At 70.8% G+C, this 57039-nt stretch carries 51 protein-coding genes and 2 pseudogenes (1 of these 53 only partly in view); 27 read left to right on the plus strand and 26 right to left on the minus strand.

The window, feature by feature from the left end; genetic code table 11:
* From H295_RS0116795 to glgB, 4 genes and pseudogenes are all read left to right on the plus strand, one after another.
* Window positions 1-654, plus strand: a pseudogene (locus H295_RS0116795) (alpha-1,4-glucan--maltose-1-phosphate maltosyltransferase); the annotation flags it as partial.
* Window positions 651-2351, plus strand: coding sequence for a maltose alpha-D-glucosyltransferase (treS, locus tag H295_RS0116800; RefSeq protein WP_020136494.1), 1701 nt, complete (start codon window positions 651-653; stop codon window positions 2349-2351). The pseudogene H295_RS0116795 and the gene treS, both read left to right, overlap by 4 nt.
* Before the next feature lie 96 nt (window positions 2352-2447).
* Window positions 2448-3836 (plus strand): maltokinase N-terminal cap-like domain-containing protein, encoded by a 1389-nt coding sequence (locus tag H295_RS0116805; protein ID WP_020136495.1) that lies wholly within the window; start codon window positions 2448-2450, stop codon window positions 3834-3836.
* A gap of 31 nt (window positions 3837-3867) precedes the next feature.
* Window positions 3868-6981 (plus strand): 1,4-alpha-glucan branching enzyme, encoded by a 3114-nt coding sequence (gene glgB, locus H295_RS0116815; protein ID WP_078616670.1) that lies wholly within the window; start codon window positions 3868-3870, stop codon window positions 6979-6981.
* Between the two features lie 75 nt (window positions 6982-7056).
* Here glgB and H295_RS0116820 read toward each other — a convergent pair whose 3' ends face one another.
* The 5 genes from H295_RS0116820 to H295_RS0116845 all read right to left on the minus strand — a co-directional run bounded on the left by H295_RS0116820 (window position 7057) and on the right by H295_RS0116845 (window position 12689).
* Entirely contained in the window at window positions 7057-8463 is a 1407-nt protein-coding gene (locus tag H295_RS0116820) for a cytochrome P450 (RefSeq protein ID WP_043217608.1), read from the minus strand.
* Window positions 8464-8541: 78 nt separating this feature from the next.
* Entirely contained in the window at window positions 8542-10758 is a 2217-nt protein-coding gene (locus H295_RS0116825; RefSeq protein WP_028809438.1) for a HelD family protein, read from the minus strand.
* A 156-nt stretch (window positions 10759-10914) separates the two neighbouring features.
* Window positions 10915-11229: a thioredoxin family protein gene (locus H295_RS0116830; protein ID WP_020136500.1), complete on the minus strand. Its 315-nt coding sequence runs from the start codon at window positions 11227-11229 to the stop codon at window positions 10915-10917.
* Window positions 11226-11612, minus strand: a complete 387-nt coding sequence (locus tag H295_RS0116835; protein WP_020136501.1) for a MerR family transcriptional regulator — start codon at window positions 11610-11612, stop codon at window positions 11226-11228. The genes H295_RS0116830 and H295_RS0116835 overlap by 4 nt, the downstream gene beginning before the upstream one ends.
* A gap of 408 nt (window positions 11613-12020) precedes the next feature.
* Window positions 12021-12689, minus strand: a complete 669-nt coding sequence (locus H295_RS0116845; RefSeq protein ID WP_043217580.1) for a maleylpyruvate isomerase family mycothiol-dependent enzyme — start codon at window positions 12687-12689, stop codon at window positions 12021-12023.
* Window positions 12690-12767: 78 nt separating this feature from the next.
* Here H295_RS0116845 and H295_RS0116850 point away from each other — a divergent pair, with 78 nt between their 5' ends.
* Window positions 12768-13217, plus strand: a complete 450-nt coding sequence (locus H295_RS0116850; RefSeq protein ID WP_020136504.1) for a MarR family winged helix-turn-helix transcriptional regulator — start codon at window positions 12768-12770, stop codon at window positions 13215-13217.
* A 25-nt stretch (window positions 13218-13242) separates the two neighbouring features.
* Here the strand turns inward: H295_RS0116850 and H295_RS0116855 are convergent, their stop codons facing one another.
* Window positions 13243-14010, minus strand: a complete 768-nt coding sequence (locus tag H295_RS0116855) for a DUF2127 domain-containing protein (RefSeq protein WP_020136505.1) — start codon at window positions 14008-14010, stop codon at window positions 13243-13245.
* A 136-nt stretch (window positions 14011-14146) separates the two neighbouring features.
* Here H295_RS0116855 and H295_RS0116860 point away from each other — a divergent pair, with 136 nt between their 5' ends.
* On the plus strand, window positions 14147-14764 hold the full coding sequence (locus H295_RS0116860; protein WP_078616671.1) for a TetR/AcrR family transcriptional regulator: 618 nt from the start codon (window positions 14147-14149) through the stop codon (window positions 14762-14764).
* A gap of 125 nt (window positions 14765-14889) precedes the next feature.
* Here H295_RS0116860 and H295_RS0116865 read toward each other — a convergent pair whose 3' ends face one another.
* Window positions 14890-16296, minus strand: coding sequence for a cation:dicarboxylate symporter family transporter (locus H295_RS0116865; protein ID WP_051135568.1), 1407 nt, complete (start codon window positions 16294-16296; stop codon window positions 14890-14892).
* A gap of 120 nt (window positions 16297-16416) precedes the next feature.
* Between H295_RS0116865 and H295_RS0116870 the strand changes: the two genes are divergently transcribed.
* The 3 genes from H295_RS0116870 to H295_RS0116880 all read left to right on the plus strand — a co-directional run bounded on the left by H295_RS0116870 (window position 16417) and on the right by H295_RS0116880 (window position 19877).
* Window positions 16417-18093 (plus strand): ATP-binding protein, encoded by a 1677-nt coding sequence (locus H295_RS0116870; RefSeq protein ID WP_020136508.1) that lies wholly within the window; start codon window positions 16417-16419, stop codon window positions 18091-18093.
* Window positions 18090-18776: a response regulator gene (locus H295_RS0116875; RefSeq protein WP_020136509.1), complete on the plus strand. Its 687-nt coding sequence runs from the start codon at window positions 18090-18092 to the stop codon at window positions 18774-18776. Before H295_RS0116870 ends, H295_RS0116875 begins: the two co-directional genes overlap by 4 nt.
* 396 nt (window positions 18777-19172) lie before the next feature.
* Window positions 19173-19877: a helix-turn-helix domain-containing protein gene (locus tag H295_RS0116880; protein ID WP_020136510.1), complete on the plus strand. Its 705-nt coding sequence runs from the start codon at window positions 19173-19175 to the stop codon at window positions 19875-19877.
* A 21-nt stretch (window positions 19878-19898) separates the two neighbouring features.
* On the opposite strand, the gene H295_RS0116885 is transcribed toward H295_RS0116880, so the two are convergent.
* On the minus strand, window positions 19899-20924 hold the full coding sequence (locus H295_RS0116885) for an ATP-dependent 6-phosphofructokinase (protein WP_020136511.1): 1026 nt from the start codon (window positions 20922-20924) through the stop codon (window positions 19899-19901).
* A gap of 196 nt (window positions 20925-21120) precedes the next feature.
* On the opposite strand from H295_RS0116885, the gene pta reads away from it, so the two are divergent.
* The 3 genes from pta (at window position 21121) to pyk (ending at window position 25933) form a co-directional block, all read left to right on the plus strand.
* A complete protein-coding gene (gene pta / locus H295_RS0116890) occupies window positions 21121-23211 on the plus strand; it encodes a phosphate acetyltransferase (RefSeq protein ID WP_020136512.1) in 2091 nt (696 codons plus the stop codon).
* Complete coding sequence (locus H295_RS0116895; protein WP_020136513.1) at window positions 23208-24422, plus strand: acetate kinase; 1215 nt, start codon at window positions 23208-23210, stop codon at window positions 24420-24422. The genes pta and H295_RS0116895 overlap by 4 nt, the downstream gene beginning before the upstream one ends.
* An 83-nt stretch (window positions 24423-24505) precedes the next feature.
* Complete coding sequence (gene pyk, locus H295_RS0116900; RefSeq protein ID WP_028809440.1) at window positions 24506-25933, plus strand: pyruvate kinase; 1428 nt, start codon at window positions 24506-24508, stop codon at window positions 25931-25933.
* A 66-nt stretch (window positions 25934-25999) separates the two neighbouring features.
* On the opposite strand, the gene H295_RS0116905 is transcribed toward pyk, so the two are convergent.
* The 5 genes from H295_RS0116905 to H295_RS0116925 form a co-directional block, all read right to left on the minus strand.
* Window positions 26000-26548, minus strand: coding sequence for a hypothetical protein (locus tag H295_RS0116905; protein ID WP_020136515.1), 549 nt, complete (start codon window positions 26546-26548; stop codon window positions 26000-26002).
* A 192-nt stretch (window positions 26549-26740) separates the two neighbouring features.
* On the minus strand, window positions 26741-28057 hold the full coding sequence (locus tag H295_RS0116910; protein ID WP_020136516.1) for a hypothetical protein: 1317 nt from the start codon (window positions 28055-28057) through the stop codon (window positions 26741-26743).
* Window positions 28047-28649, minus strand: coding sequence for a DUF6114 domain-containing protein (locus H295_RS0116915; protein ID WP_020136517.1), 603 nt, complete (start codon window positions 28647-28649; stop codon window positions 28047-28049). Before H295_RS0116915 ends, H295_RS0116910 begins: the two co-directional genes overlap by 11 nt.
* A gap of 186 nt (window positions 28650-28835) precedes the next feature.
* Window positions 28836-29477, minus strand: coding sequence for a DUF6230 family protein (locus H295_RS0116920; protein ID WP_020136518.1), 642 nt, complete (start codon window positions 29475-29477; stop codon window positions 28836-28838).
* Between the two features lie 661 nt (window positions 29478-30138).
* Complete coding sequence (locus H295_RS0116925) at window positions 30139-31125, minus strand: tetratricopeptide repeat protein (protein ID WP_078616672.1); 987 nt, start codon at window positions 31123-31125, stop codon at window positions 30139-30141.
* Between the two features lie 248 nt (window positions 31126-31373).
* On the opposite strand from H295_RS0116925, the gene H295_RS0116930 reads away from it, so the two are divergent.
* Window positions 31374-32000: a TetR/AcrR family transcriptional regulator gene (locus H295_RS0116930; protein WP_020136520.1), complete on the plus strand. Its 627-nt coding sequence runs from the start codon at window positions 31374-31376 to the stop codon at window positions 31998-32000.
* Window positions 32001-32143: 143 nt separating this feature from the next.
* Here the strand turns inward: H295_RS0116930 and H295_RS45505 are convergent.
* Window positions 32144-32449: pseudogene (locus H295_RS45505) on the minus strand (methylmalonyl-CoA mutase family protein); the annotation flags it as partial.
* A gap of 66 nt (window positions 32450-32515) precedes the next feature.
* Here H295_RS45505 and H295_RS0116935 point away from each other — a divergent pair.
* Window positions 32516-32857 carry a DUF3817 domain-containing protein gene (locus H295_RS0116935; RefSeq protein ID WP_028809441.1) on the plus strand — a complete coding sequence of 114 codons (342 nt, stop codon included), beginning with the start codon at window positions 32516-32518 and terminating at the stop codon, window positions 32855-32857.
* 2 nt (window positions 32858-32859) lie between these two features.
* Here the strand turns inward: H295_RS0116935 and H295_RS0116940 are convergent, their stop codons facing one another.
* The 7 genes from H295_RS0116940 to H295_RS0116970 form a co-directional block, all read right to left on the minus strand.
* Window positions 32860-33309: a hypothetical protein gene (locus H295_RS0116940; RefSeq protein WP_020136522.1), complete on the minus strand. Its 450-nt coding sequence runs from the start codon at window positions 33307-33309 to the stop codon at window positions 32860-32862.
* A gap of 188 nt (window positions 33310-33497) precedes the next feature.
* Window positions 33498-34007, minus strand: coding sequence for a MarR family winged helix-turn-helix transcriptional regulator (locus H295_RS0116945; protein WP_020136523.1), 510 nt, complete (start codon window positions 34005-34007; stop codon window positions 33498-33500).
* Window positions 34008-34496: 489 nt separating this feature from the next.
* On the minus strand, window positions 34497-35147 hold the full coding sequence (locus H295_RS0116950) for a TetR/AcrR family transcriptional regulator (protein WP_020136524.1): 651 nt from the start codon (window positions 35145-35147) through the stop codon (window positions 34497-34499).
* On the minus strand, window positions 35144-35824 hold the full coding sequence (locus H295_RS0116955) for a DUF4166 domain-containing protein (protein WP_020136525.1): 681 nt from the start codon (window positions 35822-35824) through the stop codon (window positions 35144-35146). The genes H295_RS0116950 and H295_RS0116955 overlap by 4 nt, the downstream gene beginning before the upstream one ends.
* On the minus strand, window positions 35821-36573 hold the full coding sequence (locus tag H295_RS0116960) for a hypothetical protein (RefSeq protein ID WP_020136526.1): 753 nt from the start codon (window positions 36571-36573) through the stop codon (window positions 35821-35823). Before H295_RS0116960 ends, H295_RS0116955 begins: the two co-directional genes overlap by 4 nt.
* A 141-nt stretch (window positions 36574-36714) precedes the next feature.
* The gene (locus tag H295_RS0116965; RefSeq protein WP_020136527.1) at window positions 36715-37008 is read right to left on the minus strand and encodes an MTH1187 family thiamine-binding protein; all 294 of its coding nucleotides are present in this window, start codon (window positions 37006-37008) and stop codon (window positions 36715-36717) included.
* Window positions 37005-37349: a DUF3817 domain-containing protein gene (locus H295_RS0116970; RefSeq protein WP_020136528.1), complete on the minus strand. Its 345-nt coding sequence runs from the start codon at window positions 37347-37349 to the stop codon at window positions 37005-37007. Before H295_RS0116970 ends, H295_RS0116965 begins: the two co-directional genes overlap by 4 nt.
* A 765-nt stretch (window positions 37350-38114) precedes the next feature.
* Between H295_RS0116970 and H295_RS0116975 the strand changes: the two genes are divergently transcribed.
* The 4 genes from H295_RS0116975 (at window position 38115) to H295_RS0116990 (ending at window position 40762) form a co-directional block, all read left to right on the plus strand.
* The gene (locus H295_RS0116975) at window positions 38115-38747 is read left to right on the plus strand and encodes an AIM24 family protein (RefSeq protein ID WP_043217583.1); all 633 of its coding nucleotides are present in this window, start codon (window positions 38115-38117) and stop codon (window positions 38745-38747) included.
* A gap of 1 nt (window position 38748) precedes the next feature.
* The gene (locus H295_RS0116980) at window positions 38749-39399 is read left to right on the plus strand and encodes an AIM24 family protein (protein ID WP_020136530.1); all 651 of its coding nucleotides are present in this window, start codon (window positions 38749-38751) and stop codon (window positions 39397-39399) included.
* Window positions 39396-40193 (plus strand): AIM24 family protein, encoded by a 798-nt coding sequence (locus tag H295_RS0116985; RefSeq protein WP_020136531.1) that lies wholly within the window; start codon window positions 39396-39398, stop codon window positions 40191-40193. The genes H295_RS0116980 and H295_RS0116985 overlap by 4 nt, the downstream gene beginning before the upstream one ends.
* Window positions 40194-40285: 92 nt before the next feature.
* Window positions 40286-40762: a MarR family winged helix-turn-helix transcriptional regulator gene (locus H295_RS0116990; RefSeq protein ID WP_020136532.1), complete on the plus strand. Its 477-nt coding sequence runs from the start codon at window positions 40286-40288 to the stop codon at window positions 40760-40762.
* A gap of 48 nt (window positions 40763-40810) precedes the next feature.
* Here H295_RS0116990 and H295_RS0116995 read toward each other — a convergent pair whose 3' ends face one another.
* A complete protein-coding gene (locus H295_RS0116995; RefSeq protein ID WP_020136533.1) occupies window positions 40811-42211 on the minus strand; it encodes a sensor histidine kinase in 1401 nt (466 codons plus the stop codon).
* The gene (locus H295_RS0117000; protein WP_020136534.1) at window positions 42208-42876 is read right to left on the minus strand and encodes a response regulator transcription factor; all 669 of its coding nucleotides are present in this window, start codon (window positions 42874-42876) and stop codon (window positions 42208-42210) included. The genes H295_RS0116995 and H295_RS0117000 overlap by 4 nt, the downstream gene beginning before the upstream one ends.
* 126 nt (window positions 42877-43002) lie before the next feature.
* Between H295_RS0117000 and H295_RS0117005 the strand changes: the two genes are divergently transcribed.
* Entirely contained in the window at window positions 43003-43629 is a 627-nt protein-coding gene (locus tag H295_RS0117005) for a PepSY domain-containing protein (protein WP_020136535.1), read from the plus strand.
* Window positions 43630-43778: 149 nt separating this feature from the next.
* On the opposite strand, the gene meaB is transcribed toward H295_RS0117005, so the two are convergent.
* Window positions 43779-44735 carry a methylmalonyl Co-A mutase-associated GTPase MeaB gene (meaB, locus tag H295_RS0117015; protein WP_020136537.1) on the minus strand — a complete coding sequence of 319 codons (957 nt, stop codon included), beginning with the start codon at window positions 44733-44735 and terminating at the stop codon, window positions 43779-43781.
* 50 nt (window positions 44736-44785) lie between these two features.
* Window positions 44786-45988 carry an acetyl-CoA C-acetyltransferase gene (locus tag H295_RS0117020; RefSeq protein ID WP_030320258.1) on the minus strand — a complete coding sequence of 401 codons (1203 nt, stop codon included), beginning with the start codon at window positions 45986-45988 and terminating at the stop codon, window positions 44786-44788.
* A gap of 148 nt (window positions 45989-46136) precedes the next feature.
* Here H295_RS0117020 and mce point away from each other — a divergent pair, with 148 nt between their 5' ends.
* The 7 genes from mce (at window position 46137) to H295_RS0117060 (ending at window position 56146) form a co-directional block, all read left to right on the plus strand.
* Complete coding sequence (mce, locus tag H295_RS0117030; protein WP_020136539.1) at window positions 46137-46577, plus strand: methylmalonyl-CoA epimerase; 441 nt, start codon at window positions 46137-46139, stop codon at window positions 46575-46577.
* A 381-nt stretch (window positions 46578-46958) separates the two neighbouring features.
* Entirely contained in the window at window positions 46959-50870 is a 3912-nt protein-coding gene (gene scy, locus H295_RS0117035; RefSeq protein WP_020136540.1) for a polarized growth protein Scy, read from the plus strand.
* Window positions 50871-51052: 182 nt separating this feature from the next.
* Window positions 51053-51988 (plus strand): cellulose-binding protein, encoded by a 936-nt coding sequence (locus tag H295_RS0117040; protein ID WP_020136541.1) that lies wholly within the window; start codon window positions 51053-51055, stop codon window positions 51986-51988.
* Between the two features lie 157 nt (window positions 51989-52145).
* Entirely contained in the window at window positions 52146-53102 is a 957-nt protein-coding gene (locus H295_RS0117045; RefSeq protein WP_028809444.1) for an ABC transporter ATP-binding protein, read from the plus strand.
* A gap of 2 nt (window positions 53103-53104) precedes the next feature.
* Window positions 53105-53875: an ABC transporter permease gene (locus H295_RS0117050; RefSeq protein WP_028809445.1), complete on the plus strand. Its 771-nt coding sequence runs from the start codon at window positions 53105-53107 to the stop codon at window positions 53873-53875.
* 112 nt (window positions 53876-53987) lie between these two features.
* Window positions 53988-55271 carry an ABC transporter ATP-binding protein gene (locus H295_RS0117055; protein WP_020136544.1) on the plus strand — a complete coding sequence of 428 codons (1284 nt, stop codon included), beginning with the start codon at window positions 53988-53990 and terminating at the stop codon, window positions 55269-55271.
* A complete protein-coding gene (locus H295_RS0117060; RefSeq protein ID WP_028809446.1) occupies window positions 55268-56146 on the plus strand; it encodes an ABC transporter permease subunit in 879 nt (292 codons plus the stop codon). The genes H295_RS0117055 and H295_RS0117060 overlap by 4 nt, the downstream gene beginning before the upstream one ends.
* Before the next feature lie 25 nt (window positions 56147-56171).
* On the opposite strand, the gene H295_RS0117065 is transcribed toward H295_RS0117060, so the two are convergent.
* Window positions 56172-56513, minus strand: a complete 342-nt coding sequence (locus H295_RS0117065; RefSeq protein WP_020136546.1) for a hypothetical protein — start codon at window positions 56511-56513, stop codon at window positions 56172-56174.
* Between the two features lie 223 nt (window positions 56514-56736).
* Here H295_RS0117065 and H295_RS0117070 point away from each other — a divergent pair, with 223 nt between their 5' ends.
* On the plus strand, window positions 56737-57039 hold the 5' end (the start) of the coding sequence (locus tag H295_RS0117070; RefSeq protein ID WP_028809447.1) for an LLM class flavin-dependent oxidoreductase. The gene runs 726 nt beyond the window's last position; the window shows 303 of its 1029 coding nt (coding positions 1-303); its start codon is at window positions 56737-56739; the stop codon falls past the right edge of the window.

A 57039-nucleotide genomic window follows, 5' to 3' on the forward strand; every position in this document is an offset into this window, starting at 1 on the left:
CTCACCGAGTACCTGACCGAGCTGTCCGGTGAGGCGGCCTCCTACATGCGGCCGAACTTCTTCGCCAACACCCCCGACATCCTGCACGCCTTCCTCCAGCACGGCGGCCGCCCCGCGTTCGCCCTGCGCGCGGTCCTGGCCGCGACCCTCTCGCCGACCTGGGGCATCTACTCCGGCTACGAACTCGCCGAGCACACCCCCCTGCGCGAGGGCAGCGAGGAGTACCTCGACTCGGAGAAGTACCAGCTCAGGGCCCGCGACTGGGACACCCCCGACAGCCTCGCCCCCCTGATCACCCGGCTCAACACCGTCAGGCGGGACAACCCGGCCCTGCGCCAACTGCGCGACCTGCACTTCCACCACGTGGACAAGGACGAGGTGATCGCGTACTCGAAGCGGAGCGGCTCGAACACGGTTCTGGTGGTCGTGAACCTCGACCCGCACCACACCCAGGAGGCGACGGTCTCGTTGGACATGCCGCAACTCGGCCTGGAATGGCACGAGTCGGTACCGGTGCGCGACGAGCTCACCGGTGAGACCTATCACTGGGGCAGGGCGAACTACGTGCGTCTGGAACCGGGCACTCGCCCCGCGCACATCCTCACCGTCCTGCGACCGTCCACCCCGCAGATCGGAGGGTCACCCACAATATGATCGTCAACGAGCCCGTCCAGGACACCTTCGAGGACACCCCGGCCAAGGACCGGGACCCCGACTGGTTCAAGCGCGCGGTCTTCTACGAGGTGCTGGTCCGCTCCTTCCAGGACAGCAACGGCGACGGTGTCGGCGACCTCAAGGGCCTGACCGCCAAACTGGACTACCTCCAGTGGCTCGGCATCGACTGCCTGTGGCTGCCGCCGTTCTTCAAGTCACCGCTCCGGGACGGCGGTTACGACGTCTCCGACTACACCGCCGTGCTGCCCGAGTTCGGTGACCTCGCCGACTTCGTGGAGTTCGTCGACGCCGCCCACCAGCGCGGCATGCGCGTCATCATCGACTTCGTCATGAACCACACCAGCGACCAGCACCCGTGGTTCCAGGAGTCCCGCGCCAACCCCGACGGCCCCTACGGCGACTACTACGTGTGGGCCGACGACGACAAGCAGTTCCAGGACGCCCGGATCATCTTCGTCGACACCGAGGCCTCCAACTGGACCTTCGACCCGGTCCGCAAGCAGTACTTCTGGCACCGCTTCTTCTCCCACCAGCCGGACCTCAACTACGAGAACCCGGCCGTGCAGGAGGAGATGATCTCCGCGCTGCGGTTCTGGCTGGACCTGGGCATCGACGGCTTCCGCCTCGACGCCGTGCCGTACCTGTACCAGCAGGAGGGCACCAACTGCGAAAACCTTCCGGCGACCCACGAGTTCCTCAAGCGGGTCCGCAAGGAGATCGACGCCTCCTACCCGGACACGGTGATCCTGGCGGAGGCGAACCAGTGGCCGGAGGACGTCGTCGACTACTTCGGCGACTACGCCAAGGGCGGCGACGAGTGCCACATGGCGTTCCACTTCCCGGTCATGCCCCGCATCTTCATGGCGGTCCGCAGGGAGTCCCGCTACCCGGTCTCGGAGATCCTCGCCAAGACCCCCGCGATCCCCGCCAACTGCCAGTGGGGCATCTTCCTGCGCAACCACGACGAGCTGACCCTGGAGATGGTCACCGACGAGGAACGCGACTACATGTGGGCCGAGTACGCGAAGGACCCACGGATGCGCGCCAACATCGGCATCCGCAGGCGTCTGGCGCCCCTGCTCGACAACGACCGCAACCAGATCGAGCTGTTCACGGCTCTCCTGCTCTCCCTGCCCGGCTCGCCGATCCTCTACTACGGCGACGAGATCGGCATGGGCGACAACATCTGGCTCGGTGACCGCGACGCCGTCCGCACCCCGATGCAGTGGACACCGGACCGTAACGCGGGATTTTCCTCCTGTGACCCCGGGCGGCTCTATCTGCCGACCATCATGGACCCGGTCCACGGCTACCAGGTCACCAACGTCGAGGCGTCGATGGCGTCGCCCTCCTCGTTGCTGCACTGGACCCGCCGGATGATCGAGATCCGCAAGCAGAACCCGGCGTTCGGCCTCGGCTCCTACACCGAGCTCCCGTCGTCGAACCCCGCGGTCCTCGCCTTCCTGCGGGAGTACGAGGACGACCTGGTCCTGTGCGTGCACAACTTCTCCCGGTTCGCGCAGCCCACCGAGCTGGACCTGCGTGAGTTCGTCGGCCGGCACCCCGTCGAGCTGTTCGGCGGGGTGCGGTTCCCGGCCATCGGTGAGCTGCCGTACTTGCTGACCCTGGGCGGGCACGGCTTCTACTGGTTCCGGCTGCGCAAGGACGCGGCCTAGCCGACCGGGCCCGGGCGGGGCGGTTTCCACCGGCCCGCCCGGGGCACGCATCAGTAACACCCCGACCAGCCAGCCCGGGGAAAGGACGCCCCCACCATGTCGGAAGCCGTCACCCCCACCGCCACGACAAGCCCCGGCCTCCTCGCCTCGCTCGACCCCCTCCTGCGCGAGTGGCTGCCGCGGCAGCGCTGGTTCGCGGGCAAGGGACGCCCGGTCACCGGGTTCTCGCTGGTGGCGGCCACCGAGCTGCTGCCGCCCACCGCCAAGCTCGGTCTCTACCACCTGCTGGTCCGCGCTCACCAGCCGGCGGCCGTGGGTGCGCCGACGCACCCAGGGGACTGTTACCAGCTGCTCATAGGCGTGCGCGAGGCGCTGCCGCCCCGGCTGGCGCCCGCGCTGATCGGCCATGTCGAGGAGGGCCCGCTCAGCGGCCGTACCGCGTACGACGCCCTCTTCGACCCCCTGCCCGCCGAACTGCTCCTGGAGGCGATCCGCACCGGAGCCAGGATCGGCGGGCTTCGTTTCGACCGGGACCCGCAGCAGGAGATCCGGGACGGACTGGTGGCCCGGGTGGTGACCGCCGAGCAGTCCAACTCGTCGATCGTCTTCGGAGATACGTTCATCCTGAAGCTGCTGCGCCGGATCGTGCCCGGCGTCAACCCCGACCTGGAGCTCCCGCTGGCGCTGGCCCGGGAGGGCTGCCCCCGGGTGCCCGCGCCGACGGGATGGCTGCGGACGGAGGTCGCGGGTGAGCCGTACACCCTCGGAGTGCTCCAGCCCTTCGTGCAGGGCGCCTCGGACGGCTGGGAGCTGGCCCTGCGGGAGCTGGCCAAGGGCGAGGACTTCAGCGCGGAGGCGCACGCCCTCGGCCGGGCCACCGCCGAGGTGCACACCGCGCTCGCCCGCGCCCTGCCCACGGTGACGCTCGGCCACCAGCAGCTTCACCAGCTCGTCGACGGCATGCTCGAGCGGCTGGAGGCGGCGGTGCAGGCGGTTCCCGCGCTACTGCCGTACGCGCCGGGTCTGCGCACCGCGTTCACCGCGCTGGGGGACCTGGCGTCCGAGGGCACCACCTGGACCGCGCAGCGCATCCACGGCGACCTGCACCTCGGGCAGTGCCTGCGCTCGGCCTCCGGGCACTGGTCGCTGATCGACTTCGAGGGCGAGCCGTCCAAGCCGCTGTCCGAACGGCGGCTGCCGCAGCCGACGGTCCGGGACGTCGCGGGGATGCTGCGCTCGTTCGACTACGCGGCCCACTCGACCGACCTGCCGGTGCCGGGCTGGGCCGAGGCCTGCCGGGCGGCGTACTGTTCCGGCTACGCCGAGGTCAGCGGGGTGGACCCACGGACCGATCCGGTGCTGTTGCGGGCCTACGAGACCGACAAGGCGATCTACGAGGTCGTCTACGAGGCCCGGCACCGGCCGGACTGGCTCCAGGTGCCGATGGCCGCGGTGGCGCGGTACGCGACGACCGACCTGACCTGACCGACCTTTCCCGGCCGAGGAGGCTCCTCCTGTGACTCCGCCCACCCCCAGCGGTTCGGAACCGAAGAAGACTGCGAAGAAGAAGACGCCTCCGGCGGGGAAGGCCGGTGCGACGTCCGGTGCGGGGGTGTCTGGCGCTGATCAGACGGGTGCCGTGAAGGCTGCTGCCGAGAAGGTGGTCGCCGATACGGCCGGGGCGGTGAAGGCGGTCGCGAAGAAGGTCGGTGCGAAGAAGGCCGCGGGTGGAGGGACGACCGACGGGAAGGCCGCTGCCGAGAAGGCCGTCGCCAAAAAGGCCGGTGCCAAGAAAGCCGTAGCCAAGAAAGCCAGTGCGGAGAAGGCCGTCGCCAAGAAGGCCGTCCCCAAGAAGGCCAGTGCGGAGAAGGCCGTCGCCAAGAAGGCCAGTGCGGAGAAGGCCAGTGCGGAGAAGGCCGTCGCCGAAAAGGCCGTAGCCAAGAAGGCCGGTACGGAGAAGGCCGTCACCAAGAAGGCGCTGGCCAAGGAGGCCCCCGTGGAGAAGCCTGCCGGGAAGAAGGCCGCCGCGAAGAAGGCCACGGCGGCGGAGAAGAAGACCGCGGCCAGGAAAGTGACCGCCCGGAAGACAGCAGCGCAGAAGACGGTGAGCGGCGAGAGCCCGGCGCGGCCGGTAGCCCCCGCAGAGCCCACCGCCACCTCACCGGCTCCCGCCAGGAAGCCGACGACAGGGAAGACAGCCGGCGCCAAACCCGCGACGCAACCGGTCGCTTCCAGCAGGAAGTCAACGCCGCGGAAGGCACCCGGTGCCAAGCCCCCGGCGCAGCCGGTCGCCGCCGCAGGAGCCACCGCCGGGCCGGTCCCCACCAGCAACGTAGGCGCCCCATCGACTGCCCCTCAGCCCATCCCCGCCACCCCGGCCCCCGCCGAGCCCCTCGCCGTCGGCCCCGCACCCGCCGAACCGACCACCCCCCCGCCGCCGGAGGCAGCCGCGCTCGCGGCCGATGACCGGGAGCGGTTGCTGGCCGGGGCTCATCATGATCCGCACTCCGTGCTGGGAGCGCACCCCGTGCCCGGCGGCGTGGCGTTCCGGGTGTTCCGGCCGTTCGCGCTGGCCGTGACCGTCGTCGCCGGGGAGCTGCGGGCCGAACTGCACGACGACGGCGACGGGTTCTTCTCCGGGGCGCTGCCGCTGACGGACGTCCCGGACTACCGGCTGCTCGTGACGTACGAGGGGTCGGTGCAGGACACCGCGGACGCGTACGCCTTCCTGCCCGCGCTCGGCGATCTCGACCTGCATCTGATCGGCGAGGGCCGGCACGAGCAGTTGTGGACGGCGCTCGGCGCGCAGCCGATGACCCACCAGGGCGTCACCGGCACCCGCTTCACGGTGTGGGCGCCGAACGCGCGAGGCGTGCGCGTGGCCGGCACCTTCAACTTCTGGGACCCCTCCGCGTTCGCGATGCGTTCGCTCGGCTCGACCGGTGTCTGGGAGCTGTTCGTGCCCGGCGTCGGCGAGGGCGAGCTGTACAAGTTCGAGATCACCCGGCCCGACGGCTCGAAGACCCTGCGCGCGGACCCGCTGGCCCGCCGTACCGAGGTCCCGCCCAACACCTCCTCGATCGTCCACGCCTCGCACCACGAGTGGCGGGACGAGGAGTGGCTGGCCCGGCGTGCGGAGGGGGCCCCCGCGCACGAAGCCGCCTTCTCGGTCTACGAGATCCATCTCCCCTCCTGGCGACCGGGGCTGACGTACCGTCAACTCGCCGAGCAGCTTCCCGCGTACGTCAAAGACCTCGGCTTTACCCACGTCGAGCTGATGCCGGTCGCCGAGCACCCCTTCGGCGGCTCCTGGGGCTACCAGGTCACCGGGTTCTACGCCCCCACCGCCCGGCTCGGCACCCCCGACGACTTCAAGTACCTGGTCGACGCGCTCCACCAGGCGGGGATCGGCGTACTGATGGACTGGGTGCCCGCGCACTTCCCGCGCGACGACTGGGCGTTGGCCGAGTTCGACGGCCGCACCCTGTACGAGCACGAGGACCCGCTGCGGGCCGCGCATCCCGACTGGGGAACCCTGGAGTTCGACTACGGCCGCCGCGAGGTCCGCAACTTCCTGGTGGCGAACGCCATCTACTGGTGCGAGGAGTTCCACATCGACGGCCTCAGGGTCGACGCGGTCGCCTCGATGCTCTACCTCGACTACTCGCGCGAGCCCGGCCAGTGGGTGCCGAACGTGCACGGCGGCCGGGAGAACCTGGACGCGGTGGACTTCCTCCAGGAGATGAACGCCACGGTGTACCGGCGGGTGCCGGGCGTGGTGACGATCGCGGAGGAGTCGACGGCCTGGGACGGCGTGACGCGCGCGACGCACCACATGGGACCGGGCGGCTTCGGGGGCCTGGGCTTCGGTCTGAAGTGGAACATGGGCTGGATGCACGACTCGCTCGACTACATGGCCCATGAGCCGGTGCACCGCAAGTACCACCACCACGAGATGACGTTCTCGATGGTGTACGCGTACAGCGAGAACTACGTCCTGCCGATCTCGCACGACGAAGTGGTGCACGGCAAGCGGTCGTTGGTGTCGAAGATGCCCGGCGACTGGTGGCAGCAGCGGGCCAACCTGCGCGCCTACCTGGGCTTCATGTGGGCTCATCCCGGCAAGCAACTCCTCTTCATGGGGCAGGAGTTCGCGCAGGGCGCGGAGTGGTCGGAGGCGCACGGCCCGGACTGGTGGCTGCTGGACCCGGCGTACGGGGCGGAGGCGGACCACCGCGGTGTCCGCGACCTGGTCCGGGACCTGAACATCGTGTACCGCCACACGCCTGCCCTGTGGCAGCGCGACACGGACCCCTCGGGCTTCCAGTGGATCGTGGGCGACGCGGCGGAGGACAACGTCTTCGCGTTCCTGCGGTACGACGCGGAGGGCACCCCGCTCCTCGCGGTCTCCAACCTCTCCCCGGTGGCCCGCCCCGACTACCGCATCGGCGCCCCCGACGACATCCCGGCCTGGGTCGAGTCCCTCAACACCGACACGGGGAAGTACGGCGGCAGCGACGTCACCAACCCGGACGTCCTGAAGCCGGACCCGCAGGGCTGGCACGGCCGCCCGGCCAGCCTCCAGCTCACGCTGCCGCCGCTCGCGACGGTGTGGCTGCGGCCGGCGTAGGGGACGGTCCGAGGGTTCGGCGGCGGCCGCGGGGGAACGGCATCCCTCAGCGGCCGCCGCGGGGAACGAGAGCCCTCAGCGGCCGCCGAACATGAACTTGCGCAGGGCCGCCAGCAGGCCCCCGGCCTGGCCGTCGGCCTCGCCGCCGGACCCGGGCGACCGGTGCTGCGGCCGCGTCGGTGCCGGTCGCCGTGCGACGGCCCCCGGGCCGAGTTCGTAGCGGACCGGCAGCAGCCGCAGCCCGCGCACCACCGGGCCCGAGCGCCAGGGCAACTGGTCCGGTGGCAGGGTGAGTTCCGCGCGGGTGAAGTGGTCGAGGAACCGTCCCACCGCCGTCGAGACGATCATGCCGCCCAGTTCTCTCGCGGCGCTCGGGCACTGGTGCGGTCCGGCGCCCCAGCCCAGGTGTGCCCGGGTGGACACCGTCGCCCCCACCAGGTGGGAGGAGCTCAGCGCCAGCAGCTCCTGGTGCGCCGCCGCCGCGGACGGGGACACCGCGTCGCCCGCCCGCACCCACACCTTCCCCAGCCGCACGTCCCGCGCCGCGAACCGGAAGCACATGTTGGCCACCGGAGGGTTCACCAGTGCCGCCCGGTTGACCGTCTCGCCGAGCTGTCCGGCCGAGAGGCTGCGCCGGACCGTGGTGTTCCCGCGCAGCACCTCCAGCAGCGTGTTGAGGACCATGTTCCCGGTGATGTCGTTCAGGTACACGGCGTTCATGAACAGCTCCCGTCCGAGCTGTTCGTCGCTCAGCCCGGGGTCCGCGAGCAGCAGGTAGGAGGTGAGGTCGTCCCCCGGCCGGGCCCGCCGGTGCGCGGCGAGCCGGGTGAACGCGGCCAGCGCCCGGGCCGTCGCGGGACCGGAGTCCGCTCCCCCGTCGAGCATCCGCCACAGGTCCATGACCAGTTCGTCGCCCAGCTCCACGGGACAGCCGAACAGCTTGGTCGTCACCATCAGCAGCAGCGGCCGGGTGTACTGCGCCCCGAGATCCGCGAAGCCCACGGTCCCGGACTCGGCGGCCAGCATCCCGACCAGCTCGTCGGCGTACCGGGCGACCGCGGCCCGTACCTCCCATCCTTCCGGGCTGCGCGGGTCCTGGAAGGGGGTGAGCGCGGAGTGATGGGTGCGCCGGGACGCCAGATGCTCCTCGTCGTCCATGAACATCGTCTGCCGTACCTCGTAACCGGCCAGCAGCGGCCAGTCCCGTGGCAGGCGGCCTTCCGCCCGGGCCCGCCAGTACCGCACGTCCCGCCGCCACAGGCTCTCGTTGCGCAGCACCTCGGTGACCTCGGTGTAGCCGAGCACCAGCCAGACCGGCACGCCCGCGAGAGCGACCGGGGCGACCGGCCCGTAGGTGCCGCGCAGCCGCTCGTACACGGCGCCCGGGTCGACGTCGAACTCGGCGGTGAGCAGCGGTTCGACGGGCAGCGACGCGAGGGTGGGGCCGTCGGCCGGCGGGGTCGCGTGGGCATGGGCTTCCATGTGCACACGCTTACCGCACCGACCGTGCACGGGCAGTCACTCCGGCGTGAACTGTTACGTCTTGGTGATGAGTGATCCTTAAGGGGTGACCAGCGCCTTCGGCAGCCGGCCCGTGTGCAGGACGCCCAGTCGCTGGGTCGCCCGGGTCAGGGCGACGTAGAGGTCGCTCGTGCCGTACAGCGCCGGTTCGACCACGAGCACCGAGTCGAACTCGAGCCCCTTGGACTGCCGGGGGTCGAGGAGGACGACGGTCCGGGTCAGGTCCGGTTCCGCGCCCGCGGTCACCCCGTCGAGGCGGGCCGCGAGTTTGCGGTGCAGATGGCGGGGGGCGATGACGGCGAGCCGTCCCTCGTCGGGGGTCAGCTCCTTCACGGCCTCGGCGACCGCGCCGGGCAGGTCGTCGGTGGCGCGCACCCAGGGCCGTACACCGGTGGAACGGACCGAACTCGGCGGTTCGAAGTGCGGGTTCTCCGCGCGTACGACGGCCGCCGCGAGCTCCATGATCTCGGCGGGGGTGCGGTAGTTGACGCCGAGGCGGGTGTGCTCCCAGCGGTCCTCGACGTACGGCTGGAGGATCTCCTGCCACGAGCCCACGCCCGCCGCCTCCGCGGTCTGCGCCGGGTCGCCGACCAGGGTCATGGAGCGGGTCGGACTGCGCCGCATCAGCAGCCGCCAGGCCATCGGGGACAGCTCCTGCGCCTCGTCGACGATGATGTGCCCGAACGCCCAGGTGCGGTCGGCCGCCGCGCGCTCGGCGGCGCTGCGGTGGTCGTCCTCCTCCTGCCGCTCGGCGAACCGCTCCGCGTCGATGATGTCGTGGGCGGACAGCACCTCGGAGTCCTCGTCGTCGATGTCCTCGAACTCGTAGGTCCGCGAGGCGTACGACACGTCGAGCACGCCCTGCGCGTACGCGATCTGCGTCTCGCGCTCGCGTTCGGCCAGTGCCCGCGCCACCCGCTCGTCCACGCCGAGGAGTTCGGCGGCCTCGTCGAGCAGGGGCACGTCCGCCACGGTCCAGCCCCGGGTCACCGGGCGGCGGATCGCGGCCGCGTCCTCGTCGGGGAGGTAGCCGACCGGGTCCGCGAGGAAGTCCGCGACCAGCCGCTGCGGGGTCAGCCTGGGCCACAACTGGTCGATGGCGGCCCACACTTCGGGGTTCTCGGCGATCTCGTCGCGGATCTGGGTGATGTCGGCCGCGTCGAGGAGACTGCTGCCGTCGTAGGGGTCGGTGCCGACCCGCTCGGCGTACAGCTCGGTGAGCGTGTTGAGGATGTGGCCCTCGAAGTGCTCCCGGGCCACGTTGTGCGGCAGCCGGGCGGCCCGGGTCTTCTCGCGGGCGACCTTGACCAGGCCGTCGTCGAGCATCAGGACCTCGCGGTCGTGCTCGATCGCGATCACCGGGTCGGGCAGCGCCTGCCAGTCGCGTACGGCGTCGGCGAGGACGTCCGCCATGGCGGCCCGCCCCTTCACCGCGGCCGCCGCCCGGCCGTCCGTGGCCGTCGCCTTCACGCCGGGGAACAGCTCGCCGATCGTGGCGAGCAGCACGCCGGTCTCGCCGAGGGAGGGCAGCACCTCGCCGATGTACCCGAGGAAGGCGGGGTTGGGTCCGACGATCAGCACGGCCCGCTTGGCGAGCAACTCCCGGTGTTCGTACAGGAGATAGGCCGCCCGGTGCAGGGCCACCGCGGTCTTTCCGGTGCCGGGGCCGCCCTCGACGACCAGCACCCCGCGGTGCGGGGCGCGGATGATCTCGTCCTGCTCGGCCTGGATGGTCTGCACGATGTCGTGCATCCGGCCGGTGCGGGCGGCGTCGAGCGCGGCGAGCAGCACCGCGTCACCGGTGGGGTCCTCGTGCCCGGTCCTGGTCGCGTCCCCCAGGTCGAGGATCTCGTCGTGCAGGTCGGTGACGCGACGGCCGTCGGTGCCGATGTGCCGGCGGCGGCGCAGGCCCATCGGGGTGTGGCCGGTGGCCAGGTAGAAGGGGCGGGCGACCTCGGCCCGCCAGTCGATGAGGATCGGGGTGCGCTCGGCGTCGTCGGTGCGCAGGCCGAGCCGTCCGATGTGGTGGGTGACGCCCGAGGTGAGGTCGATGCGGCCGAAGCAGAGCGAGCCGTCGACCGCGTTCAGGGCGGCCAGCAGTCCGGAGCGCTCGGCGACCAGGATGTCCCGTTCGAGGCGGGCCTGCATCGGGGTGTTGCCCTGGGCGAGCGCGTCGGTGACCGACGTCTCGGTGTCACCGCGCAGGGCGTCCACGCGCGCGTACAGGTTGTCGAGGAATTCCTGCTCACCGCGAATTTCAGCACTGTTTGACAATTCCACTCCCGCGCAGATATACTGTGCTTACTGAACTTCTTTGCGACCCAATTCCCATGAAGTCGCGAACCATTCAATATACGCAAAGCAATCCCCCGAGCGCAATTGCTCGGGGGATTGCTTTTTTACGGGGTGGGTTCAGATCACGTCGGCCAGTTCTTCCAGGAGGCGGCGCTTCGGCCGGGCTCCCACCATGGACTTCACCGGCTCACCACCACGGAAGACCATGAAGGTGGGCATCGAGAGGACCTTGTAGGCGTTCGTGGTCACCGGATTGAGGTCCACGTTCAACTGCACCACCTTCAGCCGGTCGGCCTCCTCGGCGGCGAGGGCGCGCAGCACCGGCCCCATCTGCCGGCACGGCGGGCACCAGTCCGCCGTGAACTCCACCAGCACCGGCACCTCCGAGCCGATCACCTCAGCGGCGAAATCAGCGTCCGTCACGTCGATCACAGTTCCTGTCCTCCCAGTTCGCACAGCGGATCCGTACCGTCGAGCGTGGCCAGCCGTACGCCGATCTTGGCCCGCACCGCCTGCAACTCCCCGATCAGGGAGTCGAGTTCGTCCAGCTTGCGGCGGTAGACGTCGATCGACGCGGGACAGGTGTCGCCCTCCTCGTGCCCGGCCCGCAGACACTCCAGGAACGGCCGGGTCTCCTCCAGGTCGAACCCGAAGTCCTGGAGGGTCCGGATCTGCCGGAGCAGCTTGAGGTCCGCCTCGTCGTACGTGCGGTGGCCGTTCTCCCCCCGCCGCCCGGGCAACAGCCCCCGCGCCTCGTAGTACCGCAGCGTCCGCGTGGTGGTCCCGGCCCGTGCGGCCAGCTCGCCGATTCGCATACCGGCGAACGTAACCCTTGACGCCGACGTCAAGGCAAGAGCGATGTGCGTTCCGCAGGGGGAAGACGACTGCGGGAAGCGGTACTTTCGGCGGACCGCGCTCTTCCATTTGGGTCAGCGGGGGGGGCGTACCCCGGGGGGTGCCGGGGAATGCAGCGCCGGGGCCCTCACGGACGGCCGAGGGTTCGGTGTGGGGCGCCTCGCGCTCCGCGGCGATCAGTACGGCCCGGCAGATCAGTTCCCTGGCGGCCATGGGCTCGGCGCCGGCCACGGCCTCCCTGCCGCGGGCGAACGCGGCGCCGTAGAGGCCTAGGGAGACGGGAGCGGCCTTCCGGGTTCGGCCGCGGGATCTCGACGGCCAAGTCCGGCGTCGATGCGCTCTCCGGAACACGACCGCCGCGCGGCGCGTCACCGGGGAGTCGTGACCCCCGTCCACGGCTCCCCGGTGCGCTCGGCCCACTCGGCTGCCGCTTGCGGGCGGCCCGTGAGGAGCAGGAGCAGGGCGGTCACCGGTCCGCTGATCTCCTCGCCCTCTCCCCGCGCCCAATCGACGTCCGTGGCCACGAGCCGTGCCTTCGGCAGGGGCCAGGGCCTCGGGGGGAACCTCATGGTCCACACCCTCTCGGCGGAGTCCCGGGCGGCCCGCGGCGGCACCGGCCGGTGGCGGTCCAGCGCGAGGGCGATGTCCTGACCGTGGACGAGGAGGTCGAGGAGGGGCTCGTGGGGCGAGGTGGTCGGCGCGAGGCGGCGGGAGCCGATGATGGAGCGCAGGTTGGCGACGATCTCCCCCACCGGCAGCGACGCCTCACGGACCGCCGAGTCGTGGATCATCCGGTTCCAGTCGCCCCGGGCCCGGACCATCTCCCGCACGACCCGGCCGTAGGAGAAGCGCGCCGCGACGGTCAGATGCGCGGCGACGTCCCGCACCCGCCAGTCACCGCAGCGCGTCCGGGTCTCCCACTCCTCGGGGCCCAGCCCCTCCAGGAGGTCGGCCAGGCTCCCCCGCTCCTGGTCGACGATCCGCCAGAGCTCGTCGGCGTCCAGCACTGCGTCCGATACGGCACCCACGGGAATCACCCACTCAAGTGGTAAGCTTCTCTGACCAAAGTAGTCAGAGACTCTGACCAGTGTCAAGCAGCGCGAGGAGCATCGACGATGGTGGCGGAGAGCGAGCTCAACACGGGGCTGCTCCTGTTCCTCCCGTACCGGGCCCTGGAGAACCGGGTCTTCGCCGCGCTCGCGGAGGCCGGGTTCGACGACTTCACGCCCGCCCAGGCCCGGGTCATGCAGCGCATCGGCCCGAACGGCACACGGCTGACGGAACTCGCCGAGCAGGCCCAGGTCACCAAGCAGACCGCGGGCTTCCTGGTGGACCAGCTGGAGAAGGCCGGCTATGTCGTCCGGGTCCCGGACCCGACCGACAAGCGGGCCCGGCTGGTGTGTCTGGCGGAGAAGGCGGAGTCGGCCCAGCGGATCGCCGGCGCGATGGTCGCGGAGGTCGAGAAGGAGTGGGAGCAACACCTCGGCAGCCGCCGGATGAAACAGCTGCGCGAGGCGCTGACCCTGCTGCGGGAGATCACCGACCCCTGGGCGGAGACCTCCTAGACGGCGACCGTCGCGACAACCCCTCCTAGACGGCCACCGTCTTCGCCGCCTCCTCGACCTCCAGCAACGACGCGCTCTGCCGTTCCGCCTCGAAGGCCCGGTGGCCGCCGCGCAGGCCGAACAGGCGCTTGGTGAGCAGGATGTAGAGGACGGCCAGGATGTTCAGGACCAGGGTGGCGATCTTCAACCAGCTGACGTGCTCGGTGAGTTCGTAGATCTCCAGGGGGAGGAACGCGGCCGTGGCGACCACCGTCAGGTACTCCGCCCAGCGCCTGGCGTACCAGAGGCCGACCGCCTCGACGAGTTCGATCACGGCGTACGCGAGCAGCAGCACCGCCACCAGCACGAGGGTGTCGTGGTGGTAGCCGAAGGTCTTCTGGAGCGTGTCGACGATCGGCGAGTGGTCGAGGTCGTAGTGGAAGTGCCGGAACACCGGCCGGAGGACGTCCAGGTACTCGTCGAAGAGCCGGCGCACCGCGTCCTGGCTGTTGCTGAACTTCCACACCGCGACCGCGGCCAGCACGATGAACACCCCGCGCACCGCCCGTTCGAAGGCGAGGAAGCGCAGGACGAACAGGTCCCTGAGCACCTTGCCGCGCGGCACGAGGGGCGCGTGGTCCGCGGGCCCCGAGCCGTGCGGCTCACCGAGGGCGAAGTCGCCGCAGCGCAGACACCGCCAGGCCGCGCCGAGGGCGGTCTCGGCGTACAGCCGCTCCCGCAGCCGGGGTTCGTCCGGCGCGTAGGTGACGTGTCCGCGGCGGGCGCAGGTCCGCCGGTCCCAGTCGATCTTCATCCCCCGTGTGCCTCCGAAACCACTAGCGTGCCGTCCGGGGACGGCACGCTAGTGGCGCAGGGTAAGAATTCGGTGAGTCAGTGGGTGACTTCCGCTCGCTGCACAGCACTGCGCAAGTCGACGGGGTGAGGGCACAATGACGGCCATGACCCCGGGCCCCTCCAGTCGCGCCGACACCAACCGCCGCCGCATCCTCGACGTCGCGCTGACCGAGCTGCTGCGCGACCCCGACACGTCCATGGACCGGATCGCGCGGGCCGCGGGAGTCGTACGGCGGACGGTGTACGGCCACTTCCCGAACCGGGAGACGCTGGTCGGCACGCTCGTCGACGGTGCCGCGGAGGCGGTGGCGGCCGCGCACGCGGCGGGCCGCGAGGGCGCCGCGGATCTCGCGCAGGCCCTGGCGGGCTCGGTGCTCGCGGTCTGGGAGGTCGCCGACCGCTACCGCTTCCTGGTCGCCCTCGCCCAGCGCGGCGGCACCGTGCAGGGCGTCCGGGAGCGGCTCGCCCCGGTGCGCGCGGCGAGCACCGAACTGCTCCGGCGCGGTCTGGACGAGGGCGTCTTCGTCTCGCCGCTGCCCGCGCCCGCGCTGGCGTACGTTCACGAGCAGATGCTGTTCGCGGTCATGGCGGCGGTCGACGACGGTCTGCTGGCAGCGGAGGAGGCGGGCCGCTCCGCCGCGGTCTCGATGCTGACCGCGGCGGGCGTGCCCGCCTCCCTGGCCACCGCTCTGGTGACGAAACTGAGCGGCTGATCCTGCTTGGTCCTGCGGTTGCCGAACGGGTCCGGGCGGCCGGTCAACGGGGGAGTGTCCGGCCGCCCGGGGAGGGTGAGCCGGGCCCGGGTTCAGGTCGGGCCCGGCCCTGCTCTGCGGGCCGCTCAGGCCTTGGCCAGCTCCTTCTCGCCGCCCTGCTCGGGGATCTCGGCCACGGGCTCGTCCTCGGCGTTGTCCAGGAGGGTCTTCTCGTCGAAGGGCAGGTGGCCCGCGAGGACCTGGTCGACCCGCTCGCGGTCGATCTCCTTGGTCCAGGTGCCGATCAGGACGGTGGCGACGGCGTTGCCCGCGAAGTTGGTCAGGGCGCGCGCCTCGCTCATGAAGCGGTCGATGCCGACGATCAGGCCGATGCCGTCCACCAGGGCGGGCTTGTGCGACTGGAGACCGCCGGCCAGGGTTGCGAGACCGGCGCCGGTGACACCGGCGGCGCCCTTCGAGGCGACGAAAAGGAAGAGCAGCAGCGGGATCTGCTCGCTGACGGACATCGGGGTGCCCATGGCGTCGGCGACGAACAGCGAGGCCATGGTCATGTAGATCATGGTGCCGTCGAGGTTGAAGGAGTAGCCGGTCGGGATGGTGATGCCGACCACCGGCTTGCTGACGCCCAGGTGCTCCATCTTCGCGATGACCCGCGGCAGCGCGGACTCGGAGGACGAGGTCGACAGGATCAGCAGGAACTCACGGCTCAGGTACTTGAAGAGGGTGAGGATGTTCAGGCCGGCCACGAGCCGCAGCAGCGTGCCGAGCACGATGAAGACGAAGAGCAGACACGTGACGTAGAAGCCGAGCATCAGGACGGCGAGGCTCTTCAGGGCGTCGACACCGGCGGAGCCGACCACGGCGGCCATCGCGCCGAAGGCGCCGATCGGGGCGGCCCACATCACCATGGCGAGGACCCGGAAGACGAGCCGCTGGATGTGCTCGACACCGCGCAGGACCGGCTGGCCCACGGAGCCCATGGCCTGGAGCGCGAAGCCGCACAGGAGCGCGATGAGCAGGGTCTGGAGGACCTCGCCCTCGGTGAAGGCGGAGACGAACGTCGTCGGGATGATGCCGAGCAGGAACTCGGTGGTGTCCTTGGCCTCCGCGTCGACCTGGGCGTGACCGGCGTTCTTGACCGCGTCGGTGACGGCGAGACCGGTGCCCGGCTCCAGGATGTTGCCGACGACCAGGCCGATGCCCAGCGCGACCAGCGACATGACCATGAAGTAGCCGAGGGCGATTCCGCCGACGGCACCGACCTTGGCGGCCTTCCGCACCGAGCCGATGCCGAGCACGATCGTGCAGAAGATGATCGGCGAGATCATCATCTTGATCAGGTTCACGAACCCGGTGCCGATCGGCTTCAGCTCGACCGCGAAGTCGGGGGCGACCAGACCCACGGTGATACCGAGGGCGACCGCGACGATCACCGCGATGTACAGGTAGTGGGTGCGGTCCTTCTTGACTGCGGGTGCCGTATCGGGGGTGCTGGCGGCCACGGCTGCCCTCCTTGACGTCGTCGTCGGCATGACCGGCGTGCGGCTCACGTCCGGGCTTTTGAGGAATGCCGTGACTATGTCGCGCCCTGTGAGGGTGGTCACCCTTCCGTTCATTTAGTTCACAATCAGCCAGGGAGGCAGACTGACGACATGCGTATCCCCGCCGTGCCCAGACCCCGCAGCCTGGCCGCTCAGCTCTTCGCCATGCAGGCCGTGCTGATCGCCGTGGTCGTGGCGGGATACGCGCTGTTCACGTACGTCAGCGACCGGGGGCAGGCCGAGAACGCGGCACGGGACCAGGCCAGGGTGGTGGCCCGGGCGGTGGCGGACTCGCCGTCTGTGCGGGAGGCCATCGGCACGCCGGATCCGACGGCCGAACTCCAGCCCTACGCGCTGCGGGTCATGGCCGACACCGAGGTCGACTTCGTCACGATCATGAGCCCCCAGGGCATCCGCTGGACCCACCCCGACGAGAACCAGATCGGCAAGCACTTCCTCGGCAACACCGAGCGCGCGCTCAGGGGCGACACCTTCACCGAGACCTACAAGGGCACCCTCGGCTACTCCGTGCGCGCCGTCACCCCGGTCAAGGACGACAGAGGGCGGGTGATCGGCCTGGTCAGCGCCGGCATCCAGGTCGAGAAGATCAGCAAGCGGGTGCAGGGCCAGCTGACCGCGCTGCTCGTCGTCGCGGGCAGCGCACTCGCGCTCGGCGCCGTCGGCACGTACGTGGTCAACGCCCGCCTTCGCCGGCACACCCACGGCATGAACGCGGCCGAGCTCAGCCGGATGCACGACTACCACCAGGCCGCCCTGCACGCCGTGCGGGAGGGGCTGCTGATGCTGGACGGGCAGTACCGTGTCGCGCTGATCAACGACGGCGGACGGGAGCTGCTCGACGTCGGTGACGTGGTGGGCCGTTCGGTGGCGGACCTGGGGCTGCCGGCGCCGCTGACGGGGGCGTTGCTGGCGTCCGAGCCGCGGGTGGACGAGGTGCATCTGACGGCGTCGCGGGTGCTCGTCGTCAACACCTCCCCGGTCTCCGGCGGGGAGCAGCGCGGCACCGTGGTCACCCTCCGCGATGTCACCGAACTCCAGTCCCTGATGGGCGAGTTGGACTCGGAGCGTGGTTTCACGCAGGCGCTGCGCTCACAGGCCCACGAGGCGGCGAACCGGCTGCACACGGTCGTCTCGCTGATCGAACTGGGCCGCTCGGAACAGGCGGTGGACTTCGCGACCGCCGAACTGGAGCTGGCGCAGGCGCTGACGGACCAGGTGGTCGCGGCGGTCGGTGAGCCGGTGCTGGCCGCGCTGCTGCTGGGCAAGACCGCGCAGGCGAACGAGCGGGGCGTGGAGCTGGTGGTCTCGGAGGACAGCCGGCTCGACGACGGACTCCTCCCGCCGTCGCTCCCCGCCCGCGACCTGGTGACGATCCTCGGCAACCTCATCGACAACGCGGTGGACGCGGCGCAGGGGAGCGTGCGGGCGCGGGTGACGGTGACGGCGTACGCGGAGGGGCACGAGCTGGTCCTGCGCGTCTCGGACACCGGCGAGGGCGTCGACCCCGCCCACGCCGAGGCGGTCTTCCGGCGCGGCTTCTCGACGAAGCCGGCGGGCCCGGGCGGCCGCGGCCTGGGCCTCGCCCTGGTCCGCCAGGCAGTGACCCGCTGCAAGGGCGCCCTGACGGTGTCGGAGGCGGAGGAAGGCGGCGCGGAGTTCGAGGTACGACTGCCCCTGGGAACGCCGTCCACCACCCCCCACGAACCCCCACCGCCCCCGACCGCTAGCCTCCCCCGCAGCTCCACGGTCCCCGGAGGTGACGTGTGACCGCTCAGCAGGCCATCCGTGTCCTGGTCGTCGAGGACGACCCGGTCGCCGCCGACGCGCATGTCATGTACGTCAACCGCGTGCCCGGGTTCACGGCCGTCGGCAAGGCCCACACCGGTGCGGAGGCCCGGCGGCTCCTGGACCGTACGGCCGTCGACCTGCTCCTCCTCGACCTGCACCTGCCGGACGGGCACGGGCTCCAGCTGGCCCGGCAGCTGCGTGCGGCCGGGCATCAGGCGGACGTGATAGCGGTGACGTCGGCCCGGGATCTGACGGTCGTCAGGGAGGGCGTCTCGCTCGGCGTCGTGCAGTACGTGCTGAAGCCGTTCACCTTCGCCACCCTGCGCGACCGGCTCGTCCGCTACGCCGAGTTCCACGCGGCGGCCGGCGAGGCGAGCGGTCAGGACGAGGTCGACCGCGCGCTGGCCACGCTGCGCGCACCGGGCCCCGCCGCACTGCCCAAGGGGCTCAGCGCGCCCACCCTGGAGCGGGTGACCCTCGCCCTGCGGGACCGCGCGGAGGGGCTGACGGCGACCGGTCTGGCCGAGGTGGTCGGCATCTCCCGGATCACGGCCCGCCGCTACCTGGAGCACCTGGTCGACGCGGGCCGGGCGGCCCGCAGTCCGCAGTACGGCACGGTCGGACGGCCCGAGCTCCAGTACCGGTGGGTCAAGGGCCAGTGAGAGAGGGAAGCGTTCAGATTGCGCCGCCCGTTTTCCTCGCTCACCCGCCCGATCGCGGTGCCGACCGTGGCGTACTCGTCTTCGGGATCCGCTCACACGGGCGAGACCTGCGGCGCTCCGCCCGGGCCGACCGCCGCGCGATGCCGGAAGTCCGACGCCGGCAGCCGTGCGTGAATATGCCCCTCTACCTTGCCATTCACTTCGCACACGAAGATCACAGCTCTTTCCGGCCACCCGCCCGGGCCTCCGGCGCCCTCCTCGCCACCCCGTCCACGCCACCCGCAGCCGATCTTCGGACAGCTCGAACCCGCACGCGAAACCGTAGCTTCCTACAATCCGTGTTCCTGGCCGAACAGCCCGTAGTCACCGGCCGGACGCTTCCCTAACTTGTGGGCCGTGCGCCGACCCCCAGCCCTGCCCAGCCAGCCCGGACCGCCCTTCGACCACCTCACCGCCCGCAGACTCCGTGTCGCCCTCGGCATGGGGCCCGAGCACGTGGCCTACGGGCTGCGCGTCTCGTACGGGCTGCCCTATGTGACCCCGGATCTCGTCGTCGCCTGGGAGCGCGGGACCGTCAGTCCCACCAGTCCGGAACTCACCGCTCTGGCGGGCGTGTTGTGGTGCTCCCCCGGTGAACTCATCGGCCGCCCCCGCACCCTGCGCGAGCACCGCGTCGCACGTGGCATCGCCCCCGAGGACGTGGCCCGTGCCGTGGGGCTCGAACTGCTCGTCTACCTGGGCATGGAGGAGCAGGACGCGTGGCGCGGCACCGACCGCCAGTCCGCTGCCCTCGCCGAGCTGCTGGAGCTGTCCCTGCCGGACTTCGTGGCCGTCACGGGGCGGGAGAAGCGGCTCGCCGAGTGCCTGCGCGGCGCGGTCGGCACCCGCTGGCAGGCCTACGTCCGTCAGGTCGCCAGGATCGTGCCCCTGGACCGGCGCCTGGTGGAGGACACCCTCCGGGAACTGCACCGGCAGTACCAGGGGCAGATGGTGTCCACCCTGAGCTGGGGCGGGGGCGGCCGGCGCTCCGGCGCGGCCGGCCAGGAGTTCCTGGACGAGATCGTGGAGCGCTTCTGGGAAGCGGTCGAGGGACCGCCGTAGGCCTGGAGGGGCTCGCAAGGCCTAGAAGACCGACTCCACCTCGTCCATCCGGTCCTTCGGGACCGTCTTCAGCTCGGTGACCGCCTCCGCGAGCGGCACCATCACGATGTCGGTGCCCTTGAGCGCGGTCATCCGGCCGAACTCGCCCCGGTGCGCGGCCTCCACCGCGTGCCAGCCGAAGCGGGTGGCGAGCACACGGTCGTAGGCGGTCGGGACGCCGCCGCGCTGCACATGGCCGAGGATGACCGGCTTGGCCTCCTTGCCGAGCCGGCGCTCCAGCTCGTACGCCAGCGCCGTGCCGATGCCCTGGAAGCGCTCGTGGCCGAACTTGTCGATCTCGCCGGTGCCGTAGTCCATGCTGCCCTCGGCGGGGTGGGCACCCTCGGCGACGCAGACGACCGCGAACTTCTTGCCGCGGGCGAACCGCTCCTCGACCATCTTGACCAGGTCGGCCGGGTCGAAGGGGCGCTCGGGCAGGCAGATGCCGTGGGCGCCGGCGGCCATGCCGGACTCCAGGGCGATCCAGCCCGCGTGCCGGCCCATGACCTCGACGACCATCACGCGCTGGTGCGACTCGGCGGTGGTCTTGAGGCGGTCCATGGCCTCGGTGGCGACGCCGACCGCGGTGTCGAAGCCGAAGGTGCGGTCGGTGGAGGAGATGTCGTTGTCGATCGTCTTCGGCACGCCGACGACCGGCAGGCCGGCGTCGTACAGCATGCGCGCGGCCGTGAGGGTGCCCTCGCCGCCGATCGGGATCAGGGCGTCGATGCCGAACTGGTGGATCATGTCGGAGGCGCTCTCGCACGCCTCGCGCAGCCGGTCGCGCTCGAGCCGGGAGGAGCCGAGGATGGTGCCGCCGCGGGCCAGGATGCCGCTGACGCTGTCCAGGTCGAGGGCGCGGTAGCGGCCGTCCAGGAGGCCGGAGTAGCCGTCCTCGAAGCCGATGACCTCGTCGCCGTAATGATCGACCGCTCGGTGCACGACCGACCGGATCACTGCGTTCAGACCCGGGCAGTCGCCGCCTGCGGTGAGAACTCCGATGCGCATCGTGCTGTGTCTCCTGCTCGCTGTTGATACCGGTGAGCCAGGCCCGATTGTTTCACGTCCCCGCAAGCACCGTCGCATCCCCTGCTGACGGGTGCCTTATCCGGCGACCGGGGTAGTGTCAAGAGGGTTTCCGCTCACCTCGGTGGGCAATTTTCATGTCCTGTTTTCCTGCCCGTGCGAGAGAGGGAGATCACGCGTGACCCGCAGCGTGTACGTGACCGGGATCGACCGCGGCGACGGCCGCCAGGTCGTCGAACTGGGGGTCATGGAGCTGCTGACCCGCCAGGTCGACCGGGTGGGGGTGTTCCGGCCGCTGGTGCACCACAGCCCCGACCGGCTCTTCGAGCTGCTGCGCGCCCGCTACCGGCTCTCCCAGGACCCGGCCACCGTCTACGGCCTCGACTACCACGAGGCGTCCGCGCTCCAGGCCGAGCGCGGCACCGACGAACTGGTCTCCGACCTCGTGGACCGCTTCCACCGGGTGGCCCGCGAGTACGACGTCGTCCTGGTCCTCGGCACCGACTTCGCCGACACCCAGCTCCCGGACGAGCTCTCCCTCAACGCCCGGCTGGCCAACGAGTTCGGGGCCTCGGTGATCCCGGTCGTGGGGGGCCGCAAGCAGCCCGCGGAGTCGGTGCTCGCGGAGACCCGCAACGCCTACCGGGCCTACGACGGGCTGGGCTGTGACGTGCTCGCCATGGTCACCAACCGGGTGACCCGCGAGGACCGGGACGAGATCGCCGAGCGGCTCTCCGGCCGGCTCCCGGTGCCCTGCTACGTCGTCCCGGACGAGCCCGCGCTCGCCGCGCCCACCGTCGCCCAGATCGGACAGGCCCTCGGCGCGAAGGTGATCCTGGGCGACGACTCCGGGCTCGCCCGGGACGCGCTGGACTTCGTCTTCGGCGGCGCGATGCTGCCGAACTTCCTGAACGCCCTGACCCCGGGCTGCCTGGTGGTCACCCCGGGCGACCGCGCGGACCTGGTCGTCGGCTCGCTCGCCGCGCACAGCGCCGGCACCCCGCCGATAGCCGGGGTGCTGCTCACCCTGAACGAGGTGCCGAGCGACGAGGTCCTCACCCTCGCCGCGCGCCTCGCCCCCGGCACCCCGGTGCTCTCGGTAGCGGGCAACAGCTTCCCCACCGCCGCCGAACTCTTCGCCTTGGAAGGCAAGTTGAACGCGGCCACGCCCCGCAAGGCGGAGACCGCGCTCGGCCTGTTCGAGCGGTACGCCGACACCGCCGAGCTCGCCCGCCGGGTCTCCGCGCCGAGCAGCGACCGGCTCACGCCGATGATGTTCGAGCACCAGCTCCTGGAGACGGCCCGCTCCGACAAGCGCAGGGTCGTGCTGCCCGAGGGCACCGAGCCGCGCGTCCTGCACGCCGCCGAGGTGCTGCTGCGCCGCGGGGTCTGCGACCTCACCCTGCTCGGGCCCGTCGACCAGATCCGCAAGAAGGCCGCGGACCTCGGCATCGACCTGGGCGACTGCCAGTTGACCGACCCGGCGACCAGCGAACTGCGCGACCGCTTCGCGGAGAAGTACGCGGCGTTCCGGGCCCACAAGGGCGTCACGGTCGAGCTCGCCTACGACGTCGTCTCCGACGTGAACTACTTCGGCACGCTGATGGTCCAGGAGGGCCTCGCCGACGGCATGGTGTCGGGTTCCGTGCACTCCACGGCGGCCACCATCCGCCCGGCCTTCGAGATCATCAAGACCAAGCCGGACGCCGACATCGTCTCGTCGGTCTTCTTCATGTGTCTCGCCGACAAGGTGCTGGTCTACGGCGACTGCGCCGTGAACCCCGACCCGAACGCCGAGCAGCTCGCCGACATCGCCATCCAGTCGGCGGCGACCGCCGAGCAGTTCGGCGTGACCCCGCGGATCGCGATGCTGTCGTACTCCACCGGCACCTCGGGCTCGGGCGCCGACGTGGACAAGGTGCGCGAGGCCACCGAGCTGGTGCGCTCCCGCCGGCCCGACCTCAGGATCGAGGGGCCGATCCAGTACGACGCCGCCGTCGAGCCGACCGTCGCGGAGACCAAGCTGCCGGAGTCGGACGTGGCCGGGCAGGCGACGGTGCTGATCTTCCCGGACCTCAACACCGGCAACAACACCTACAAGGCCGTTCAGCGCTCGGCCGGCGCCATCGCGGTCGGACCGGTGCTCCAGGGGCTGCGCAAGCCCGTCAACGACCTGTCCCGGGGCGCCCTGGTCTCGGACATCGTCAACACCGTCGCCATCACGGCGATCCAGGCCCAGAACCCCAACGAGAAGGCATCCCAGCTGTGAGCGCCACCCGCGTCCTCGTCCTCAACTCCGGCTCCTCGTCGGTGAAGTACCAGCTGCTCGACATGCGGGACGGCAGCCGGCTCGCGACCGGGCTCGTCGAGCGCATCGGCGAGCACTCCTCGCGGCTCAGGCACACGCCCCTGGGCGGCGAGTCCCGTGAGCGGACCGGCCCGATCGGCGATCACGAGGCAGCCCTGAAGACGGTGGCGGCGGAACTGGCGCAGGACGGACTCGGTCTGGACTCCCCCGAGCTGGCCGCCATCGGCCACCGTGTGGTGCACGGCGGCAAGACCTTCACCGAGCCGACCGTGATCGACGAGAAGGTGCTCGCCGAGATCGAGCGGCTCATCCCGGTCGCGCCGCTGCACAACCCGGCCAACCTCACCGGCATCCGCACCGCGCGGGCGCTGCGCCCGGACCTGCCCCAGGTAGCCGTCTTCGACACCGCGTTCCACACCACGATGCCGGAGTCGGCCGCGCGCTACGCGATCGACGTGGCGACCGCCGACGCGCACCGCGTGCGGCGCTACGGCTTCCACGGCACCTCGCACGCGTACGTGTCCCGGACGACGGCGCAGCTGCTCGGCAGGGCGCCCGAGGACGTGAACGTGATCGTGCTGCACCTCGGCAACGGCGCGTCCGCCTCGGCGGTGCGGGGCGGGCGGTGCGTGGACACCTCCATGGGGCTGACGCCGCTGGAGGGACTCGTGATGGGCACCCGCTCCGGGGACATGGACCCGGCTGTCATCTTCCATTTGGCGCGCGTTGGCAAAATGTCCATCGACGAAATCGACACTCTTCTCAACAAGAAGAGCGGGTTGGTCGGCCTGTGCGGTGACAACGACATGCGGGAGATTCGGCGCCGGATCGACGAGGGCGACGAGCAGGCCGCACTCGCCTTCGACATCTACATTCACCGTCTGAAGAAGTACATCGGCGCCTATTACGCGGTACTCGGTACGGTGGACGCGATCGCGTTCACCGCCGGGGTCGGCGAGAACGCGGCACCGGTGCGGGCGGCCGCCGTGGCGGGCCTGGAGACCCTGGGCCTGGCGGTGGACGGTGAACTCAACGCCGTACGGAGCGACGAACCGCGGCTGATCTCGCCCGCCGACGCACGGGTGAAGGTCGCCGTGGTGCCCACCGACGAGGAACTGGAAATCGCGACCCAGACTTACGCACTGGTCGGAAAAGAAGTGACTGAGCGGTAACCGCAACTGAGCACGGCCCCGCCCATTTGTTTCTTCCACCAGACGGAATATTCCGTTGCGAAACAAACCGATAGGATCGCCCCATGCGCCGTTCGAAAATCGTTTGTACTCTCGGCCCCGCGGTCGACTCCCACGAGATGCTGGTCTCGCTGATCGAAGCCGGCATGAACGTGGCCCGCTTCAACTTCAGCCACGGCTCGCACGCCGAGCACCAGGGGCGGTACGACCGCGTCCGTGCCGCGGCCAAGGAGACCGGCCGGGCCATCGGTGTCCTCGCCGACCTCCAGGGCCCGAAGATCCGCCTGGAGACCTTCGCGGAGGGGCCGGTCGAGCTGGAGCGCGGTGACGAGTTCGTCATCACCGTCGAGGACGTCCCCGGTGACAAGCACATCTGCGGCACGACCTACAAGGGCCTGCCCGGTGACGTCGCCAAGGGCGACCAGATCCTCATCAACGACGGCAACGTCGAGCTGAAGGTCACCTCGGTCGAGGGCCCCCAGGTGAAGACGATCGTCATCGAGGGCGGTGTCGTCTCCGACCACAAGGGCATCAACCTGCCCGGCGCGGCGGTCAACGTCCCCGCGCTGAGCGAGAAGGACGTCGAGGACCTCCGTTTCGCGCTGCGCATGGGCTGCGACATGGTCGCGCTGTCCTTCGTGCGGGACGCCAAGGACGTCGACGACGTCCACAAGGTGATGGACGAGGAGGGCCGCCGGGTCCCCGTCATCGCCAAGGTGGAGAAGCCGCAGGCGGTGGACAACATGGAGGGTGTCGTGATGGCGTTCGACGCCGTCATGGTGGCCCGCGGCGACCTGGCCGTCGAGTACCCGCTCGAGAAGGTCCCGATGGTGCAGAAGCGCCTCATCGAGCTGTGCCGCCGCAACGCCAAGCCGGTGATCGTGGCGACCCAGATGATGGAGTCGATGATCACCAACTCCCGCCCGACCCGCGCCGAGGCCTCCGACGTGGCCAACGCGATCCTGGACGGTGCGGACGCGGTCATGCTGTCCGCGGAGTCCTCCGTCGGCGCCTACCCGGTCGAGACCGTCAAGACGATGTCGAAGATCGTCGCCGCGGCCGAGGAGGAGCTGCTGAGCAAGGGCCTCCAGCCGCTGGTCCCCGGCAAGAAGCCGCGCACGCAGGGCGGTTCGGTGGCCCGCGCGGCCTGCGAGATCGCCGACTTCCTCGGCGGCCGCGGCCTGGTGGCCTTCACGCAGTCCGGCGACACCGCGCGCCGCCTGTCGCGCTACCGCGCCCAGCAGCCGATCATCGCCTTCACGACGGACGAGAACACCCGCAACCAGCTGGCGCTCAGCTGGGGCGTCGAGTCCCACGTGGTGCCCTTCGTGAACACCACGGACGAGATGGTCGACATGGTCGACCAGGAGATCGCCAAGATCAACCGCTTCAACCCGGGCGAGATCGTCATCATCACGGCCGGCTCGCCCCCTGGCGTCCCGGGCACGACGAACATGCTCCGGGTGCACCACATCGGCGGCGCGCAGCAGTAGCACCCCCTGTACGACGCCGAGGGCGCCCCCTGTGACGGGGGGCGCCCTCGGCGTTGTCGGGCAGGGTCACGGCAGGTCGCCGGCCGGCCCCTCCCACTCCTCGAACTCGCCCCAGCGGGGATGGTCCCCGAGGAGCGGCGCCAGGGACCGCACCGGGGCGAGCAGCCGCCGGACCATCCGCAGAGCGAGGATCCGCTCACGGTCCGGCTCGCGCCGACGCGGAGCCGCGTCGGCCGCCTCTCGGGGCGGCATGGGCATCGCCTCCAGCGCGCGTTCCAGCACGGGTGCGGGATCGAGCAGGGCCACGCCCGCGCGCGGCCCCACGTGCTCCAGGAGCCAGGACCGCAGCCACAGGTCCCGCAGCAGCCACTCGTTGCCCTGCGGCCCGGTCGCCCGCTCGGCGCCGGCGAGCAGCGCCGACCATGCCCGGCAGACGTCGGGCCACCGCGCGTCGGACGGGCCGGGCGGGGCGGACTGGAGACGGGCGGCGAACTGCTGGGCCGCCGCCATCCACTGGCTGACCGCCCCGTCGGTCCCGGTGACGTCCGGCGCCGACCAGCGGCGCACATGCCCGTCGAGGTCGAGCCGGTCGAGACCGTCGAAGCACCCGGTCACCCGAACATCACCCCTGCCGCCTCGAACATCTCCTTGCCGAGCTGCTCCGCCACGCCGCCGGGGCGCCGAACGGGTCGCCCTGCTTGACGGAGGCGATCCGCTGACACCTCTGCGCCTCCACAGCACTGAGGGCGCCCCCTGATGTCAGCGGACGCCCTCAGCCTGTGCGGCTCCCGGAAGGGTCGTCGGGGTTCAGCCCTCGCTGTACTGGTGCATCCCGGGGATGGTCAGCGTGCCGCCGTACTGCCCGGCCTGCTGGACCGTCACATTGGTGAAGTAGATCAGCGGGATGTTCAGCGGCGGGGGGCTGTCGGGGCTGAACGTGATCGGGATCAGCCCCAGCAGGTTGCCGGAGATGCTCTCGGTGTACATCGTCGTCTTGCCGCCGGTGATCTTGGAATGCGTGCCCTTGCCGGCCTGCACGTGGTACGTCTTGCCGCGCTCGGTGACGATCTGGTGGAGGTCGCCGATGTCGGTGCCGCCGGAGATGACGTACTTCAGGACCTTCTTGGTCTTGCCGCTCGCGGTCTTGACCTTGACGATGCCCTGGTAGTCGGCGCCCGTGAGGGTCAGCGAACTGGCCTTCAGGGTCCAGGCGTTGTCGGCCACGGTCACGCCGGGCTCGGTGTCACCCACGTCGTCCGTGGCGACCGGGCAGTCCTGCGGGTCCGTGGAGGAGCTCGCCGAGGGGCTCGGGGTGGCCGTGGCGGCGGCCGCCGACTTCGCGGTGTCCTCGACGGTCTTCGTGGTGTCCTTCGCCGCCTTGGACGCCGTGCCGGTCGCGTCCTTCACGGTGTCCTTGACCGTGTCGGTGACCTTGTCGGTCGTCTCCTTGACCGGGTCCGAGGCGCTCTGCGAGGCGGACGGGGTCGGCGTCGGAGTCGGGGTGGCGCTCGGCTCGCTCGCCGACGAACCCGACGAGGACGTGCCACCGGTGAAGATCCCGGTGATCGCGTCGCCGATGTCCGTCAGGAGGTTGCCGTCGTCGCTCGCGGAGGGCGAGGGGGACGGCGTGGCGGCGTCGGAGCCCGAGTCCTTGGAGGAGGTGCTGCTCTCCTCCTTGCTCGTCTCCTTGCTCGCGGAGGCGGACGGCGACGACGTGGCCTTGTCACCGGAACCCGAACCCGAACCCGACGAGGAGGAACCGCTGGAACCGGAGCCCGCGTTGGCGGAGGCCGACGGGGAAGGCGTCGCGGTGGGGGTGTCGGTGGACGGGGAGGCGCTCGCCGACGCGGACGGGGAGGCGCTGCCGTCCAGGGCCGCGATGCAGTCCTTGTACTCGTCCGCCGTCAGGCTCTTCGCGGCCGGTGTGTCGTCGGCCAGGGCGAGCGTCGGCGTGAATCCGATGCCCATGAGTACGGCGGTGGGCATGGCCGCCATGGCTATCGCCTTGCCGGCCGGCATGTGGAACCTGTTGAACAGCGGCTTCTTGGGAGCGGCGTGCCGAGGCCCGGTTCTGACCTCCGCGGCGACCGCGGAGCCCTCGCTCCGAAGGTTCTCAGCCGACACGGGACCCCCCGTTCGCGTCCTCGCCGCCGGCCCACGCGTTCTCGGGCGTCCGGTCCGACGGCGCCTCGTGGCCGGTCTCCGGCTGGTACGGCGTGGGCTCCTCGGTCACCGGACGCAGGATCGCGGTGTCGGGGTCGGCGGCCTGGGGCGCACCGCCCTGCGTGCCGCCCTCGTCCAGCGGCTGGGGCCGGGGCGGCACTCCGGGCGCCCAGGAGACCGCGAGCGCACCGCCGAGCAGGGCGAACAGGAAGCCCAGGATGAAGCCGCCGATGTTGGAGACCACCAGGGACACCAGGGCGAGGACGATCGCGGCGACACCGGCGAAGACGCGGGTGGCCTGCTGGAACCACATCGTCAGGCCCAGCGTGACCAGCAGTACGCCGATGATGAGGGAGCCGGCGCCCGCGGTCGTCGCCATGGCGATCGACATGGTGCCCAGCTTGAACGTGGCGTACGGGAAGTAGGCGATCGGCACCCCGCCGAGCAGGGTGAACAGGCCCGCCCAGAACGGCCGGTTGCCCCGCCAGGCACGGAATCGCAGACGCAGCCGGGTAAAGGTACCGGCGGTCTGGACCGGAGTCTCGGCACTCATGGAAAAAGCTCCCTGGGTCCGGTGGAAGTTCGTACCGGCTCGGCCGTGGGCGTGGAGAAGCCGGAAAGTCTGAGTCTGTGGAGAGGTGCCCTGGGCACGGTCGGCCGGGTGGGGCGGAGAAGCGAACGCTCCGCCGCCCCCTGAGGGCGGCTCAGCCGCCCTCACGTCATCCCGGCTCCGGAGCCGTCAGTAGCACTCCATCTTGGGGTCCGCGCCGAGCTTCATCGACAGACCACTCAGCTTGAACGTGCCGGCCGTGGTCGCCCAGGCCGTCTGCTGGACCTTGTACAGGTCGGCAGACTCCGCCTGCTGGGCGAAGCCGCCCGGCAGCACGTTCTCGCCGTCCTTGACAGCCGGACCGCGGGTCTTGTCCTTGACCGCAACACCGATGTCGATGTTGTGGAACTCCGCGTTGGCCTGGAGGTCGGCGACATCGATGTACAGGTTGTGGGCCGAGACAGGCGTGTCGCCGCCACCCGCGTCAAGACGCAGGTAGAACGTCTTGTTGATGACGGGGATGGTCGTCTTGACCGACTGGCACATCTTGGTGATGGTCGCGTCGTCGAACGACGAGATCGCCACCGGCACCTGGGTCTTTTCCTTGCCGTCGACCTGCTTGTAGACGGTGTCTATACCGCCGTACTGAGCGAAGCCGGTACCGTGCAGCTCATCCGCCGACACCTTGAACTGCTGGCCGGACACGCTGAACGACGCGGCGAGCGCACCCTGCGCAAGCCCGACGCCCACCGCGGCGGCCGCGGCGACGCTGGGCACCATGACCACAGCGAACCGCTTCCATCTGGTCCCGCCACGCACCTGGGACTCCATATTTCCTCCTTCTCGGACGTACATCTCCTGACCCTGACTGCCCTCACGAAAGGACGGCTCAGCCGGGCAGGGATGGGAGAAGTGCTACGTCCTCGGGAAGGAGAGCGCCTGCCTTCGGAGGCGCGAACCGCGCACCGATCACCGGCGATCACCCCCGAGCGACAACCACTGGTCGCGCCTGACACGCATCACGCACAACCTTGCTGGACAGGCTCCGCCGGTTGGGCGAAGACCCCCCTGTCCAAGAACCGGCGCACCTGCCGCCGGTTCTGCTCGGTGGGGACCCAGGGACTCCCGTGGCCCGACCGGCTGTCGGGGTACGGGAAAGGACCGAGCGTCGCCGATCGTGGTGCATTCTCGCCGCCCGCACAAGGGGCTTCGTTACTCGGTAGTAACGGCCGGATAACCGAACAACGACCCGCTGGTCTCGGTCGGCGACGCTGGGTGGCAGAGAGGGGGAGGACAAAGCAGTTGATCGGTGGACAGAAACCGACAGTTCAACGCCTCTGACTTACTGGAAGTAACAGCGGCCGCATTTACCAAGTTTTGGCAAAGTGCGGCCGCATCGACACCCTGACGGCAAATCTTTCACTCCGGCATCACATGCCGGCGTGTTTAGCGACTGGTCAGAACCGGGCTCGCGCCCCGTCCGGACGCGCCATCAGAACAGGGCGCGGGACAGCGCCCTGCGCGCGGCCGAGACCCGCGGGTCGTCGGCGCCGACGACCTCGAAGAGCTCAAGCAGCCGAATCCGTACGGTGTCCCGCTCGTCGCCCGCCGTGCGCCGCACGGTGTCGATGAGCCGTCCGAACGCGTCCTCCACATGACCGCCCACCAGATCCAGGTCGGCGGCGGCGATCTGCGCCTGCGCGTCACCCGGCTTCTCGGCCGCGTCCTGACGGGTCCGCTGCGGATCCAGGGACTGCACCCGCTGGAGCAACTCCGCCTGGGCGAGACCGAGTTTGGCCTCCGAGTTGCCCGGGTCGTCGCTCAGCACGTTCTTGTAGGCCTGGACGGCACCGCCGAAGTCCCCTGCGTCCAGGGCCTGTACGGCGGCCTCGAGGAGCGCGTCGTACGGCCCCGCCGGCACCGCGGGCGCCTGCTGGGCCCCGGCACCGCCCCCGGGCACGGCGTCCGGGTCGACGGTGAGCCCGGTGAGCCCGAAGCGCTGCTCGGCGACCTGCACCAGCTGGTCCAGGGTCTGCTGGATCTGCTCCTTGCCGGCCGCGCCCTGGAAGAGCGGCAGGGCCTGGCCGGCGACGACGGCGAAGACCGCCGGGATGCCCTGCACCCCGAACTGCTGCATCAGCATCTGGTTGGCGTCGACGTCGATCTTGGCGAGGAGCAGGCGTCCGCCGTACTCCACGACGAGCTGCTCGAGGACCGGGCTCAGCTGCTTGCAGGGCTCGCACCACTCGGCCCAGAAGTCGATGACGACCGGGACCTCGGTGGACCGCTGGAGGACATCGCGCTCGAACCCCGCCTCGTCGACGTCGATGACGAGATCGGCCGGGGAGACGGCACCCGTGCCGCCGCCCTGCCGGGCGGCCTCGGCGCGCGCCTGCTCCGCTTTCGCCTTGGCCTCCTGGGCCGCCTTCACCGCGGCGAGGTCGACGACTCCGCTCATGGACATGTTCCGTGGCTGCATGCGCCTATCCTCCCCCGTCCACGCGCGTGTGTGAAAAGCATGGTGAAAGCCGGTCGTGCGGGGCGGCCCCCGGCGCCGGGTCCCCACCCCACGCCACGCGTGCCGTCCACGCGTTCGCGTCCGCTCGCGCACGTCCGTCGCCAGCTTTCGCTACGAGTCGTAGCGTAATGGCACTGAGTGCCCGCCCGGTACCCCACCCCGGTGATCTCCCTCACTGCGACACGGGAAACCCCCGTTATGGTCGTGGGATGCAGAGCCGCACCCCCTCCCCGCGCACCGCCGGACGCCCGCGCAGCGCCGCCGCGGACACCGCGATCCTGGCGGCGACGCGAGACGCGCTGGTCGAGCTGGGCTGGTCGAAGCTGACGCTGGGAGACGTGGCTACCCGTGCGGGGGTCGCGAAAACCACCCTCTACCGCCGCTGGGCCGGCAAGAACGAACTCGTCGTCGACGCGGTGGCCGAACTCTTCGACGAACTCCAGCTCCCCGACCGCGGCACCCTGGCCGAGGACATCGAGGGCGTCGTCCTCCAGTTCGCGGCGATCCTGGCACGACCGGAGGCCAGGAACGGGCTGATGGCGGTGGTGGCGGAGTCCTGCCGCGACGACGCGCTGCGCGAACGCATCCGCTCGTCGATCGTCGACCGCCAGAAACGGCTGGTCCTGGAGGGCCGCGAACGCGCCCAGGCCCGCGGTGAGCTGCCGCCGGAGACCGACCCCGGGGAGGCGGCCCGCACGGTCGACCTGATCTTCGACATGGTCGCGGGTGCGGTGGTCCACCGCACCCTGGTCAGCGCGGAACCGGCGGACGAGGCCTGGGTGCACGGCTTCACACGGGTCCTGCTGACGGGCCTGGCGGGGACGTCGCCGGGGTAGGTCGCGACGGCGGGGTGGCTTGCCTCCGCGCGTACGGCGTCCAGCATGGGCTCAATCACGCTGGACCCGTCACGGGCGGCAACGAGCATGCCGTCCAGGGCAGTTCGGACGGCGCTCTCGTCCCGCCGGGCCCTCCGCCCCGCGCCGCCTCTCGCGGCCAGGATCTTCCGGTACCGCTCGTTGGCCTGCTCGGCGTTCCCGAACCCGGCGAACTGCCGGACCGTCCACGCCCGCCCCCGGTAACCGGTCGCATACAGCCCGCGCGTGTACGGGCACTCCCCCGGCCACCCGATCCGCTCGAACCCCTCGTACACGTCGCCCGGCCGCGGCCCGTACACGGCCTCCGAGGGCTCCCCGGACAGCGTGCCGAACTCCCCCTCCCGCTTCCGCGAGGAGTCGTACCGAGCCTGCCAGCGTCGTCGGCCCGCTTCGATGGCGTCAGCGTCCATGCTCGCGCAGTTTACTAGGACGTCCTAGTAAACTGCGCGAGAAGGCGACCCGCTACGCTCGACGGCATGAAAAAGAGCGTCTTGACCCGTTACCGGGTGATGGCCTACGTCACCGCTGTCCTGCTCGTCCTGCTGACGATCGGCGTGATCGGCAAGCGCGTGCTGGACCTGGACGGGTTCGACGGCTTCGTCACGGCGGTCGGCATCGCCCACGGCTGGCTGTACATCGTGTATCTGGTCTTCGCGTTCGACCTGGGGACCAAGGCGAAGATGCCGCTGGGCCGTCTCGCATGGGTTCTGCTCGCGGGCACCGTCCCGACCGCTGCGTTCTTCGTCGAGCGCAAGGTGACCCGTGAGGTGACCCCGCTCATCGTGGAGGACGCCACCCCGAAGGCCGCCGCGGTCTGAACTCACTTCGTGATGAAGTGACACTGCACAGCCCGTAGCTTCCCGTTCACATAGAACCGCGCGCATGCCTTCCCGTACTTCGGAAGCGTCTGTGCCGTGTTGTGCCGTAGCGGGTTGGCCTTGCACTCCGCGTGCGTCTTGCCGCGCGAGACCTTGTACGTCCTGTTGTCGGTGTCGGCGTAGCTGAAGTCGATCCTCCAGTTGCAGAAGTTGGTGAAGGTCGCCGCCAGGCCCGCGCAGTCCACCCCGGCCAACTGGCGGCTGATGTGTTTGCCCGAGCCGTCGATCGAATGGGTCAGGAAACACCCCACCGGCACCTTCACTGCGGCTCCGCGCAGGTCGTAGTCAAAGGTCCCGACCGCGGTGGTTCCGGTGGCGCTGGCATAGGCCGCTCCTCCGGCTCCCAGAGCCGCGAGGCCGACGACCAGAGCCGTACCTCCGGCGGTGATCACACGACGAGTTGCATTCCAAAGCTTCGACAAGGCGAGTTCCCTTACCCGGACATACCCGGATGGCGATCATCCGGATGACGGTCCGGAACAACCTCGCAGGGGAAACAGCACCTCGTAGCTGCTGGATCGATCATGCACAGAAGATGTCACCTTCACGTGTGACTCGTTCCGCAGGTCGAGAGACAGCTTCACTCCTCGTCGAAGTCCCCCGCCGACACCCTCAGCGGGCGCAGCATCGCGAAGATCTCCGCGCATTCCTCCGCGTCGTAGACGCCGAGGCCGAAGTCCATCGCCATGAGGTCGCGGGTGGCGGCCTCGACGACCTCGCGACCCTTGTCCGTGATGGAGGCGAGGGTGCCGCGGCCGTCGTTGGGGTTGGGCCGCTTGTCGACCAGGCCGGACCTGACCAGGCGGTCCACGGTGTTGGTGACCGACGTGGGGTGGACCATGAGGCGCTCACCGATCTTCGACATCGGCAGTTCGCCCGCCTTCGCGAAGTTGAGCAGCACCAGCGCCTCGTACCGCGCGAACGTCAGCCCGTACGGCTTGACCGCCGCGTCGACCTCGCCGAGCAGGATCTGCTGCGCGCGCATGATCGAGGTGATCGCGGCCATGGACGGCACGTTTCCCCAGCGCTGCTTCCAGAGTTCGTCGGCGCGGGCGATGGGGTCGAAGGGAAGACTGAGCGGCTTCGGCACGGCATCGACCTTACCGGCCGGTCACATCGTGGTCAGCACCGTCTCGCCTTTCGGGCGGGGGGTGAGTGGGGGCGGGCGTTTTGCGCAGTTCCCCGCGCCCCTGGGGCCTGCGGCGGCCCGTTGCGGTCCGGTGGGGGCGTGTGTAGCGCGTGCGGTGTGGTGGGTGGGTCGGTGCCGGGGTGGGGGGTGTCCGTCCTCGGTCCGGCGCCTCGGTCTCTTGGTCAGTTCTCGGTTCCGGACGCCGGCCGCTGCGGGCGGACACCCCCCACCCCGTCCCCTTCACGCCGTACGCGGCCAACCCTCCGGTGAGGGCGAACGCGCGCGGCGGAACGGTTCGGTGGGTGCGGACGGTCCCGTCGTGGCGCAGGCGAACTGCAACCCCCCAGGGGCGCGGGGAACTGCGCGACCAGCCACGACGGACCCGCACCCGCCGAACAACCGAACCCGGCACTCTCCTAGGCGCCCGGCCCACAGCCCCGCAGGGCCCCGTCACCGTTGGCTCGTCCTGCGCAGGTGGTGGCGGACCGCTCGCTGGGCGACCGGGCCCAGGTCCTCCAGCGCAGCGACCAGCGCACCGAGTTGCTCCAGGGCGTCCAGCGCAGCCGTCGCGCCGGGGGCGTCGACCCCTTCGTACAGCTCGATGCCCACGAAGGACGCGGCCACCGCCCGGGCCAGCCCCGCGGGGTCGGCGAACTCGCCGAAGGGCGTGGCCGCGAGGAGGCGGGTGAGGACGTGCTCGATCTCGGTGATCCACAGCCGCAGGCCGGCCGCCGTGGCCGGGCCGAGCGTGGCGTGGGTCTGGGCGCCGGCCAGGAGTTGGCCCAGGAGGGCGACGTGCCCCCCGGCGCGCTCCTCCTCGTGGACCTGCCGTCCCACCACCAGGAGTTCCGACAGCGAGGTCACCGCGGCGAGACGGTCGCGGTAGCGGGCCACGGTGCGCTCCGCGCCGTAGTGGCAGGCGGCCGCGAGGAGTTCGTCGACCGAGCCGAAGTGGTAGAAGACCAGGGCCTGGTTGACCCCCGCTGCCGCGGCGACCGTACGGGCGGACGTCTTGGCGATGCCCTGCTCGGTGAGGGTCCGCAGGGCGCCTTCGAGGAGCTTGGTCTTCGTCTCCAGGGCCTTCGCGCTCTCCGGGCTCACGCGCGCGCCTCCTCACGCACGGGACGCAGACCGGGGCGGACCCCGTGGGACGCGACGTCGGTGTAGGTCGCCTCGAAGGAGCCCTCGTAGCCGAAGAGCGGGCCGAAGCGGCGGTTGACGACCTGGACGCGGATGCGGAAACGGCCCGCCTCGTCGTCGTACGACTCCCGCACCTCCGCCGTCGCGCCGATCAGCTCGGGCACCCGCACGTCCACCACGCCCTCCCGGAACCGGTGTTCCCCGGAGCGGATCAGCAGCGAGCCGTCGGGCTCGGCGTGGAGGTGGAGCTCGCTGGCGAGGTGCTGGTGGGTGCCGAGGTAGTCGAGGATGCGGTCGCCCTTGGGGCTCAGCACCATCTGGGCGTCGAAGCGGCGGGGGCGTCCCGGCAGGTGGAAGGTGCGCACGAAGCTCACCGTCTCACGGCCGTAGGTGTCCACGTAGGGGACGTTCTCGATGACGAAGGGAACGTGCCGGCCGGGGCGCGGCACCAGGATGTTGCGGGTCGCACCGAGCGCGAGGAAGGGCTTCACGAAGGCCCCGCCGTGCCAGACGCGGTCCATCACGCCCCGGCCGGTGCAGGCCTCGCCACTCGCCAGGCCGACCGAGAAGCGCCGCTGGAGCTGCGGGTGGAGGCGGGCGAAGTCGGGTCCCAGCACCGTGCGGAACATCGAGGTCATCGCGGGGTCTCCAGGGTGCGCAGGACACGCGGGGCACGCACGCGTGCGGGCGGTTGACGCAGACAGCGGCGGGCCGCGGGGGTCCCGGGCAGCGGCGACATGAACAGGGCCAGCGAGATCACGACGGCGAGCAGCAACGGCCATACGTACGCCATGGACGCGGCCAGGGGGCCGAACAGCCGCAGGAACCCCTCCTGGCCGAGGCCCGCGCAGCCGACGGTGACGACGAGGGCGCGGACGAGGAGTTCGGCCAGCCAGGTGCGGAGCGCCCGCTCGGGGGTGATCCCGCGCTCCAGCCACAGGCGCAACCGGTCGAAGGACCAGGCCGTCGCCCAGCCGATCAGGGGGCGGAAGAGCACCCGGTCGGCGACCTTGCCCAGGCGGCCCCAGCGCGGGCGGTAGTCGTAGCCGGTGAGGAAGGTGACGCCGTCGGAGTCCGGTATGTAGCGCCAGTAGCCGCTGCCCTCCGCGAGCAGCGAGAGCGGGTGCGGGGAGGAGAAGCGCAGGGCGGAGGTGCGGGTGCCGTCGGGGCGTTCGCGCTCACCCGCGGAGACGCCGGTGCCGGCGACGGTGAGACCGGGCAGCACGCGCGTGGCGTACCGGAAGCGCTGCGGCTCGCCCTCGGCGCGCGGGAGGTAGTGGATCCGGGTGAAGCGGAGGTCCCAGCGCTGGTGCTGGGACGGGTCCTGCGTACGGGTCCAGAGGTCGTCGAGATCGGCGCGGATGCGGGCCTCGATGTAGAGCCCCATTGATTCCCCCAGGTGAGCTCGTTATTTAAGCGATCGCTCAAACACTCAGAACGGGAAGGTACACCTTTTTGAGCGATCGCTCAATCGCGCGCCACAAGAAAACCCCGGCCCGCGCGGGCCGAGGTTCGCGAGTGCGGGACGTCAGTCGGCGAGATGCCGCTCGACGGTCTCCACCTTGGAGGTCAGGCCGTCCGTCACGCCGGGACGGATGTCCGCCTTGAGGACCAGGGACACCCGCGGCGCCCGCGCCTCCACGGCGGCGACGGCACGCTTGACGACGTCCATCACCTCGTCCCAGTCCCCTTCGATCGAGGTGAACATGGCGTCGGTACGGTTCGGCAGCCCCGACTCACGGACGACCCGCACCGCGTCGGCGACGTACTCCCCCACGTCCTCGCCGACCCCGAGGGGGGTCACGGAAAAGGCGACGATCATGCGTTCACGATTCCTTCCTTGCGGGCGCGGGAGGCGATGACGGCGTCCTCGGACTCGCGCTTGAGCTTGCGCTCGGCGAAGAAGCCGCCTGTGGGCAGCACGGAGAGGACGAAGTACCAGATACCGGTCTTCGCGGACCACTTGGCGCGGAACCAGGCGTCGAGCCAGAAGATCAGATAGATGATGAACAGGACGCCGTGGACCATGCCCATCACCGGCACGGCGTTGAAGTCCGTGGTCCGCTTCAGCACCGAGCAGACGAGCAGGAGCAGGAAGGAGACCGCCTCGGGAGCGGAGACCAGGCGGAGGCGTCGGATGGCGGAAGCTGTCTTGAGGTCCACGGGTCACCTTCGGTGGGAGTACGTCGGCGGTCTGCCGTTTGTGAACGAACGCACAAGCGTTCGCCCATTGTGACAAACGGTTCTGTGCGGCCTCGGTGGGGGGGTCTGCCGGGTTCGGTTGTCGGGCGGCTTGAGGTCCGTCGTGGCTGGTCGCGCAGTTCCCCGCGCCCCCGCTGCGCTGGGCTGGGGCCGGGCGCCTAGGAGAGTGCCGGGTTCGGTTGTGTGGCGGGTACGGGTGAGTGGGGGCTGGTCGCGCAGTTCCCCGCGCCCCTGGGGAGTTGCAGTCGGCCTGCGCCACGACGAGACCGTCAGCCGTCCCCGCCCGCCCCCACCAGACCGTTCGCCGCGCGCGCCTGCCCCCCACCGGGCCATTCCGCCACGCGCGCCCGTCACCACTAAACCCTTCCGCCGCGCGCCCGCCCCCACCGAACCGTTCCGCCGCGTGCGTCCGCCCCCACCGGACGGTTGGCCGCGTACGGCGTGAAGGGGACGGGGTGGGGGGTGTCCGCCCGCAGCGGCCGGCGTCCGGAACCGGGCCCCTGATCGAGAGACCCAGGCGCCGGACCGAGGACGGATACCCCCCACCCCGGCACCGACCCACCCACCGGACGCAACGCGCTACACAAGCCCCCACCGAAGCCGCGCGGGCCGCCGCAGGCCCCCAGGGGCGCGGGGAACTGCGCAAAACGCCCGCCCCCACCGAACCCGCAGACAAACAGGACCTGTCGGCAAGGCCTTTCCTCCAGCTACCTTCACCCCGTGGCGATGTTTCGACTCCAAGGCAGCAAAGTGCTGGCCGTAGACATGACCGGCGACGCCGTGAAGGCGAAGAACGGCTCGATGGTCGCGTACGACGGCCAGATGGCGTTCAAGAAACTGAGCGGCGGTGGCGAAGGACTCCGGGGCATGGTCACCCGGCGCATCACCGGCGAGCAGATGACCGTGATGGAGGTGTCGGGGCACGGAACCTGCTGGTTCGCGGACCGTGCCTCGGAGATCAACCTAGTGAGTCTCCAGGGGGACAAACTGTTCGTGGAGTCGAGCAACCTGCTCGCGACCGACGCCGGCCTCAGGACCGGCACCAGCTTCACCGGCCTGCGCGGCGCGAGCCAGGGCAACGGTCTGTTCACCACGACCGTGGAGGGCCACGGCCAGGCCGCGATCATGTCCGACGGCCCGGCCGTCGTGCTGCGCGTCAGCCACCAGTACCCGCTGACCGTCGACCCCGGCGCCTACATCGCCCACCAGGGCAACCTCAACCAGTCCTTCCAGTCCGGCGTGACGTTCAGGACGTTCATGGGCGAGGGCGGCGGCGAGGCCTTCCAGATCCGCTTCGAGGGCGACGGCCTGGTGTACGTCCAGCCCAGCGAGCGCAACACGATCGCCGGGGACGTGTGACATGCCCTTCCGTGAGATCAACTCCAAGATGGTCGAGGCGACCGTCATGCCGGGCCAGCGCCTGTTCAGCCAGCGCGGCGCGATGCTGGCGTACAAGGGCGAGGTGTCCTTCACGCCCAACATCCAGGGCGGCCAGGGCGGCATCATGTCGATGATCGGCCGCCGGGTGGCCAACGAGGACACGCCCCTGATGACCGTGGAGGGCAGCGGCACCGTGCTCTTCGGGCACGGCGGCCACCACGTCACGGTCATCAACCTCACCGGCGACACCCTGTACGTCGAGGCGGACCGGCTGCTCGCCTTCGAGGGCACCCTCCAGCAGGGCACGATGTTCATGGGCTCGCAGGGCGGGGTGATGGGCATGGTGCGCGGCCAGATCAGCGGCCAGGGCCTCTTCACGACCACGCTCAAGGGCCACGGCTCGGTGGCGGTCATGGCCCACGGCGGTGTCTTCGAGGTGCCGATCACCCCGCAGCGCCCCGTCCACGTCGACCCGCAGGCGTACGTCGCCCACCACGGCGACGTGCGCAACAAGCTGTCGACGGCGCTCGGCTGGCGCGACATGGTGGGCCGCGGTTCCGGCGAGGCCTTCCAGCTGGAGCTCAGCGGACACGGCGCGGTGTACGTCCAGGCCTCGGAGGAGAAGCTGTGAGTCACTACCCGGGCACGGGACCCACCGTGTACGACCCGATGACGCTGCCGTCGGACGACAACGTCAACAACTACACCTTCTGCGTGGAGCTCAAGGGGAGCCAGTGGTTCCTGCAGAAGGGGAAGATGATCGCCTACTACGGGCAGATGGACTTCAACGGCATCGGACACGGTCGGCTCGACGGTCTGGTCCGTACGTCGTTCCATTCGCCTCTGCACGCGAGCGACTGGGTCGTGGCCCAGGGCTCGGGCAAGATGCTCCTCGCCGACCGGGCCTTCGACGTCAATTCGTACGACCTCGAAGACGGCAACCTGACCATTCGCTCTGGCAATCTGCTCGCTTTTCAGCCAAGTCTCGCGCTGAAGCAGTCGATCGTGCCGGGCTTCCTGACACTCATCGGAACCGGAAAGTTCGTGGCCGCGTCCAACGGTCCGGTGGTGTTCATGGAGCCCCCGATCCGGGTGGACCCGCAAGCGCTTGTGGGCTGGGCCGACTGCCCCTCCCCGTGCCACCACTACGACCACGGGTACATGACCGGCTTGATGGGCGGTCTACGTGCGATGACGGGCCTCGGCGGGGCCTCCGGGGAGGAGCACCAGTTCGAGTTCGTGGGGGCCGGCACCGTGCTGCTCCAGTCGACGGAGGTCCTGATGGCCGAGCAGGCCACCGGGGTGGTGCCGAACGAGCCCGGGGTACCCGGCGGCTACGGCGCGCCCGCGGGGCATCCTCAGCAGCCGGGGGCACCGCGCCTTCCCGGACAGCTGGGTGACCTCCAGCGTCGCTTCGGGCTGTGAGCGGTAGTCTGCGGAGTGTGACATCGAACGTGTGCGCACCGTCACATCACCCTCATTAGTTCGCCTTTCAACCTTTTAGGTAGACTTCATTCATGGAGACCGAGACGGCCACCCGCTGGCTGACCGATGCGGAGCAGTGCGCCTGGCGCACCCACCTGGAGGTCAACAGGCTGTTGACGTATCAGCTCGAAAGGGACCTCCAGCCGTTCGGCCTGACGATGAACGACTACGAGATCCTGGTCAATCTCTCCGAGTCGGAGGGCGTACGGATGCGGATGAGCGACCTCGCCTCCGCCACCCTCCAGTCCAAGAGCCGGCTCTCGCACCAGATCACCCGCATGGAGAACGCGGACCTGGTCCGGCGCGAGAACTGCGAGTCCGACCGCCGGGGTCTGTACGCGGTCCTGACCGAGCACGGCATGGAGACGATGAAGAAGGTCGCGCCCCACCATGTGGCGTCCGTGCGGCGGCACTTCATCGATCTTCAGACCGATGAGTCGCTGGCGGAGCTGAGCAAGGCCCTGAAGCCGGTGGCGGAGCACCTGAGGGTTCACCAGGGCCGCCCGTAGCAGCGTCCCGCAGGGCAGCGACCAGCCCCCACGACACGGCGGCAGAGGTCACCCAACCGGCAGGCGGAGCTCGAACAGAGCCCCGCCTGCCGGCGCATCGCGCACGGTCAGCGTGCCCCCGTGGCGCACCGCCACATCCCGCGCGATGGCGAGCCCCAGCCCCGCGCCCCCGTCGTCCCGGGCCCGGGCCTCGTCAAGCCGCACGAACCGCTCGAACACCCGCTCCCGATCCGCCGCCGGCACCCCGCTCCCGTCATCGGCGACCGATACGACCGCCCACTCCCCGTCCCGCCGCACGGTCACCGCGACAGCGGCCCGCGCATGCCGCTGCGCGTTGTCGAGCAGGTTCCCGAGGAGCCGCTCCAACTGCCCCCGGGAACCGGTCACTTCCACGGCCGGGGCCGGAGCCTCGACCGTGACGCCGTCCCGCCCCCGCGCGCACCGGACGGCCAGCTCGCCGAGGTCGACCCGGACGTCACCGCGCCGCTCCCCCGCGTCCAGCCTGGCCAGCAGCAGGAGATCCGCGGCCAGCCGCTGCAGGCGCACCGTGTCCTCGACCGCCCCGTCCACGTCCAGCAGCTCGGGGTGGGCGGCGGCGACCTCCAGCTGGGTCCGCAGCGAGGCGATGGGGCTGCGCAGTTCGTGCGAGGCGTCGGCGACGAACCGGCGCTGACGCTCCACGGAGGTCTCCAGCGCGGCCAGTGTCTCGTTGGTGGTGCGGGCGAGCCGGGCCACCTCGTCGTGGGTGTCCGGCACCGGCACCCGGCGGGCGAGGTCCTCCGAGGCGGTGATCGCGGCCATCTCGGCACGGATGCCCTCGACCGGTCGCAGCGCCCGCCGGGTGACCAGCCAGGTCACGGCGGCGACGACCCCGAGCAGCAGCGGGAAGCCGATCAGCATCACGGTCTGCGCGGTGCCGACGGCGCCCTGCTCGGCGTCCAGGGAGGCGCCCGCGTACACGGTGAGCCGGCCCTTGTCCTGGACGTCGACCTCCAGGGCGGCGAAGCGGTAGTCGGCGGACTCGCCGTCGATGGTGGCCGAGCCGTCGGTGAAGGCGACCTCGTCGGCGATCTCACCGGGTTCGAGGGCGGAGTCGTCGTCCTCGTCGCCGGAACCGGTGCCCCGCTGCGGTGCGGGCATCACCTCGCCGGTGCCGGTACCGCTGATGCGCTCCAGGTTCTCGCTCGCCGCGACCAGTGTGCCGCGGGCGTCGACCACCTGCACGGGCTCTTCTTCGTCGTCCAGCTTCAGATCGTCGTAGGCCGTCCCGGCGGCGAGGTGGGCGGCCACGTTCCGGGCGGTCCGCTCGGCCTGGGTGCCCGCCCGGTCGATCAGGTCGGACCGCAGCGACAGCAGCACCGACGCCCCGGCCGCGACCAGGGCCACGGCCACCACCAGGGTCGCCCCGAGGGTCGCGCGCGCCCGGACCGACCCGAACAGCCGCCTCACCGGCCGGCCTCCAGCCGGTACCCGGCGCCCCGGACCGTGCGGATGAGCCCCGCGTCCAGCTTCCGGCGCAGGGTGCTGACGTACACCTCGACGATGTTGGGGTCGCCGTCGTACGCGAAGTCCCAGACGTGCTCCAGGATCTGCGCCTTGGAGACCACCTCGCCGGCCCGCACCGCGAGCTGTTCGAGGACGGAGAACTCCTTGGCGGTGAGGGTGACTTCGGTGCCGTCGAGGAAGATCCGGCGGGCGGCGGTGTCGATGCGCAGCCCGCCGAGTTCGAGCACCGGGGACGCCCCGGACCCGTTTCCGCGCCGCCGCAGCAGGGCCTTGATGCGGGCCACGAGGACGACGTAGGAGAAGGGCTTGGTGAGGTAGTCGTCGGCGCCGGTGTCCAGGCCCTCGGCCTCGTCGTACTCGCCGTCCTTGGCGGTGAGCATCAGGATCGGCACCTCGTGCCCGGCCGCGCGCAGGGCGGCACAGACCCGGTAGCCGTTGAGGCCGGGCAGCATGATGTCGAGGATCACCAGGTCGTACGACCCCTCGCTCGCCCGGTGCAGTCCCTCCCGGCCGTCGTGGACGACGTCGACGGCGTAGCCCTCGGCGGTGAGGCCCTTGGCGAGGGACACGGCGAGTCGTTTCTCGTCCTCGACGATCAGAAGGCGCATGCGTACAGCCTCGCAAAGCGAACCTGAAGGCGCCTTCAGGAGGCTTCAGGTCTGCTTCAGCTCCTCTCCGGCAGCGTGGTTGTCGTCGAAAAGCGAAGGAAGCACCACCGCTCGGGAGGAATCCTCATGAAGCGCAACATCGTCATCGCCACCCTCACCGCCGCAGCGCTCGCCGCGGGCGGCACCGTCGCGGCCTTCGCGGCGGGGGACGACGAGGCGACGGCGACGCAGCGCCAGGCGGGCACGAACGCCCAGGCGGCAGCGGACCGTGACGACGAATCGGCGGACGACGACTCCGCGGACGACGACCGTACGGCGGCCCCCCGCGGGAGCGTCACCGCGGCCGACGCGATCGCCGCCGCCCTGAAGCACACCCCGGGCACCGCCCTGGCCGCCGATTTCGAGGACGACGGCGCCGGCACCTGGGAGGTGACCGTCGTCAAGGGCGACGGCTCCGAGTATGACGTGCGGATCGCGCCCGACTCCGGCAAGGTGCTCGGCGCCCAGCGCGACAGCGACGACGACAACGACAGCGACGACCGCGCCGAACTCGCCGCCGTGAAGGGCGCGTCGACCGACGCCCGGGAGGCCGCGCTGGCCGCCGCCGCGAAGGGCACGGTCACCGAGGTCGGCCTCGACGACGACAACGGCGCCGTCGCCTGGTCCGCGGAGACCGTCAAGGACGGCAGGCACGGCGAGTGGAAGGTCGCCCTCGACTCGGGCCGGGTCACCCAGGACCCCGACGAGGACTGACCCGCTGTCACCGCACAGCCACCTCCTCGCACAGGGCGCCCCTCCCCCGGGCGCCCTGCCCCATGACCAGGACCGCCGCCACGGCGACCACCCCGCCCGTCACCGCGAAGCACACGGCCACAGAACATGCCGGTCGACGTATCGGTGGGTCAGCCCTGGGTCAGGCCGTGCACCAGTTCGTCGGCTGCCCGGTAGGGGTCGAGTTCGCCGGACACGATCCGTTCCGCGAGGGCGTCCAGGCGCCGGTCGCCGCGCAGGTCGCCGATGCGTTCGCGCAGGGCGGTGAGGGCGATCGCCTCGACCTCGTGGGCGGCGCGGGCGCGGCGGCGCTCGGCGAGGACGCCGTGCTCCTCCATCCACGCGCGGTGCTTCTCCAGGGCCTCCACGACCTCGTCGACGCCCTCCGCGCGGGAGGCGACGGTCTTGACGATCGGCGGGCGCCAGTCGCCGGGGGCGCGGGACTCGCCGAGGCCCAGCATGTGGTTGAGCTCGCGGGCGGTGGCGTCGGCGCCGTCACGGTCGGCCTTGTTGACGACGTAGACGTCGCCGATCTCCAGGATTCCGGCCTTGGCGGCCTGGATGCCGTCGCCCATGCCGGGCGCGAGCAGCACCACGGAGGTGTCGGCCTGCGAGGCGATCTCGACCTCCGACTGGCCCACGCCGACCGTCTCGACCAGGATCACGTCGCAGCCGGCCGCGTCCAGGACCCGGATGGCCTGCGGGGCGGACCAGGCGAGGCCTCCGAGGTGGCCGCGGGTGGCCATGGAGCGGATGTAGACGCCGGGGTCGGAGGCGTGCTCCGACATGCGGACCCGGTCGCCGAGCAGGGCCCCGCCGGAGAAGGGGGACGACGGGTCGACGGCCAGGACGCCGACCCGCCTGTCCTGCTTGCGGTACGCGCTCACCAGTGCCGAGGTGGACGTCGACTTGCCGACGCCGGGCGAGCCGGTGAGGCCGACCACGTACGCGTTGCCGGTGAGCGGAGCAAGGTTCTGCATGACCTCCCTGAGCTGCGGGGACGCCCCCTCCACGAGGGAGATCAGCCGGGCCACCGCCCGTGGCCTGCCTTCCCTGGCCAGGGCGACCAGCGAGGAGACGTCCTGCATCACAGCTCCGTTCACGGCGACGACGTACGAGAACTCAGGCGTACGAGAACTCAGGCCTTGGGTACCCGCACGACCAGCGCGTCACCCTGACCGCCGCCGCCGCACAGGGCGGCCGCGCCGACCCCGCCGCCGCGCCGCTTGAGCTCCAGGGCCAGGTGCAGCACGAGACGGGCGCCGGACATGCCGATGGGGTGGCCCAGGGCGATCGCGCCACCGTTCACGTTCACCTTTTCGGTGGACACGCCGAGGTCCTTCATCGACTGGACGGCGACGGCGGCGAACGCCTCGTTGATCTCGATGAGGTCGAGGTCGGAGACCTCCAGGCCCTCCTTCTTGAGGGCGTGCAGGATCGCGTTGGACGGCTGGGACTGGAGGGAGTTGTCCGGGCCCGCCACATTGCCGTGGGCGCCGATCTCGGCGATCCACTCGAGGCCCAGCTCCTGGGCCTTGGCCTTGCTCATCACGACGACGGCCGCGGCGCCGTCGGAGATCTGCGAGGCGGAGCCGGCGGTGATGGTGCCGTCCCTGGTGAAGGCGGGGCGCAGCTTGCCCAGGGACTCGGCGGTGGTGTCGCCGCGGATGCCCTCGTCCTTGCTGAAGACGACCGGCTCGCCCTTGCGCTGCGGGATCTCGACCGGGGTGATCTCGGCCTCGAAGACGCCGTTCTTCTGGGCGGCGGCGGCCCGCTGGTGGGACAGGGCGGAGAACTCGTCCTGCTCGGGACGCAGGATGCCGAGGCGGGTGTTGTGCTTCTCGGTGGACTCGCCCATGGCGATGTTCTCGAAGGCGTCGGTGAGGCCGTCGTACGCCATGGCGTCGAGCATCTCGATCGCGCCGTACTTGAAGCCCTCGCGGGACTTGGGCAGCAGGTGGGGGGCGTTGGTCATGGACTCCTGGCCGCCGGCGACGATCACGTCGAACTCGCCGGCGCGGATCAGCTGGTCGGCCAGGGCGATGGCGTCGAGGCCGGAGAGACACACCTTGTTGATGGTGAGCGCCGGGACGTTCATCGGAATGCCGGCCTTGACGGCGGCCTGGCGGGCCGGGATCTGGCCCGCGCCGGCCTGGAGGACCTGGCCCATGATGACGTACTGCACCTGGTCGCCGCCGATCCCCGCACGGTCGAGGGCGGCCTTGATCGCGAAGCCGCCGAGGTCGGCTCCGGAGAAGGACTTCAGCGAGCCCAGCAGCCGTCCCATGGGCGTACGGGCGCCCGCGACGATCACCGAGGTCGTGCTGTTCGATCCAGACATGAGCTGCGATCCCCTTACCGGCTGCACTGCCGAGGAGTGAACGAGGGTTTACTTCGAATGTACTGAGTGGCACTCCGTGCCGTCATCGCCCCGTCGGTGTGATCGCGCGCACGTTGCGTAACCGTTTCACGAGCGCTGCACTGACTACATGCTGACGCGAATCGACCACATCGGGATCGCCTGCTTCGACCTCGACAAGACCGTCGAGTTCTACCGGGCCACGTACGGCTTCGAGGTGTTCCACTCCGAGGTCAACGAGGAGCAGGGCGTGCGCGAGGCCATGCTCAAGATCAACGAGACCTCGGACGGCGGAGCCTCCTACCTGCAGCTTCTGGAACCGACCCGCCCCGACTCCACCGTCGCCAAGTGGCTGGACAAGAACGGCGAGGGTGTCCACCACATCGCTTTCGGTACGGCGGACGTCGACGCCGAGGCCGCCGACATCAAGGACAAGGGCGTACGCGTTCTGTACGAGGAGCCGCGACGCGGCTCCATGGGGTCACGGATCACCTTCCTGCACCCCAAGGATTGCCATGGCGTACTGACAGAACTGGTCACTTCGGCGCCTGTTGAGTCACCTGAGCACTGACCCTCGTACATATGGGCCGGTAGGGTTGGGGGCGGTCACTCCCGGAAGGGGGTGGCCCGGTCTCGGCGTCAGAGGTGGCGCCTGCCGTGCAAGGCCCGGCACACACGCTCACCGCGTTGCCGAAAGGCCCTGGTGGTTCCGCCACGAGGACCTTCCGGCGCCCTGTGATCGCAGGCACCGGACCTCGCACGGCCCGCCCTTCGGGCGGACGACGCCACCTCTGACGCCGGGACCTCCGGGGTCCGGGTTTCGGGGGACGAGCAGCGGGCGGCAGCCCATGCTCCGCCGTTGATCTGACACCATTCCCCGGGGGCCCCGTTCGGCGGATGGACAGGGCTCGTTCGGAAAGACTTGCGACCAGGGGACGGATGGGACCGCGCAGTGCGGGGCTACGAACGCCAGGAGCGAGAGCCGGCGGCTGACGTCGACCACCTCTCTCGGTTCGAGGCCGAGATGGACCGGCTGAAGACCGAGCGGGAAAAGGCGATCCAGCACGCCGAGGACCTCGGCTACCAGGTCGAGGTGCTGCGCGCCAAGTTGCACGAGGCGCGGCGCACCCTCATGTCCCGGCCCGAATTCGGCGGCGGTGACATCGGCTACCAGGCCGAGCAGCTGCTGCGCAACGCGCAGATCCAGGCCGACCAGCTGCGCCAGGACGCCGAGCGCGAGCTGAGCCAGGTCAGGGCCCAGACCCAGCGCATCCTCCAGGAGCACGCCGAGCAGGCCGCGCGCCTCCAGGCGGAGCTGCACCAGGAGGCGGTCACCCGCCGCCAGCAGCTGGACCAGGAGCTGGCCGAGCGCCGGCAGACCGTCGAGTCGCACGTCAACGAGAACGTGGCGTGGGCCGAGCAGCTGCGCGCCCGCAGCGAGTCCCAGGCCCGCCGGCTCCTGGAGGAGTCCCGCGCGGAGGCCGAGCAGGCCATGGCGGCCGCCCGCGCCGAGGCCGAGCGGGTCACCAGCGAGGCCCGTCAGCGGCTCCAGAGCGAGGCCGAGGCGGCCCGCGCGGAGGCCGAGCAGCTGCTGCGGCGGGCCCGCGCGGACGCCGAGCGGCTTCTGGAGAGCGCCTCCACGCAGGCGCAGGAGGCCACCGACCACGCCGAGCAGCTGCGCACCTCCACGGCGACCGAGTCGGACAGCGCCCGCCGCCAGGCCACCGAGCTGAGCCGGGCCGCCGAGCAGCGGATGGCGGAGGCCGAGGAGGCGCTGCGCAAGGCGCAGGCCGAGGCCGAGAAGGTGCTCACCGAGGCCAAGTCCGCCGCCGAGAAGACGCTCGCGAGCGCCGAGTCGGCCAACGAGCAGCGCACCCGTACGGCCAAGGAGCAGGTCGCCCGGCTGGTCACCGAGGCCAGCGAGGAGGCCGAGGCCACCAAGGCCAGCGCGGAGCAGATCGTCGCGGACGCCCGCGCCGAGGCCGAGAAGATCGTCACCGAGGCCGCCGAGAAGGCCCGCACGCTCACCGCCGAGGAGAGTGCGACCCAGCTGTCGAAGGCGGCCAAGACCGCCGAGGACGTCCTCAACAAGGCGCAGGAGGACGCGCAGCGGACCACCAAGGCCGCCGCCGAGGAGGCCGAGCGGATCCGTCGTGAGGCGGAGACCGAGGCGGACCGGCTGCGCGCCGAGGCGCATGACATCGCCGAGCAGCTCAAGGGCTCCGCGAAGGACGACACCAAGGAGTACCGGGCCAAGACGGTCGAGCTCCAGGAGGAGGCCCGCCGGCTGCGCGGCGAGGCCGAGCAGCTGCGCGCCGACGCGGTCGCCGAGGGCGAGAAGATCCGCGCGGAGGCCCGCAAGGAGGCCGTCCAGCAGATCGAGGAGGCCGCCAAGACCGCCGAGGAGCTGCTCTCCAAGGCCAAGGCGGACGCCGACGAGCTGCGCCAGAGCGCGACCGCCGACAGCGAGAAGGTCCGCACCGAGGCCATCGAGCGCGCCACCACGCTGCGCCGGCAGGCCGAGGAAACCCTGGAGCGCACCCGCAACGAGGCCGAGCGCCAGCGGGCCGAGGCCGTCGAGCTGTCCGAGGAGATCACGGCCGCGGCCGAGCGGTCCGCGAGTGAACTGCGCGAGGAGACCGAGCGGGCCATAGAGACCCGCCGCACCGAGGCCGCCGAGGAACTGACCCGGCTGCACACCGAGGCCGAGGAGCGCCTCGCCGCCGCCGAACAGGCGCTCACGGAGGCCCGTGAGGAGGCCTCGCGGATCCGCCGCGAGGCCGGCGAGGAGGCCGACCGGCTGCGCACCGAGGCCGCCGAGCGGATCCGCACCCTCCAGCAGCAGGCCGAGGCCGAGGCCGACCGGCTGCGCACCGAGGCCGCGTCCGACGCGTCCGCCTCCCGCGCCGAGGGCGAGGCCGTCGCCGTACGGCTGCGCTCCGAGGCCGCCGCGGAGGCGGAGCGGCTGAAGTCCGAGGCGCAGGACACCGCGAACCGGGTCCGGGCGGAGGCGCAGGCCGCCGCCGAGCGGCTCGCCACCGAGGCGTCCGAGACGCTGGCCGCCGCCCAGGAGGAGGCCAACCGGCGTCGCCGCGAGGCCGAGGAGTACCTCGGCTCGGCCCGCCAGGAGGCCGACCAGGAGCGTGAGCGGGCCCGCGAGCAGAGCGAGGAGCTTCTCGCCTCCGCCCGCAACCGTGTGGAGGAGGCCCAGGCCGAGGCCGTACGGCTGGTCGAGGAGGCGGACCGGCGGGCCACGGAGATGGTGTCGGCCGCCGAGCAGCACGCCCAGCAGGTCCGCGACTCGGTCGCCGGGCTGCACGAGCAGGCCCAGGAGGAGATCACCGGGCTGCGTTCCGCCGCCGAGCACGTGGCCGACCGCACCCGGCGCGAGGCGCAGGAGGAGGCCGACCGGGTCCGCTCGGACGCCTACTCGGAGCGTGAGCGGGCCAGCGAGGACGCGGCGCGCATCCGGCGTGAGGCCGCCGAGGAGACGGACGCGGCCAAGTCCCTGGCCGAGCGCACCGTCTCGGAGGCGATCGCGGAGGCGGAGCGGCTGCGGTCGGACGCCTCCGAGCATGCCCAGCGGGCGCGCACCGAGGCGTCCGACACCATCGCCCAGGCCGAGCAGGACGCCTCCCGCACCCGGGCCGACGCCCGCGAGGACGCCAACCGCATCCGCTCGGACGCGGCGACGCAGGCCGACACCCTCATCACCGAGGCGCGCAACGAGGCGGAGCGGCTCACCGAGGAGACCATCGCCGACACCGACCGGCTGCGCACGGACACGGTCGCCGAGGCGGAGCGGCTGCGGTCGGAGACCGTGGCGGAGGCCGAGCGGGTCCGCGCGGAGTCGGTGGCCCAGGCGGAGCAGCTGATCGGGGAGGCGACCGGGGACGCGGAGCGGCTGCGCGCCGAGGCCGCGGACACCGTCGGGCAGGCCCAGCAGCACGCGGAGCGGATCCGCACCGAGGCCGAGCGGGTCCGGGCGGAGGCGGCGGCCGCGGCCGAGGAGCTGGTCAACTCCGCGCGCGAGGAGGCCGACCGGACCCTGGACGAGGTCCGCAAGGAGGCCAACAAGCGCCGCCAGGACGTGGCCGAGCAGGTCGACACGCTCATCACGGAGACCACCGCCGAGGCGGACAAGCTGCTCACCGAGGCCCAGCAGCAGGCGCTCAAGACCACCGCGGAGGCGGAGGCGCAGGCCGACACCATGGTCGGCGCGGCCCGCACGGAGGCCGACCGGCTGGTGTCGGAGGCCACGGTCGAGGGCAACGCGCGCGTGGAGAAGGCCCGTACGGACGCGGACGAGCTGCTCGTCGGTGCCCGCCGGGACGCGACCGCCATAAGGGAGCGCGCGGAGGAGCTGCGCGACCGGATCACCGGTGAGATCGAGGCGCTGCACGAGCGGGCCCGCCGCGAGGCCGCCGAGACCATGAAGTCGACCGGCGACCGCTGCGACGCGCTCATCAAGGCCGCCGAGGAGCAGCTCGCGAAGGCGCAGGCGAAGGCCAAGGAGCTGGTCTCGGAGGCCAATTCCGAGGCCGGCAAGGTGCGCATCGCCGCGGTCAAGAAGGCCGAGGGGCTGCTCAAGGAGGCCGAGCAGAAGAAGGCCACGCTGGTCCGGGAGGCCGAGGAGCTCAAGGCCGAGGCGATCCGCGAGGCCAGGCGCACGGTCGAGGAGGGCAAGCGCGAGCTGGAGGTCCTCGTCCGTCGCCGTGAGGACATCAATACGGAGATCTCCCGTGTCCAGGACGTCCTGGAGGCGTTGGAATCCTTCGAGGCCCCGGCGGGCGGCAAGGACGGTGGCGTCAAGGCGGGCGCTGCGGTCGGTGCCCCTCGTTCGGGTAAGCCGTCGGACAGCTGACCGGCGGCTGGAATCCGGTGCCTTCTGGGGCCTTTGACCAAGTTTTTGGCAAGCCGTCCCTGGGTTAGCCACTCAAAAGGGGTGTCATTCTCCAGATCAAACACGTATCCGCTCGATGACACACCGCTTCGGCCCCTAGGATTCCCCCTATCACCTCACCGGTCTCATTTGACAGGAACCCCATGAGCGACACTTCCCCCTACGGCTTCGAGCTTGTGCGGCGTGGGTACGACCGCGCTCAGGTGGACGAACGGATCTCCAAGCTCGTCTCCGACCGTGACAGCGCTCTCTCCCGCATCACCGCCCTGGAAAAGCGCATCGAGGAGCTCCACCTCGAGACGCAGAACGCCCAGGCCCAGGTAAGCGACGCCGAGCCGTCGTACGCCGGCCTCGGCGCGCGTGTCGAGAAGATCCTCCGCCTCGCCGAGGAGGAGGCCAAGGACCTGCGCGAGGAGGCCCGTCGCGCGGCCGAGCAGCACCGCGAGCTCGCCGAGTCCGCGGCCCAGCAGGTTCGCAACGACGCAGAATCGTTCGCTGCGGAGCGCAAGGCCAAGGCCGAGGACGAGGGCGTCCGGATCGTCGAGAAGGCCAAGAGCGACGCGTCCCAGCTGCGTTCCGAGGCTCAGAAGGACGCGCAGTCCAAGCGTGAGGAGGCGGACGCCCTCTTCGAGGAGACCCGCGCCAAGGCCGCTCAGGCCGCCGCCGACTTCGAGACGAACCTCGCCAAGCGCCGGGAGCAGTCCGAGCGCGACCTGGCGTCCCGTCAGCAGAAGGCGGAGAAGCGGCTCGCGGAGATCGAGCACCGCGCGGAGCAGCTGCGCCTGGAGGCGGAGAAGCTGCGCACCGACGCCGAGCGCCGCGCCCGCCAGACGGTGGAGACGGCTCAGCGCCAGGCCGAGGACATCGTGGCCGACGCCAACGCCAAGGCCGACCGGATCCGTTCGGAATCCGAGCGTGAGCTCGCGGCCCTGACGAACCGTCGCGACTCGATCAACGCCCAGCTGACGAACGTCCGCGAGATGCTCGCCACGCTGACCGGTGCCGCGGTGGCCGCCGCCGGCTCCCCGGTCGAGGACGAGCCGATCTCCCGTGGGGTTCCGGCCCAGCAGTCCCGGTAACACCGCCTGACGGCAGCACGAGGGCCCGTACCGTCTCCCCCGGAGGTACGGGCCTTCGGCGTACCCGGGGTCCGTTGCGGGATTCTTACCGCTTCCGTCGGTCTCCGTTTGCCCATAGGAGTGGCATCCGCAGGGGCGCGCCCCTAGCGTGGTCGGCATGATCGAGCTAGCGGGCCTGACCAAGCGGTACGGCGAGAAAGTGGCGGTGAACAACCTCACCTTCACCGTCAGACCGGGCATCGTCACGGGCTTCCTCGGTCCCAACGGGGCGGGCAAGTCGACCACCATGCGCATGATGTTGGGCCTCGACCGGCCCACCGCGGGAGACGTCCGGATCGACGGCAAGCACTACGACCAGCTCAAGGACCCGCTGACGTACATCGGTGCCCTGCTGGACGCCAAGGCCATGCACGGCGGGCGCAGCGCCTACAACCACCTGCTGTGCCTCGCGCAGAGCAACGGCATCCCGACGAAGCGGGTGCACGAGGTGCTCGACACGGTCGGTCTGACGGCGGTGGCGAAGAAGAAGGCCAAGGGGTTCTCGCTGGGAATGGGCCAGCGACTGGGCATCGCGGGCGCGCTGCTCGGCGACCCGCGGATCCTGATGTTCGACGAGCCGGTCAACGGGCTCGACCCGGAGGGCATCCACTGGATCCGCAATCTGATGAAGTCGCTGGCCGCGCAGGGCCGGACGGTCTTCGTGTCGAGCCACCTCATGAGCGAGATGGCGCTGACCGCCGACCACCTCGTGGTGATCGGCCAGGGCAGGCTGCTCGCCGACACCTCCATGGCCGACTTCATCGCGCAGAACTCGCGGACCTACGTCCGGATCCGCACCCCGCACCGCGAGCGGCTGCTCGACGTCCTGCACGCGGCCGGCGTCACCGTCGTGGAGACCGGCAACGGCACGCTGGAGGTGGACGGGGGCAAGTCCGAGCACATCGGTGAGCTGGCCGCGCAGCACCAGATCGTGCTGCACGAGCTGAGCCCCCAACAGGCCTCCCTGGAGGAGGCGTTCATGCAGCTGACCGCGGAGTCGGTCGAGTACCACGCGCACAGCGACGCGCCGTCCGGGCCGCAGCCGGCCTGGGGCGACGCCTGGAAGGGGAAGTGACCATGGCGGCGACCCAGGTCATCCGCTCCGAATGGACCAAGATCCGGTCGGTGGCGTCCACGGTGTGGACGCTCTCCCTCGCCGTGGTCGTCACCGTCGGGCTCGGCATCCTGATCTCGGCCCTGTCGAAGAACGAGTTCGACAACATGAGCCGCGACGACAAGCTCTCCTTCGACCCGACCTTCATCAGCTTCGCCGGGATGAGCCTCGGCCAGCTCGCGATGATCGTGTTCGGGGTGCTCGTCGTCTCGAACGAGTACAGCACCGGCATGATCCGCACCTCGCTGGCCGCGGTACCGCAGCGCGGCACCTTCCTGGCCGGCAAGATCGCGGTGGCGACCGGGCTCTGCCTGGTCGTCGGCCTGGTCACCAGCTTCGTCACCTTCTTCCTCGGGCAGGCGATGCTCGGCTCGCACCGGGCGGAGATCGGCGACCCCGGGGTGCTGCGCGCGGTCATCGGCGGCGGCGTCTACATGACCCTGATCGCGATGTTCTCGATGGGCGTCGCGGCGATGCTGCGCTCCCCGATGCTGTCGCTGGGCATCCTGATGCCGTTCTTCTTCCTGATCTCCAACATCCTGGGCAATGTCTCGGCGACGAAGAAAGTCGGCCGGTTCCTGCCCGACCAGGCCGGCAGCAAGATCATGCAGGTGGTCACCCCGATCGGCGACGACTCCCCCTACGGCCCCTGGGGCGGCCTCGGGATCATGGCGCTGTGGGTCGCGGCGGCCCTGATCGGCGCGTACGTCCTGTTGAAGAAGCGGGACGCGTGACGCGGGAAGCCTTTGCTTTCATTTGAGCGGAACCGTCAGCGCCCCGATAAGCTCCTAACCCTTACGGGGGGCGTGTGCCCCGCTGTCCTGAACCTTGCGATGGGTGCGGAGCATGATCGAGGCAGTCGGCCTGACGAAGCGCTACGGCGACAAGACCGCTGTGTACAACCTTTCCTTCCAGGTGCGTCCCGGTTCCGTGACCGGCTTCCTGGGCCCCAACGGCTCGGGCAAGTCCACGACCATGCGGATGATCCTGGGCCTGGACAATCCCACGTCCGGTCAGGTGACGATCGGCGGCTACCCGTACCGCAGGCTGCCCAACGCGGCCCGGCAGGTCGGCGCCCTGCTCGACGCGAAGGCCGTGCACGGCGGACGGGCGGCCCGCAACCACCTGCTCTGCCTGGCCCAGCTCTCCGGGATCCCGGACCGCCGGGTGGACGAGGTGCTGGGGGTGGTCGGCCTCCAGGACGTGGCCAGAAAGCGTTCCAAGGGCTTCTCGCTGGGCATGGGGCAGCGGCTCGGGATCGCGGCCGCGCTGCTCGGCGACCCTCAGGTGCTGCTCTTCGACGAGCCGGTCAACGGACTCGACCCCGAGGGCATCCTGTGGGTGCGCAACCTGATGAAGGCGCTGGCGGCGGAGGGCCGTACGGTCTTCGTCTCCTCCCACCTGATGAGCGAGATGGCGCTGACCGCGGACCACCTCATCGTCATCGGGCGCGGGCAGCTGCTCGCCGACATGAGCATCCGGGACTTCATCGCGGCGAACTCGGCGGGCTTCGCGCGGGTGCGCACCCCGGACACCGAGCCGCAGCTGCGCGAGAAGCTGTCGGCCGCGATCACCGAGGCGGGCGGACACGTGCTGCCGGAGCAGGACGGGGCGCTGCGGGTGACGGGGCTGGCGCTCCCCCGCATCAGCGACATCGCGCACGACTCGGACGTACGCCTGTGGGAGCTGTCCCCGCACCAGGCCTCGCTGGAGGAGGCGTACATGCGGATGACGCAGGGCGCGGTGGACTACCGCTCCACGACCGACCAGAAGGAGGGGCTCATGCAGCCCCTCCCGCCGGGCGCCCAGCCCCCGATGCCGGTCCCGGGCCAGGGTCAGCCGGGCTGGTACGCCCCGCCGCCGCCCCAGCAGGGCGGGCAGCCGTTCGCACCGCCGCAGGGCCAGGCGCCCGCGAACCCGTACGGCGGCCCCGGCGCCGCCGCCCCCAACCCGTACGCCCAGCCGGGCCCGGCGGCTCCCCAGGGCCCAGCACACCCGGCGCCGGGCCAGTCGGCCCCGGGCGCCCCCCAGCCGCCCGCACACCCCGCGCCCGCGCCCGCCCAGGCCGCCGCGCAGGGATCCGCCCCGCAGCAGTCCGCCACCCCGACCGAGCCCAAGGACGCCCGATGAGTACCCCGCAGCCTTCGATGCCGCAGGCCCAGCCCGCCGTGCCGAACTGGCAGGCCGCGGGTGGACCGGCGTACCCCGGCTACACCTCGCCGATCCCCGTCGTGCGGACCCACCTCGGGCACGCGATCGCCTCGGAGTGGACGAAGATCCGGTCCGTGCGGTCGACGGTGTGGACGCTGGGCGTGTTCGTACTGATCATGATCGGGATCGGGCTGGGGGCCGCCGCACTGATCGCGGCCAACAGCTCGCCGGAGGACCTGCGGGACCAGAACCCGCTGTCCTTCGGGTTCTTCGGGCTGCTGCTCGGCAGCATGTGCGTCATCACCCTCGGCGTGCTGACGACGGCCTCGGAGTACGGGACGGGAATGATCAGGACCACCATGGTGGCCTGCCCCTCCCGCGGGCGGGTGCTGGCCGCGAAGTCGATCGTGTTCTTCACCGTCGCCTTCGTCACGACCCTGGTCTCGGTGCTCCTGGTCGCCCTCGCGGACATCGCCCTGCTGGACGGCGCCCCCGCCCCGACCGGCCAGGAGTGGCTGAAGGGCACCCTCGGCATCTCGCTCTACATCGCCCTGCTCGGCCTGCTGTCGCTGATCATCGGCTCGATCATCCGGCACTCGGCGGGCGCGATCACCATCATGATCGGTGTCGTGCTGGCCCCGCTGGTCATCGCGCTGTTCATGTTCTCGCAGTCCCTGGAGGGCCTGCGCCAGGCGCTGTTCGAGTACTCCATCCCGAACCAGCTCAGCGTCTTCTACGCCAACTCCCTGACCGACAGCGGCCCTTCGGGCTGGGACCCGCTGTGGATCATCCTCGGCGTCACGGCCGTCGCGTTCGCCGGCGCCTACGCCCTGCTGGAGAAGCGGGACGTGTAGAGACGTACGGAGGGGCCTTCGGGCCTCAGAACCTCGGCGCGTTACGGGACCGCTGCACCCGCGTGGTGCGGCGGTCCCGCGCGTTCCAGCACGCCTTGTGCCAGTGTCTGCGCTCATCGACGCCGGAGTGGTCCGGCCAGGCCACCACGTGCGGGACGCCGTCCGGGATCATCTGGTCGCAGCCCGGGCAGCGGTACGTCTTGCCCTGCGCGCTCGCGCCCGCCACATGCCGGACGTTCCAGTCCTCGCCCTGCCAGTGCGTCGAGGACTGGAAGCCGCCGTAGCGGCCGGACCGGTCGTCCTCGGCGCTGCGGTCGGCCGGGTCAGACGAACCGGAACCCTTGGGTCGGTTGCGACGCGGGGACACGGGACACCTCACGGGGCTATACAGGAAGCAGGGAACGTATCCAGCCTACGCGGCACGCGGCGGGGTACGCGTAGGGAACCAACCCCCACAAGTCCCCCTCCGGGGCGGCCCATTCTCCAGACAATCGGCAAATCTCTCCGCCAGGCCGTGTCCTCGGCACGTGTCAGACGGTTATGCCGGTGGGGGAGCTCCCGTGTCGGAGCCAAGGAAGCAGGAAAAGCACATGCACGTTGGAACATTTCTGTTGGCGGCCCAGTTCCCGGGGCAGGGCCAGGGGGAGGCGCTGCACCGCGCGGTCCGCTCGGCCGAGGTCGCGGAGGAGGCCGGACTCGACGCGGTCTGGCTGGCGGAACACCACTTCGTGCCGTACGGCACCTGCCCGTCCGCGATCACCCTGGCGGCGCTGCTGCTGGGCCGCACCCGCCGTATCCGCGTCGGCACCGCCGTGAGCGTGCTGCCCACGGTCCACCCGGTGGCGCTCGGCGAGCAGGCCGCACTGCTGCACATGACGAGCGGCGGGCGGTTC

Source organism: Streptomyces sp. 351MFTsu5.1 (genome assembly GCF_000383655.1).
Classification (GTDB): Bacteria; Actinomycetota; Actinomycetes; order Streptomycetales; family Streptomycetaceae; genus Streptomyces; species Streptomyces griseorubiginosus.

Coding starts and splice junctions, on each gene's coding strand:
- mce (WP_020136539.1), top strand. CDS start 46,137: ATGCTGACGCGAATCGACCACATCGGGATCGCCTGCTTCGACCTCGAC.
- H295_RS0116925 (WP_078616672.1), bottom strand. CDS start 31,125: ATGCAGCCACGGAACATGTCCATGAGCGGAGTCGTCGACCTCGCCGCG.
- H295_RS0116920 (WP_020136518.1), bottom strand. CDS start 29,477: ATGGAGTCCCAGGTGCGTGGCGGGACCAGATGGAAGCGGTTCGCTGTG.
- H295_RS0116975 (WP_043217583.1), top strand. CDS start 38,115: ATGTTTCGACTCCAAGGCAGCAAAGTGCTGGCCGTAGACATGACCGGC.
- H295_RS0117020 (WP_030320258.1), bottom strand. CDS start 45,988: ATGTCTGGATCGAACAGCACGACCTCGGTGATCGTCGCGGGCGCCCGT.
- H295_RS0117050 (WP_028809445.1), top strand. CDS start 53,105: ATGGCGGCGACCCAGGTCATCCGCTCCGAATGGACCAAGATCCGGTCG.
- H295_RS0117005 (WP_020136535.1), top strand. CDS start 43,003: ATGAAGCGCAACATCGTCATCGCCACCCTCACCGCCGCAGCGCTCGCC.
- H295_RS0116820 (WP_043217608.1), bottom strand. CDS start 8,463: ATGGAAGCCCATGCCCACGCGACCCCGCCGGCCGACGGCCCCACCCTC.
- H295_RS0117055 (WP_020136544.1), top strand. CDS start 53,988: ATGATCGAGGCAGTCGGCCTGACGAAGCGCTACGGCGACAAGACCGCT.
- H295_RS0116885 (WP_020136511.1), bottom strand. CDS start 20,924: ATGCGCATCGGAGTTCTCACCGCAGGCGGCGACTGCCCGGGTCTGAAC.
- H295_RS0117040 (WP_020136541.1), top strand. CDS start 51,053: ATGAGCGACACTTCCCCCTACGGCTTCGAGCTTGTGCGGCGTGGGTAC.
- H295_RS0116915 (WP_020136517.1), bottom strand. CDS start 28,649: ATGAGTGCCGAGACTCCGGTCCAGACCGCCGGTACCTTTACCCGGCTG.
- H295_RS0116870 (WP_020136508.1), top strand. CDS start 16,417: ATGCGTATCCCCGCCGTGCCCAGACCCCGCAGCCTGGCCGCTCAGCTC.
- H295_RS0116850 (WP_020136504.1), top strand. CDS start 12,768: ATGGTGGCGGAGAGCGAGCTCAACACGGGGCTGCTCCTGTTCCTCCCG.
- H295_RS0116960 (WP_020136526.1), bottom strand. CDS start 36,573: ATGGGGCTCTACATCGAGGCCCGCATCCGCGCCGATCTCGACGACCTC.
- H295_RS0116835 (WP_020136501.1), bottom strand. CDS start 11,612: ATGCGAATCGGCGAGCTGGCCGCACGGGCCGGGACCACCACGCGGACG.
- pyk (WP_028809440.1), top strand. CDS start 24,506: ATGCGCCGTTCGAAAATCGTTTGTACTCTCGGCCCCGCGGTCGACTCC.
- meaB (WP_020136537.1), bottom strand. CDS start 44,735: ATGCAGGACGTCTCCTCGCTGGTCGCCCTGGCCAGGGAAGGCAGGCCA.
- treS (WP_020136494.1), top strand. CDS start 651: ATGATCGTCAACGAGCCCGTCCAGGACACCTTCGAGGACACCCCGGCC.
- H295_RS0116860 (WP_078616671.1), top strand. CDS start 14,147: ATGACGGCCATGACCCCGGGCCCCTCCAGTCGCGCCGACACCAACCGC.
- H295_RS0116980 (WP_020136530.1), top strand. CDS start 38,749: ATGCCCTTCCGTGAGATCAACTCCAAGATGGTCGAGGCGACCGTCATG.
- H295_RS0117060 (WP_028809446.1), top strand. CDS start 55,268: ATGAGTACCCCGCAGCCTTCGATGCCGCAGGCCCAGCCCGCCGTGCCG.
- H295_RS0117000 (WP_020136534.1), bottom strand. CDS start 42,876: ATGCGCCTTCTGATCGTCGAGGACGAGAAACGACTCGCCGTGTCCCTC.
- H295_RS0116805 (WP_020136495.1), top strand. CDS start 2,448: ATGTCGGAAGCCGTCACCCCCACCGCCACGACAAGCCCCGGCCTCCTC.
- H295_RS0117045 (WP_028809444.1), top strand. CDS start 52,146: ATGATCGAGCTAGCGGGCCTGACCAAGCGGTACGGCGAGAAAGTGGCG.
- H295_RS0116990 (WP_020136532.1), top strand. CDS start 40,286: ATGGAGACCGAGACGGCCACCCGCTGGCTGACCGATGCGGAGCAGTGC.
- H295_RS0116965 (WP_020136527.1), bottom strand. CDS start 37,008: ATGATCGTCGCCTTTTCCGTGACCCCCCTCGGGGTCGGCGAGGACGTG.
- H295_RS0116930 (WP_020136520.1), top strand. CDS start 31,374: ATGCAGAGCCGCACCCCCTCCCCGCGCACCGCCGGACGCCCGCGCAGC.
- H295_RS0116855 (WP_020136505.1), bottom strand. CDS start 14,010: ATGAAGATCGACTGGGACCGGCGGACCTGCGCCCGCCGCGGACACGTC.
- H295_RS0116955 (WP_020136525.1), bottom strand. CDS start 35,824: ATGACCTCGATGTTCCGCACGGTGCTGGGACCCGACTTCGCCCGCCTC.
- H295_RS0116865 (WP_051135568.1), bottom strand. CDS start 16,296: ATGCCGACGACGACGTCAAGGAGGGCAGCCGTGGCCGCCAGCACCCCC.
- H295_RS0116935 (WP_028809441.1), top strand. CDS start 32,516: ATGAAAAAGAGCGTCTTGACCCGTTACCGGGTGATGGCCTACGTCACC.